We start from the raw sequence: 55,541 nt of genomic DNA, 5'->3' as shown, positions 1-55,541 counted from the left end.
CCCGCAAAACCGCCGCCGGGGCGTCCGGGGTTAACATGGGTGGCCCCCCTTCTGGGGGGGGGGGCCCGGGGGGGGGGGGCCCGGCGGTACCGGCCGGGCCCCCCCACGCCGTCGATCGGTTACTTCGGGCCGAAGGTGAGGACCAGCTGCGGAGCGGCGTCCGCGGCGGTCGCCTCCGAGGACCAGAGCCACAGCGGGTCGGTGCCCGTGCTCTTCAGGCCCAGGCTGTAGCTGCTGCCCAGGACCGCGGAGACCGCGGCCGTGTCCAGCTCCACACCGTGTACGGCCGAGCCGTCCGGCACGCCCGCGATGCTGCCGAGCGGGGTGGTGCCGAGGGTCGGCTTGGTGTTGAACGTGGTGCCCGCACCGCTCCAGGTGCCGGTGACCGGGACCACGGAGACGGTGTCGGCGGTGCCGGCGCCCGCCTGCGTGGTGGTCTTGACCTGCAGCGAGACGGACTTCAGGACCTGTCCGGCCGGAGCGGCCGGGAGGTCGAAGCGGAGGTACGACTCGTACGCCGAGGTGCCGCGCACCGCGAGCGAGTTCGCCGTGCCGTAGGCGGTGTTCGGAGCGCCCTGGTTGATGTAGGTGTCCTCGGTCGCGGTGACCTTGGAGACCGTGTCGGAGGGGGCCTTGGCCAGGTCGAAGTGGTTCTTGACCTGGGCCTGGGTGAGCGCCGTCGGGTAGACGGCCGCCTCGTCGAGCTGTCCGGTGAAGAAGTTGCTCGTCGGGCGGGTGGGCCAGCCGGACAGGTTGTCGCCGCCGACGTGCCAGAAGCCCGCGTAGTTCTGCGTGCTGGTGGCGTTCAGCGTGCCCTTGTTCTGGCCGTCGACGTACAGCGTGAGGCCGCCGGGGCCCTGGGTGCCGACCACGTGGTGCCACTTGTTGTCGTTGAACGTGTCGAACAGGCCGGTGGAGATGGTCCTGGTCGAGCCGTTGTAGACACCGAAGACGAGGCGACCGGTGTTGGTCATGTAGATGTGCTTGTCGTTCGAGCCGCTGCTGCGGTCGGTGTTGTTGCCGAAGCCGATCAGCTTGCCGCCGCGCGAGGAGTTCGTCTTGAACCAGGTCTCGATGGAGTACTGGCTGCCGACGGTCTGGCGGTGGTCGCTGTAGACCTGCTGGCTGGTGCCGTTGAAGCCCATCGCCGTGCTGGCTCCGGTGACGGCGCCGGGCGTCTGGCGCAGGGCCGGGGCGTTCAGCTGGATGCCGCTGGTGTTGCCGCCGTTCGAGGAGTCGGCGACGTACGGGCTGACGGTGTCGTCGAAGCGCCAGTACAGCTGGGCGCCGTCCGCGCGGACCTGGTTCGGGTACGACTGGACCGAGGTCGGGATCGTCACCGAGACGGTGGCCGACAGCGCGCTGGTGTTGCCGGCGGCGTCGGTGGCGGTCACGCGGTAGGTGTACGACTGGCCGGCCTTGACCGTGGTGTCGTTCCAGGAGGCCTGGGGACGCTGCCACTCCAGGGAGTCGGCGGTCATGGTGTGGATCGGGGAGCCCGAGCCGTTGCGGTAGACGCGGTACGTCAGCTTGCTGTCGTCCGCGTCGTAGCTGGTGCGCCAGCGGACCTGGGCCTCGCCGGGCTTGACGCTGCCGGCGCTGGCGACCGGGGTGGTGGGGGCGCCGACGTCGCCGGTGGAGGCGAAGCGGGTCAGACCCCACTGCGGCTTGCCGTTGATGAGGGTGAACTCACCGCCGACCCACATGTACTTGACGTCGTTCTTCTCGGCCACGGCCATGACGCGCGGGCCGATGCCCTCGGTCAGCTCCATGCCGTCGTTGGCCGTGGGGTGCCAGCCGAGCTTCGCCGGGCCGCGCACGAAGCCGTCCACGGGCGCGGGGGCGGCGCCTTCGTGGTTGGTCGGCTGGGCCAGCAGGAAGTTCCGCTTGCCGTCGGGGAACTCCAGCTCGGTGGAGCAGTCGTGCGCGTGCGAGGAGCTGTAGAGCACTCCGTCGTAGGGCAGGACGAACTGGGTGGCGCCGAGGCAGCGGTCGCGCCACTTCTCGGTGAAGTCGCTCAGCTTGAGGCCGATGCGGCCGTCGAAGACGCCGCCGCCGGAGCCCTCGTTGCCCGTGTAGAAGCCGGTGTCGTCGGTGGATATGTCCTTGACGACCGAGTTCGACGGGATGTTGGTGTAGGTCTTGGTGACCGCACCGGTGGTGGAGTTCACCACGGCCAGGGCGTGCGTGTTGGACCCGTTGACGGAGAAGAAGTCGCCGCCCAGCAGTACGTTCTTGCCGTCCGGGGTGACCTCGACGGCGCGGCCCGGCTCGTCGGCGTCGGCCTTGAAGGGCTTCAGCGCACCGGAGGAGGCGTCGACCGCGGCGAACCGCTCGCGGCCCTGGCCCTCGACGGTGAAGAAGTCGCCGGCCGCGTACAGGGTGTCGTCGGTCACGGCGAGCCCGCGCACGGTGGCGGCGAAGCTCGGGTGGAACGAGGCCTTGGGGGTGCAGCTCGCGATGTCGATCGCGGCGACGCTGGAGACCGGGGTGCCGTTGACGGCTCCGAAGTAGCCGCCCGCGTACAGGGTCTTGTTGTCCTTCGAGACGACCAGCGTGCGGACCGTCGCGGTCCCCTCGCCCACGGTGAAGGAGAGCTTGCAGGCGGTCGGGTTGCCCGTCGCGGCGTCGAGCGCGACGAAGTTGACGGCGTCCTGCTCGGCGCCCGCGGCGCCCTCGGGCGGACGCACCGACGAGAAGGTGCCGCCGGCGAAGACGGTTCCGTTGGCCTGGGCCATGGCCCAGACGACGCCGTTCGTCTGCCAGGTCGGCAGGTTGTCGGCGGTGAATGCCACCGGCGCGGTGATGGCGGACGCCTGAGGCATCAGCACCAGGCCGATACCGGTGCCGGCACCGGCCAGTGACAGGACGAGGGCAGCAGTCAGCCCTCTGGATCTACGCATGAGCCCCCCAGGGCAATCGCCCGGTTTGATGGCTGAAACTATCCGAACAGCCATATGTACTGGGCGCAGACTAGGGCTCACGCAAGGGCCCGGTCACCTCCCTTGACCCATTGCATACCAACTTGGAATCAACCGGGTTCAGCACGGAGGGTGCACTACGGACATACGGCAGGTTTGCCCCGGTCACGCCCGCGCAAAGCGGCGCACGTGACCGGAACACGGCAAATCGTAGGGGAAATATAAGGCCTCAGCGGTCGATGCGGACCGTCACGCCCGCCAGCTGGTCCTCGACCTGGCGGATGTCGGCGTCGACCATGATCTTGGCCAGTTCCGCAACCAGGACCGTCGGCTTCCAGCCGAGCAGCTCGTTCGCCTTGGAGGCGTCGCCGATGAGGGCGTCGACCTCGCTGGGGCGCTCGTACTTGGGGTCGTAGCGCACGTGCTCGTTCCAGTCGAGACCGGCGTGGGAGAAGGAGGCCTCGACGAACTCGCGCACGGAGGCGGCCACGCCGGTGGCGACCACGTAGTCGGTGGCCTCGTCCTGCTGGAGCATCCGCCACATGGCGTCGACGTACTCCGGGGCGTAGCCCCAGTCGCGGACGGCGTCGAGGTTGCCGAGGTAGAGCTTCTCCTGCAGGCCGGACTTGATCCGGGCGACCGCGCGGGTGATCTTGCGGGTCACGAAGGTCTCGCCGCGGCGCGGGGACTCGTGGTTGAAGAGGATGCCGTTCACGGCGAACATGCCGTAGGCCTCGCGGTAGTTCACCGTGGTCCAGTACGCGAAGACCTTGGCGGCGCCGTACGGGCTGCGCGGGTGGAACGGCGTGCCCTCGTTCTGCGGGGGCGGGGTGGCGCCGAACATCTCCGAGGACGAGGCCTGGTAGATGCGGGTGTCGATCCCGCTGGCCCGGATCGCCTCCAGCAGCCGCAGCGCGCCGAGGCCCGTGACGTCGCCCGTGTAGAGCGGGGCGTCGAAGGAGACGCGGACGTGGGACTGGGCGCCGAGGTTGTAGACCTCGTCGGGCTGTATCTCGCGCAGCAGGTTCACCAGGGCGACGCCGTCGGAGAGGTCCGCGTGGTGCAGGACGAAGGACCGGTTCGCGGTCTGGGGGTCCTGGTAGATGTGGTCGATCCGCTCCGTGTTGAAGCTGGAGGACCGCCGCACGAGCCCGTGCACCGTGTAGCCCTTGGAGAGGAGCAGCTCTGCGAGGTACGAGCCGTCCTGCCCGGTGACGCCGGTGATCAGTGCGGTCTTGCCCATGGGTTCCCCTTGGTGGTGGTCGGTGCTGTTCGTCGTGGTGAGGCTGCGCCTCGGGGTGTGTGCGGCGGACCGCCCCGGCAGGGGGCGCGCCGCGCGTGCGGGCCGCCGCCCGGGGGCTGGATGGGTACCGTACACGCCCGTTCCGGCTGGCTTTGCAGTGGATTGGAGCCCGTGGCGGCCGGGCGCCGGGTGGTGGACCGGGCGGACCCGGGCGGGAGCGGACTGGCATCATCGGCGGTATGACAAGTTCGCTGCCGCTCCTGCCCCCGAACGCCCGCGTCTTCGTCGCGGGCCACCGCGGCCTCGTGGGCTCCGCGGTCGCCCGCCGCCTGACCGCCGACGGCCACGAGGTGCTCACCCGGGGCCGTGCCGACCTCGACCTGCGCGACGGCGGCGCGACCGGGGCGTACCTGAAGGACGTCCGCCCGGACGCCGTGGTGCTGGCCGCCGCCAAGGTGGGCGGCATCATGGCCAACAGCACGTACCCGGTGCAGTTCCTGGAGGACAACCTCAAGATCCAGCTGAGCGTCATCGCCGGGGCGCACGCCGCCGGCGTGGACCGCCTGCTGTTCCTCGGGTCCTCCTGCATCTACCCGAAGCTGGCCCCGCAGCCGATCAGCGAGGACGCCCTGCTGACCGGCCCGCTGGAGCCGACCAACGAGGCGTACGCCCTCGCGAAGATCGCGGGCATCGTCCAGGTCCAGTCGTACCGCAAGCAGTACGGGGCCTCGTTCATCTCGGCCATGCCGACGAACCTCTACGGCCCGGGCGACAACTTCGACCTGGAGTCCTCGCACGTCCTGCCGGCCCTGGTCCGCCGCTTCCACGAGGCCGCGGCCGAGGGGCGCGACGAGGTCACCCTGTGGGGCTCCGGCACCCCCCGCCGGGAGTTCCTGCACGTGGACGACCTGGCCGCCGCGTGCGCGGTGCTGCTGAACACCTACGACGGGGACGAGCCGGTCAACATCGGCTGCGGCGAGGACCTCACCATCAAGGAGCTCGCCGAGACGGTCGCCGAGGTGACCGGCTTCCGGGGCCGGCTCGCGTGGGACACCTCCAAGCCGGACGGGACGCCCCGCAAGCTGCTGGACGTGTCCCGTCTGACCTCGCTCGGCTGGAAGCCCGGCATCCCGCTGCGGGACGGCATCGCCTCCACCTACCGGTGGTGGCGCGAGCAGGGCTGATCTCAAGGCATCGGCCCCTCAGTACGCCCCGCGACCGTCGACGACGGCGCGGAGCGTGCGGCCCATGACGTCGACGTCACTGGTGAAGGACCAGTTGTCGACGTACTGCAGGTCGAGCTGAATCGTTTCATCCCAGGACAGATCGGATCTCCCGCTGATCTGCCACAACCCGGTCATCCCGGGCCGCACGCTGAGCCGGCGCAGTTCGACGTCGTCGTACTGCGCCACCTCCTCGGGCAGCGGCGGGCGCGGGCCGACCAGGGACATGTGCCCGGTGAGCACGTTGAGCAGCTGGGGCAGTTCGTCCATGGAGGTGCGGCGCAGCAGCCGGCCGACGCGGGTGACCCGGGGGTCGCGGCGCATCTTGAACATCAGGCCGTCGTTCTCGTTCGCCCCGGCCAGTTCGGCCTTCCGCGCGTCGGCGTCCACGACCATCGTGCGGAACTTCCACATGACGAAGGGGACGCCGTCGCGGCCGATGCGCCGCTGGCGGTAGAAGGCCGGGCCGCGCGAGCCGACCCGTATCGACAGGACGATCCCCAGGAAGAACGGGGAGAGCAGCAGCAGCCCGACCGCGGCGCCGGCCCGGTCCAGGGCGGACTTGAGGACGGTCTGCACGCCGCGGCTGACCGGCGGGACGACCCGCAGCATGGCGAGCCCGCCGGCGGACAGGGTCTCCAGCCGCTTGACGGATACCTCCACCAGACCGGGGAAGACGGCGAGTTCCAGGCCCGCGTCGTGCAGGGCCCAGGCCACGCGGCGCAGCCGCTCCCCCGCGAAGCGTGCGCCGGGGGCGACGAGCACCAGGTCGGCGTGGTGGCTGCGGACGGCGCCGAGGACGGCGGAGGAGTCCCCGTGGGAGGCCTCCGGCATCGTCTCGCCGAGGCGGGCGGCGACCGGGACTCCGCTGGCGAGGTCGCCGGCGCCGACCGGGACCATGCCGACGACGACGTACGGGTGGTCGGTGCGCGCGGCGAGGTGGGCGATGACGTCCTCGGCCGCGTCGGGCTCGCCCACCACGAGGACGCGGCTGACGGCCTGGGCCTCGCGACGGGCGGCGGAGAGGTGGCGGTAGGTCAGTTTGTGGCAGGCGACGGTGATGAGCAGCGCGGGCAGCAGGGCCCCGAGCGCGGACAGCCGGGGGGTGTCCTCCTCGGTCACCACGCGGGCCACGGCGAGGACGCCGATGAGAATCAGCCAGTCGTGTACGACCGGCAGGACTCCGCGCGATTCTCCGAGCGAACGGGCGGTGTAGCGGCGGCGCAGGGCCTGTACCCCGGTCCAGGCGAGCGCGGCGCCGAGGGCGCAGTAGAGCGGCCGGACCTGCTCGGCGGCCGCGAAGACGAGTCCCACCGGTACGGCCGCGCCCAGGACGTCGGCGGAGACGGCCGCGGGCAGGTACCAGCGGGCCTTGTCACCGAGCCTCCGAACGGGCACAGCGGACTCCTGGGCCGTCCTGGCCACTCTTTGCGCAGGAAAATGGACATGCCTCATGGGCCCCCCTGGCACGTGGTCTATGACAGTGACGGCTGTCCATGGCTTCCCCTGGCAACGGACATCTGCCGCACCGGGAAACAGTACGACAAACGCCCGTACGGTAAATGCCGTTTGCGTCAACGAGACCTCTTGTTGCCCAAGCGTTAGCAACCGGTACCAACCGTTCCGAATGCCGGACGCCTTTCCGCGGCACACAAAGGTGAATGGTTCGGATACCGGATACGTCACTTCGGACAACGGACCGTTTCCAGCCAACCTTTTGACGCGGCCCTGACATCGCGTGCCGTAGGTGTCACTCTTCGACCGTTCATCGCACCAGCCCTGATCTGCCCGGAGGCCCACCCAGCCGTCCGGAACCCCCCTTGCAGAAGGAGTCTGCGTTGAGGTCCACCCCCCAGAGGCGTGCCACCGCGGCCGGCGCGCTCGTAGCCGCGGCAGCCATGCTCGCCGTCGGTATACAGACCGGCACCGCAACCGCCGACGCCACCGCGTCGCAGGCACGTACGGCCGCCCAGCCCAACCCAGGCGCGGCGAACGTCAAACTCAGCGCTTCGGAGCGTGCGACGCTCCTCGCCGAGGCCAACTCCACCACCGCGCAGGCTGCCAGGGCCCTCGGCCTCGGCAGCGGCGAGAAGCTGGTCGTCCGCGACGTCGTCAAGGACGCGGACGGAACCACGCACACCTCGTACGAGCGCACCTACGACGGTCTTCCGGTGCTCGGCGGTGACCTCACCGTCCACGCCAAGGGCGGCGTCACCCAGAGCGTGACCAAGGCGACCAACCACGAGATCAAGGTCGCGGACACCACCGCCACGGTCACCCCGGCCGCCGCCGAGGGCCAGGCGGTCGCCGCCGCCAACGCCGAGGGCTCCAAGGAGGCCAAGGCCTCCAAGGGCGCCCGCAAGGTGATCTGGGCGGCCACGGGCGCTCCGGTCCTCGCGTTCGAGACGGTCGTCGGCGGTCTCCAGCACGACGGGACGCCGAACGAGCTGCACGTGGTGACCGACGCCAGGACCGGCGCCAAGATCACCGAGTGGCAGGCCGTCGAGACCGGTACCGGCAACACCATGTACAGCGGCCAGGTGACGCTGGGGACCACGCAGTCGGGCAGCACGTACAACCTGACCGACGCGGCGCGCGGCAACCACAAGACGTACAACCTCAACCGGGGCTCCTCGGGCACCGGCACGCTCTTCTCCGGCCCGGACGACGTCTGGGGCAACGGCCTGCCGGCCAACCTGGAGACGGCCGCCGCCGACGCCCACTACGGCGCCGCGGTCACGTGGGACTACTACAAGAACGTGCACGGCCGCAACGGCCTGCGCAACGACGGCGTGGCCCCGTACACCCGGGTCCACTACGGCAACAACTACGTGAACGCCTTCTGGCAGGACTCCTGCTTCTGCATGACGTACGGCGACGGTGACGGCAACGCCAAGCCCCTCACCTCCACCGACGTGGCCGCGCACGAGATGACGCACGGCCTGACCTCGGTCACCGGCAACATGACCTACAGCGGGGAGCCCGGCGGGCTCAACGAGGCGACCTCCGACATCATGGCGGCGGCCGTCGAGTTCTACGCCAACAACCCGCAGGACGTCGGCGACTACAACGTCGGCGAGAAGATCGACATCCGCGGCAACGGCACCCCGCTGCGCTACATGGACAAGCCGAGCAAGGACGGCTCGTCCAAGGACGCGTGGTACTCGGGCATCGGCTCCATCGACGTCCACTACTCCTCGGGTCCGGCCAACCACTGGTACTACCTGGCCTCCGAGGGCTCGGGCGCCAAGGTCGTCAACGGCGTGAGCTACGACTCGCCGACCTCCGACGGCCTGCCGGTCACCGCGATCGGCCGCGACGCCGCCTCGAAGATCTGGTTCCGCGCGCTGACGGTCGGCTACTTCAAGTCGAACACCAACTACGCGGACGCCCGCGTCCAGACGCTGAAGGCCGCGGCCGACCTGTACGGCCAGGGCTCCACCATCTACAACAACGTGGCCAACGCCTGGGCCGGCGTCAACGTCGGTCCCCGGATCGTCTCCGGCGTCACCGTCAACCCGATCGCCAACCAGAACACCCAGGTGGGCGGCGCGGTGAGCCTGCAGGTCCAGGCCACCAGCACCTCCCCGGGCGCGCTGAGCTACGCGGCGAGCGGCCTGCCGGCCGGTCTGTCGATCAACTCCTCCACCGGCTTGATCTCGGGCACGGCCACCACCGCGGGCACGTCCAACGTGACCGTCACGGTGACCGACTCGGCGAGCAAGACGGGTACGGCGTCCTTCACCTGGACCGTCGGCACCAGCCAGCCGAGCGTCTTCGAGAACACGACCGACTACGCCATCGCCGACAACGCGACGGTCGAGTCCCCGATCACCGTGAACCGCTCGGGCAACGCTCCGAGCACCCTCAAGGTGGACGTGAACATCCTGCACACCTACGTCGGTGACCTGAAGGTCGACCTCGTCGCCCCGGACGGCACCGTCTACAACCTGCGCAACCGCACCGGCGGCAGCGCGGACAACATCGTCCAGTCCTTCACCGTGAACGCCTCCGCCGAGGTCGCCAACGGTGTCTGGAAGCTGCGGGTCGCCGACCTGGCCAGCGCGGACGTCGGCAAGATCGACAGCTGGAAGCTCACCTTCTGACCCTCCGGGGCCGGACGACCAGCTGCTGAGCGGCGGGAGCCGCACCGTTAGACACGGGGCCGCCCGGGAGGAAACCTCCCCGGGCGGCCCTGTCCCATTGACCGCGTTTCCACGGGCCCGCGCACCGCGGGACCTGCTCCCCTGGCGCCCGGGACCTTCGGCGCCGTGCGCGCCGCCGCGGCGGGGGGATAGTGGAGTCCAGCGAACCTACGGAAGCGTAGGTTCGGGTGATTCCGAGGACGTGCCCCATGCCGCTGACCCCCGCGCCGCCGGTCCCCGTGCTGCCGGCCCCCGTGCCGCCCGGCCCCGTGCCGCCGGTGCCCGCGACCGTCCCCGACGTGCGGCGGCCCTGGCTGATCCAGGGCGGCATGGGCGTCGGGGTGTCCGGGTGGCGGCTGGCCAGGGCGGTGTCCCGGGAGGGCCAGCTGGGCGTGGTCTCCGGAACGGCGCTGGACGTCGTCCTGGCCCGCGTCCTGCAGACCGGCGACCCCGGCGGGCACGCCCGCCGCGCCCTGGCCGCCTTCCCGCTCCCCGAACTCGCCCGGTCCGCACTCGACTGCTACTTCCGCGAGGGCGGGCTGGGCGCGGGCGCCCCGATGCGGACCGCTCCGCGACTGCGGGCCACGGGCGGGGCCCAGGCCGAAATCCTCACCGTCCTCGGCAACTTCGCCGAGGTGTGGCTCGCGAAGGAGGGACACGATGGCCTCGTCGGCGTCAACTACCTGGAGAAGATCCAGCTGGCCACCGCCCCCGCCATGTTCGGCGCGATCCTGGCAGGCGTCGACCACGTGCTCGTGGGCGCGGGAGTCCCCGGCCAGATCCCTGCCCTCGCCACGCGGCTGGCGCGCTACGAACGCTGCGTCACCCGGATCTCCGTAGAGGGCTCCGAGGAGCCGCTCGACCACGTCTTCGACCCCGCGGCCCTGCTGGCGGGGCACCTCCCGGGCCCGCTGCGCCGCCCGGAGGTCCTGGCCATCGTCTCGCTGCCGGTGCTCGCGGCCTACCTGGCACGCGACGAGGCGACCCGCCCCGACGGCTTCGTGATCGAGACCAGCGGGGCCGGCGGGCACAGCGCTCCGCCGCGCGGGCCGATGCGGCTCGACGGGGCGGGCGAGCCGGTCTACGGGCCGCGCGACCGGCCCGACCTCGCCAGGATGGCGGCGCTCGGGCTGCCGTTCTGGCTCGCCGGCGGCCAGGCGAGCCCCGAGGCGGTGGCCGCCGCCCGGGCCCTGGGGGCGGCCGGGGTCCAGGTCGGCAGCGCCTTCGCCCTGTGCGAGGAGTCCGGGATGGCCCGCACCCTGCGCGAGGACCTGCTGGAGCGGGCCCGCGCCGGCACCCTCGTGGTCCGCAACGACCCCGCGGCCTCGCCCACCTCGTTCCCCTTCAAGGTGGCGGAGCTCGCGGGTACGGTCTCCGACCCCGAGGTGGCCGCGGCCCGGCGCCGGGTGTGCGACCTGGGCTTCCTCCGTACGCCGGTGCGCGGCCCGCGCGGGCTCGCCTACCGGTGCGCCGCCGAGCCGGTGGCGGCGTACGTGCGCAAGGGCGGGGACGCCGCCGACGCGGAGGGACGCCAGTGCCTGTGCAACGGCCTGCTGGCCACGATCGGGCTGGCCCAGCGGCGGCCCGGCGGCCGGGTGGAGCCGCCGATCGTGACCATCGGCAAGGACCTGTCGTTCCTGCCGCGCCTCTCCCCCGACGCCGGTCCGTACACGGCGGCGGACGTGGTGCGCTGGCTGGCGGCGGGGGCCGGGAACGGCGCCGCGCGGCCGGACCGGACGGGCTGACGCCCCGGGGCGGTCCCGGTCAGCCGATGCGGCGGAAGACCGTGGCCAGGAGGTCCTCCTGCGCGCCTGCGCCGTCGGGACGGGGCGCGTTGCCGGGACCGTCGGGGCGGCCGGAGTCCGCGCCGTCCTGGTCGTCGCGGCCACCGCCCTGCCAGTCGCCGTTGCCCGGCCGGCCTTGGTCGTCGCGGCCCTGGTCGTCGCGGCCCTCGTCGTCGCGGCCCTGGTCGTCACGGCCCTGGTCGTCACGGCCCTGGTCGTCACGGCCCTGGTCGTCACGGCCGCCGCCGGGGCGGCCGTGGTCGTGCCCGTCGACCGGCCGGAAGAAGGCCGCCACGACCTCCACGTTCCGCGCCCGCTCGCCCGGCCTCAGCACCTTCGCCGCCTTGCCCGCGCAGCCGCCGTTCTCGAAGAGCAGCGCCAGGGACTCCGTCTCGTTGCGCACCTCGACGGCCGGCCTCCGCCGCGACGTGCCGGTGAGCAGGTAGCACGTGTCGTTGTCCGCGGGGCGGATCTGCCCCCGGCGGTCGTCGCCGTCCTCGTCGGAGTACCGGTAGTCCAGCACGCCGAGGCCGCGGCCCCCGTCGTCGGCCAGCGACGGGCCGGCGGTGGGCAGGGCCAGGGCGAGGGCGCCGGCGAGCACGACGGCGGTGGTGCGAAGACGCATGGGGGTGGTCCGTTCCTCGGGTTCCGCGGGTTCCTCGGACGCCGGGTCCCGTGGCGTCCGCGGGCAGCGTAGGAGCGGACGGGGTCACGGAAACGGTTCGCCATGCGCAGCACGTTCGAAGGTTCACCCGTGAGGTCCCGCCGCGCGGCGCGCGGCCGGACCCCCCACGTCACGGCCGCGGCGCCGGTGCGGGAGCCCCCGCGGCGCGGGCGGGCGGGACCGCGGCGGTGGCCGGCGGCGTCGCGGCCGGGCGGCGGATCAGCAGGAACACCGCCAGCGCGCCCGCCAGACCCATCACCCCCGAGGCCAGGAACGTCTCCCGCAGCCCGCTCGCGAAGGCCGCGTCCACCAGGCCCGCCAGGGTGTCGTGCGCCGGGCCCGCCGGTGCGGCGGCCAGCAGTTGCCCGGCCCCGCCGGAGGCCAGCGGCTCCGACAGCCCGTGCCCGGCCTCGCCCAGGCCGGAGCGCAGCCCGGCGTGGAAGACCGCACCGAGCACGGCGATCCCGAGCGCCGTACCCAGTTGGCGCGCGGTGTTCAGGGCCCCGCCCGCCATGCCCGCGCGGGCCGGGGCCACCGCGCCCATGGCGGTGGCGGCGAGCGCCGGCGTGGCCGTACCCACGCCCGCGCCGGTCACCAGCAGCCCGGGGACCAGCGCGGACCAGCCGTCGCCGGCGTCCAGCATCCAGGCCTGGAGCAGCGCGCCGACGCCGATGAGCAGCAGGCCGCCGCCGATGGTCAGCCGCGCCGGGGCGCCGTGCAGCAGCCGCCCGGCCACGGCGGAGACCAGGAAGGCCGCCGCGCTCAGCGGCACCAGCACCAGGCCCGCCCCCACCGGGCTCATCCCCTCGGCGGACTGCAGCCACAGGGAGACGTACATCAGGTACGAGAACGCCGCCCCGGACAGCAGCAGTCCGGCGGCCATGACGGCGACGAAGGTGCGGCTGCGGAAGAGGGAGAGGTCCAGCATCGGCCGGGAGCTGCGCAGCTCCACGAGGACGAACGCGCCGAAGGCCGCCGCGCCCAGGGCGAGGAGCCCCAGGGTGGCGGGCGAGGTCCAGCCGTTCTCGCCGACGCGGATCATGGCGTACGTGACGGCGGCGGCGCCCGCGGTGAAGGTCGCCATGCCGGGCAGGTCGAGGCCCTTGGCGTGCGGGTCGCGGGACTCGGCGACGGCCTTGAGGGTGACCCAGACGGCCAGCGCGCACAGCGGCAGGTTGATGAAGAAGATCCAGCGCCAGCCGAACTGCTCGGTGAGCAGCCCGCCGACGATCGGCCCGGCGGCCGCGGCCGCGCCGTTGACCGCGCCCCAGACGCCGAAGGCCACCCCGCGGTCGCGGCCCTGGTAGGCCCCGCTGAGCAGGGCCATCGTGGTGGCGAACATGGCGGCGCCGCCGATGCCCTGGAGGGCGCGGAAGGCGATCAGCTCGGCCGGGCCGGTGGCCAGGCCGCAGGCGAGCGAGGCCGCGGCGAACAGCCCGAGCCCGCCGAGGTAGACGCGGCGGCGCCCGATCCGGTCGGCGAGCGAGCCCGCTCCGAGCAGCAGGGCGGCCAGGGCCAGGGCGTAGACGTCCATGACCCACTGGAGGCCGGCGAAACCGGTGTCCATGTCGGCGGACATGTCCGGCAGGGCGACGGTGACGATCGTGACGTCCACGAGCAGCATGAACGCCCCGAGGCAGACCGCGGTCAACGGCAGCCATTTGCGCATGGCGGGAACCCTTCTGGGGTGCGGGGGGTGGTGGCGGGCCCCGGAGGGTTCCGGCGACCCCCTCACGGTCCCAGCGCGGCGACCGCACCCCTTAACCAGCACCCGCCGCCTGCCGGATTCCGGTAGCGGGAAGGCCTGGAATGATGGAAACCATGCATCCGACCCCGCACGGCGGCCCGCTGGACGAGCTCGACCGCGCCCTCGTCCAGGCCCTGACGCTCGACGCCCGGGCCTCCTTCTCCCGGCTCGCGGAGGTGCTGGAGGTCTCCGACCAGACCGTCGTGCGCCGCTACCGCCGGCTGCGCACCACCGGCCTGGTCCGCGTGGTCGCCCTGCCGCTGGGACGCCGGGTCGGCCTCTTCGAGTCCTGGCTGCGCGTGCAGTGCGCGCCGGACGCGGCGCTCCCGGTGGCGGAGGCGCTGGCCCGCCGCCCGGACATCGCGTGGGTGACGCTGAACTCGGGCGGTACGGAGATCCAGTGCATGACCCGGGCGCGCACCCGCCAGGACCGGGACGCCCTGCTGCTGGAGAAGCTGCCGCGCACCCGCCGGGTGACCGGCATCGCCGCCCACACCATCCTGCGGAAGTTCTTCGGCGGGCCGGAGGCGTGGGCCGGTCTGGACGTACTGCGCCCGGAACAGGTCGCCGCCCTGGAGCGGCCGCCGGTGGAGCCCGGCCCGGAGCGGTACGCCCTGGACGAGACGGAACTCGCCCTGCTGGCGGTGCTCGGCCAGGACGGCCGCGCCGGTTTTCCGGAGCTGGCCCGCGCCACCGGCCTGTCGGAGTCCACCGCCCGGCGCTGGCTGGAGCGGCTGCGCGCGTCGGGGGCGGTCTTCTTCGACGTGGAGATCGTCCCGGCGCACCTCGGCTACGAGGCGGAGGCCACCTTGGTCCTGACGGTCCCGCCGGCCCGGCTGGCGGAGGTGGGTGCCGCGATCGGCAGCCATCCGGAGGTGCCGTTCGCGGCGGCCGTGACCGGGGCGGCCTCCCTGATGGCAGTGGTGGTGTGCCGGGACACCGACGCCCTCTACACGTACCTGACGGAGCGGATCGGCGCGGTGCCCGGCATCCAGCAGGTCGAGCTGATCCCGAACCTGCGGACCGTCAAGCGGGCCGGGATGCTCGTGGAGGACGGGCGGCTGGTGGACCCGCCGCCCGCCCCCTGAGCCCGCCGCGCGGTCCCCGCGGGTGCGGGGGTCAGCGCAGCAGTACGCCGCCCCCCGCGTCGGTGTCCACGGGTCCGGCGACCAGGCCGAGTTCGGCCGGGACCGCCAGCAGCGGGTGGGCGGGCAGGATGCGCACCGTGTAGCCGAAGGGCCCCGTACGGTCGAGGGCGAGCGGGCCCTCGTACACCCAGCGGCCCTCCAGGTCGGGTCCCGCGGCGGGCTTGAGCGGGAAGGACCGCCCGTCGCGGATCACGTCCTGCGGGTCCACCCGCCCGGCGACCGCCTGCACCTCGACGTCCTCGGGCGTGAGCGCGTCCAGCGCGACCCGCACGCGCAGGGTGAGGGTGGCGCCGAGTTCGGCGGTGCCGTTCACGGGGGCCGCGGCGACGGCCTCCACGTGCTCGACGGCCACCCGCGGCCAGGCCGCGCGGGCCCGCCCCTTCCACCAGGCGAGGTCGCGCGCCGCCTCCGGGGTCAGGGCCCGGTGGGCGAGCGCGGCCGGGGCGTAGAGCCGCTCCACGTACTCGCGGACCATCCGGCCGGCCAGCACGCGCGGGCCGAGCGAGACCAGCGTGCGCCGGACCATCTCGATCCAACGCACCGGGAGCCCGCCGCGTCCGACCCGGTCGTAGAACCGGGGTGCGACCCGGCTCTCGATCAGCTCGTAGAGGGCGTTGGCCTCCAGGTGGTCGCGCCGGTCCTCGTCCGCGCCCAGGCCGTCGGCGGTGGGAATGGCCCAGCCGAAGTCGGGCTCGAACCACTCGTCCCACCAGCCGTCCAGCACGGACAGGTTGAGGCAGCCGTTCAGTGCGGCCTTCATCCCGCTCGTGCCGCAGGCCTCCAGCGGCCGGAGCGGGTTGTTGAGCCAGACGTCGCAGCCCGGGTAGAGCTTCTGCGCCATGGCCATGCCGTAGTCGGGCAGGAACACGATCCGGTGGCGCACCCGCGGGTCGTCGGAGAACCGCACCAGCTCCTGGACCAGCCGCTTCCCGCCGTCGTCGGCGGGGTGCGCCTTGCCCGCGACCACGATCTGCACCGGCCGCTCCGGGTCCAGCAGCAGCCTGCGCAGCCGGTCCGGGTCGCGCAGCATCAGCGTCAGGCGCTTGTACGAGGGCACGCGCCGGGCGAAGCCGATGGTGAGCACGTCCGGGTCCAGCACGGAGTCCACCCAGCCCAGCTCGGCCTCGGCGGCGCCGCGCTGGCGCCAGGACGCCCGCAGCCGGTCCCGCACCTCCTGGACCAGCTGCTCGCGGAGCACCCGGCGCAGGTCCCACACGTCCTGGTCGGGGATCTCGGCGACGGCGTCCCAGCGGGCGGAGCCGCCGACGGACAGGGCGTCCTCGGTGCGGCCGGCGCCGATCTGGCGGGCGCCGAGCCTGACCACCTCGGGGGCCACCCAGGTCGGGGCGTGCACGCCGTTCGTGACCGAGGTGATGGGTACGTCGGCCGGGTCGAAGCCGGGCCACAGGCCGGCGAACATCTCCCGGCTGACCGCGCCGTGCAGGGTGGACACCCCGTTGGCCCGCTGGGCCAGGCGCAGCCCCATGACCGCCATGTTGAACACCCCGGGGTCGCCTCCGGGGTACGACTCGGCGCCCAGTTCCAGGATCCGGTCGACGGGTACGCCGGCCAGTTCCCCGCCGTCCCCGAAGTGCCGGGCGACGAGGCCGCGCTCGAAGCGGTCGATGCCGGCGGGGACGGGGGTGTGCGTGGTGAACACCGTTCCGGCGCGCACCGCCTCGACGGCGGCGTCGAAGCCGAGGCCCTGCTCGCGCTCCAGTTCCCTTATGCGTTCGAGCCCGAGGAAGCCGGCGTGGCCCTCGTTGGTGTGGAAGACCTCGGGGTCGGGGTGTCCGGTGATCGCGCAGTAGGCGCGCACCGCGCGCACGCCGCCGATGCCGAGCAGCATCTCCTGGAGCAGGCGGTGGTCGCTGCCGCCGCCGTAGAGCCGGTCGGTCACCTCGCGGGCCGCCAGGTCGTTGTCCTCGACGTCGGAGTCGAGGAGCAGCAGCGGTACGCGGCCGACGCGGGCCTGCCAGACGTGCGCGTGCAGGGCGCGGCCGCCGGGGAGGGTCAGCGAGACCCGGGCGGGGGTGCCGTCGTCCTGGCGCAGCAGGTCGAGGGGGAGCTCGTTGGGGTCGAGTACGGGGTAGTGCTCCTGCTGCCAGCCGTCGCGGGAGAGGGACTGGCGGAAGTAGCCGTGGCGGTAGAGCAGTCCCACGCCGATGAGCGGGACGCCGAGGTCGCTGGCGGCCTTGAGGTGGTCCCCGGCGAGGATGCCGAGGCCGCCGGAGTACTGGGGCAGGGCGGCGGTGATCCCGAACTCGGGCGAGAAGTAGGCGATCCCGGCGGGCAGGCCGCCCGCGGTCTCCTGGCCCTGGTACCACCTCCCGCCGTTGACGTAGTCGTCGAGGTCGGCGGCGGCGACGGCGAGGCGCCGCAGGAACCGGCGGTCGGCCGCCAGTTCCGCGAGCCGGGCCGCGGAGACGGCGCCGAGCAGCCGGACGGGGTCGCCGCCGGAGGCCTGCCAGCCCTCGGGGTCGACGGATTGGAAGAGTTCGCGGGTCTCGGCATGCCACGACCAGCGCAGGTTGCGCGCGAGGTCGGTGAGCGGCAGCAGGGTCTCCGGGAGGACGGGGCGCACGGTGAACCGACGGATAGCCTTCACACGTTCCACCTTCGCAGGGGATTGCGGATCGGAGCGGCCGCACCACGCTGTGCACCCGCGCATCACCCCGGGAAGGCTAGCGAGCCGAACGCCTCCCGACCATGCCGCCTCGCCCACCCGCCCCCACCCCGCCGCCGCCCCGCCCGCGGACGGCGGACCTACGACCGGTGGCCCGGGTCCACGTTCCACCGCGCCGGGAGGTCCGCGTCGCAGAAGACGCACACGAACCACGCGTCCCGCACCACGTTGTGCTCCCCGCAGACCTCGCACCGGCGGAAAACCACCGCGTGCGTGAACCCGCCGGGGCGGGCGATCCCCGCCCGGTCCAAGGCCACGGCCACCGCCGGCCAGCAGGCGAGGTCGGGGCAGTAGCCGGTCGACATGTTGCTCACCTCCACCGCCGTCCACGGCTCCCGGTCGAACCGCAGCTCCCCGGCCGCGAGCACCGGGGCGCCGCCCGCGCAGACGACGTGCTCGCTGCGGCGCGGGGCGATCCGCAGCACCCCGTCCAGGTCCACCACGTAGGTGCAGGGTTCCGCGAGGTCGCCGTCCCACGCCGCGAGATCCCCGGCCGCCCGCACCGGTGTCCCCCGCAGGGCGGCCCGGACGAGCGCGCGGAGTTCCGGCGGCCCGGTGTACGCGTAGGCCCGCCCGGTCATCGGTGGGGTCGGAGCGGGGGCGGGAACCGGCCTACTTGGGGCGGGGGCGAATGCGCGGCACCCGTGGGGGAAACCGAGGAGGAGACCAGGGTGTCGTCGCGACGGTACGGCCGTACGCCGGCCACGCGGGCCCGGAAGGCCGCCTCCGCCCCCGACGCCCCCGCCCGCCGCGTGCGCCGCCCGCGCCGCCCGCGGCTCCAGGCAGCAGGGTCCGGGAGGAGGGGCCCACGACCATGTCCGTGAGAGCGGCGACCGCAGGTCCGGCCCCCGCCCGCACACGGGGCCCGTGGGACGGGTCTGACAGGTGGTGTCCCGGCGTCCATCCCCCGGCCTTCCGTGAGCTGACGGAGCCTCGGAGGACGCGGGCCGGGGCCCGGTACAGCCGGTGCTCACTACGTACGAGTAGTTAACCGACCGCCCGGGTTGGGCGGGGTCAGAGTGGGAAGGGCTCCCCGGGTACGTGTGGTACCCGCACGGCGCACCCGCCCCCAACCTCTCCCGCCACCCGAGTGAACGCGGACAGGAGCGGCCATGCCCGCAGCCCAGCCGTCTTCCGAGCGGCTAGAAACAGAGCGAACAGAGCGTGCACTACCAGCCGTGATACCGGCTGGCCTGTTGTCACCGAGCCCTGCGAACTGCCCCCAGGTGATCCCATCATGATCGGTCGCATTCCCGTGCTGGACGTCCGCCCCGCCGTCGACTGCGGCGCCAGACCCGCCAAGGCGGTGGTCGGCGAGGTCTTCGAGGTCTCGGCCACCGTGTTCCGCGAGGGACACGACGCCGTGGCAGCCCACGTCGTCCTGAGAGATCCGAGCGGGCGGCTCCGGCCCCCCGTGCCCCTGCGCGAGCTCGCCCCCGGTACCGACCGGTGGGGGGCCCGGGTGTCCGCCGAGGTCGAGGGGAGGTGGACGTACACCGTCGAGGCGTGGAGCGACCCGGTGGCCACCTGGCGGGCCCACGCGGCGATCAAGATCCCCGCCGGGATCGACACCGGGCTGGTGCTCCTGGAGGGCGCCGAGCTCCTCGCGCGGGCCGGCGCCAAGATTCCCAAGCGGGACGGCCGGGCGGCCGTGCTCGCCGCCGCCGACGTCCTGCGGGACGAGGACCGGCCCGTCGCCGAGCGGTACGCGGCGGCCCTCGGCCCCGCTGTGGACGCCGCCCTCGCGAAGCGCCCGTACCGCGAGCTGGTGAGCGCCGCGAAGCCGCTCGCCCTGCTGGTCGAGCGCAAGCGGGCCCTCTTCGGCTCCTGGTACGAGATGTTCCCCCGGTCGGAGGGGGCCGTGGTCGAGCCGGGCACGGCTCCGGTCAGCGGAACGTTCCGCACGGCCGCCGAGCGGCTGCCGGCGATCGCCGGGATGGGCTTCGACGTGGTGTACCTGCCACCGATCCACCCGATCGGCTCGACCTACCGCAAGGGCCCGAACAACACGCTCTCCGCCGGGAGTTGGGACCCGGGCGTGCCGTGGGCGATCGGCTCCACCGAGGGCGGGCACGACGCCGTCCACCCCGACCTCGGCACCATCGAGGACTTCGACGCCTTCGTGGCACGCGCCCGCGAGCTGGACCTGGAGATCGCGCTGGACTTCGCCCTCCAGTGCTCCCCCGACCACCCGTGGGTGGAGAAGCACCCGGAGTGGTTCCGCCACCGCGCCGACGGGACGATCGCGTACGCCGAGAACCCGCCGAAGAAGTACCAGGACATCTACCCGATCCACTTCGACACCGACATGGCCGGCCTCGTGCAGGAGACGGTGCGGATCCTGCGGTACTGGATGGAGCACGGCGTCCGGATCTTCCGCGTCGACAATCCGCACACCAAGCCTGTCGTCTTCTGGCAGAAGGTGATCGCGGACATCAACAAGTCGGACCCGGATGTGATCTTCCTCGCCGAGGCCTTCACCCGCCCCGCGATGATGCGCACGCTCGCGGCGGTCGGCTTCCAGCAGTCGTACACCTACTTCACCTGGCGCAACACCAAGGCCGAGCTCACCGAGTACCTGACCGAGCTGTCGGACACCCGGTCGGCCTCCGTCATGCGGCCGAATTTCTTCGTCAACACCCCCGACATCCTCCACGAGTACCTTCAGCACGGCGGCCGTCCGGCCTTCGAGGTGCGGGCGGTCCTCGCCGCCACCCTCTCCCCCGCCTGGGGCGTCTACGCCGGGTACGAGCTCTGCGAGGGCACCCCGGTGCGGGCGGGCAGCGAGGAGTACCTGAACTCCGAGAAGTACGAGTTCCGGCCACGCGACTGGGCGGCCGCGGACCGCGACGGCACGAGCATCGCCCCGCTGATCACCGCACTGAACCGGCTCCGCCGGCGCAACCCCGCACTCCAGCAGCTGCGCGACATCCACTTCCATTCGACCGACAACGAACAGGTGATCGCCTATTCGAAGCACGCGGGAGCCAATTCCGTACTGGTGGTCGTCAACCTCGATCCGCACCACACCCAGGAGGCGACGGTCTCGTTGGACATGCCGGTACTCGGCCTCGACTGGCACGGGTCCCTCGCGGTGCGCGACGAGCTCACCGGCGAGACCTATCACTGGGGCAGGGCGAACTACGTGCGCCTAGAGCCGGGCCGTACGCCCGCGCACGTGCTGGCCGCTCTGCGACCGTCCCCGCCCACCGGAGGGTCACCCACCACATGATGATCAACGATCCCGTCCACGACACCTTCGAGGACACCCCCGCCAAGGACCGCGATCCCGACTGGTTCAAACGGGCGGTCTTCTACGAAGTCCTCGTCCGCTCCTTCCACGACAGCAACGGCGACGGCGTGGGAGACCTCAAGGGGCTCACCGCCAAGCTGGACTACCTCCAGTGGCTCGGCGTCGACTGCCTCTGGCTCCCGCCTTTCTTCGCCTCACCCCTCCGCGACGGGGGCTACGACGTCTCCGACTACACCTCCGTGCTCCCCGAATTCGGCGACCTCGCCGACTTCGTGGAGTTCGTGGACGCCGCGCACCAGCGCGGCATGCGGGTGATCATCGACTTCGTCATGAACCACACGAGCGACCAGCACGAGTGGTTCCAGCAGTCCCGCAAGGACCCCGAGGGTCCGTACGGCGACTACTACATGTGGGCCGACAACGACAAGCAGTACCAGGACGCCCGCATCATCTTCGTCGACACCGAGACCTCGAACTGGACGTACGACCCCGTACGCAAGCAGTACTACTGGCACCGCTTCTTCTCGCACCAGCCGGACCTCAACTACGAGAACCCGGCCGTGGTGGAGGAGATCGTCTCGGCGCTCCGGTTCTGGCTCGACCTCGGCATCGACGGCTTCCGCCTCGACGCCGTGCCCTACCTGTACGCCGAGGAGGGCACCAACTGCGAGAACCTGCCGCGCACCCACACCCTCCTCAAGGCCGTCCGCGCCGAGATCGACGCGCACTACCCGGACACCGTGCTGCTCGCCGAGGCCAACCAGTGGCCCGAGGACGTCGTCGACTACTTCGGCGACTTCTCCAAGGGCGGGGACGAGTGCCACATGGCGTTCCACTTCCCCGTCATGCCCCGCATCTTCATGGCCGTGCGGCGGGAGTCCCGCTACCCGGTCTCGGAAATCCTGGCCAAGACCCCGGCGATCCCGGAGCGCTGCCAGTGGGGCATCTTCCTGCGCAACCACGACGAGCTCACCCTCGAAATGGTCACGGACGAAGAGCGCGACTACATGTACGCCGAGTACGCCAAGGACCCGCGGATGCGGGCCAACATCGGCATCCGGCGCCGGCTCGCCCCGCTGCTGGACAACGACCGCAACCAGATGGAGCTGTTCACCGCCCTGCTCCTGTCGCTGCCGGGTTCGCCGGTGCTGTACTACGGCGACGAGATCGGCATGGGCGACAACATCTGGCTCGGCGACCGCGACGGTGTGCGCACGCCCATGCAGTGGACCCCGGACCGCAACGCCGGTTTCTCCTCCTGCGATCCGGGCAGGCTGAACCTGCCGGTCATCATGGACCCGGTCCACGGGTACCAGGTCACCAACGTCGAGGCGGCCATGGCATCGCCCTCGTCGCTGTTGCACTGGACCCGCCGGATGATCGAGGTCCGCAAGGCAAACCCCGCCTTCGGACTGGGCTCGTACACGGAACTGCCGTCGTCGAACCCGGCGGTCCTGGCATTCCTCCGTGAACACGGGGACGACCTGGTGCTGTGCGTGCACAACTTCTCGCGCTTCGCGCAGCCCACCGAGCTGGACCTGCGGTCGTTCAACGGACGGATCCCGGTGGAACTCACGGGTGACGTGCGCTTCCCGGCGATCGGCGAATGGCCGTACCTGCTGACCCTGGCGGGACACGGCTTCTACTGGTTCCGCCTCCGGAACGAGACGCGCACCGAGCTGCGCGCCGAGCAGTAGCCGGATACGGGCGAACCGGGCCCGAGAACGGGGCGGGCGCACGCGAATGGGTCAATCGCCCGCCCCTGTACGGATCATCCTGACCCGACACTCGCACATACCGGAGAAGCAACTGCCGCACATCCGGGACACTCTGCGCATTCTGTGACGGCCCGGGGAAAGGACGCGACGCCATGTCGGAGGCAGCATCCGCCCGGAGTCGGCTGACGGCCGACCGGGCCACCGGGATCGGCCCGCTGGAACCGATGCTCAGGGCCTGGCTGCCCGCGCAGCGCTGGTTCGCGGGCAAGGGCCGGTCCATCACCAGGCTCAGGGCCGTATCGGCCGCCGAGCTGCTCCCCCCGGGGTCCGCCCCCGGGTTGCTGCACCTGCTCCTCGACGTGGACGGGGACTGCTACCAACTGCTGCTGGGCGTGCGCCCGTCCCTGCCGCCCGCCCTCGCGCCCGCGCTGATCGGCCACGCCGAGGAGGGCCCGTACGCGGGCAGGGCGGTCTACGAGGCACTGGGCGACCCCCGCCTCGCGGCCATGCTGCTGGAACGATTGCGCGCCCCCGGTGCGCTCGGCCCGCTCCGCTTCGACCGGGACCCGGACGCGCCGATCCCGGCCGGGCTGACGCCCCGGCCACTGTCCGGCGAGCAGACCAACTCCTCGCTGATCTACGGGGATTCGTACATCCTGAAGGTGTTCCGGCGGGTCGGGCCCGGAGTCAATCCGGACCTGGAGCTGCCCCGGGCGCTGGCCGCCGCCGGATGTACCCGCGTCCCGGCGCCCGTCGCCTGGTACGAGGCCGACCTGGCCGGCAGCGAGCCGCTGACCCTGGGCGTCCTGCAGCCGTACCTGCGCGGCTCCGACGACGGCTGGCAGCTCGCGCTGCGCCGGCTCGCCGACGGAGCCGAGTTCACCACCGAGGCGCACGCGCTCGGCCGGGCCACCGCCGAGGTGCACAGCGCGCTCGCCTCGGCCCTGCCCACCGTCGCGCTCGGCCCGGAGCAGACCGCCCGGCTGGCCGCCGGGATGACGGCGCGGCTGGCCGCCACCGCCCGGGAGGTGCCCGCGCTGCGGACCTTCGAGGCGGGGCTGCGCGGCGCCTTCGACGCGCTGGCCGCCTCCCGGGGGGCCGGGGTGTCCGCCCAGCGGATCCACGGGGACCTCCATCTGGGGCAGACCCTGCGCACCCTCGACGGCTCGTGGTCGTTGATCGACTTCGAGGGTGAGCCGGCCCGGCCGCTGGCCGACCGGCGCCGTCCCGAACCGGCGGTGCGCGACATCGCCGGGATACTGCGCTCCTTCGACTACGCCGCCCGCTCGCACCGGCCGTTCGCCCCCGCCTGGGCCGACGACTGCCGGGCGGCCTTCTGCGAGGGCTACGCCCGCACCACGGGCCGCGACCCCCGCGAGGACCCGGTGCTGCTGCGGGCGTACGAGACCGACAAGGCGGTGTACGAGGCCCGCTACGAGTTCCGGCACCGCCCCGACTGGCTGCACGTCCCGATGGCCGCGATCCGGCGGCTCTCGGAACCCGTCCGCCCCGCCCACCGCGTGCCGCCCACCCCGGCCGCTCCGGGCTCCCTCTCCCCGCACCCCCATCAGAAGCCCCCGAGGAGGCCGCTCGCGTGAGCGCCGCACGACAGCCGTCACCGACCGTCCGCGACGAGTCCGGGGCCCCCGCCCCGGCCGCGAGAAAGCCCCGCACCCCCCGCGCCCGCCGCGCCGCCCCCGCGCACGGGGTCCGGCCGGCGCCCCCACTGGGCGCAGGGGACCGGGCCCGGCTGCTGGAGGGCCGCCACCACGACCCGCACGGGGTGCTGGGCGCCCGCGCGCAGCGGGGCGGCGTCTCCTTCCGCGTGCTGCGCCCGTACGCCAAGGCCGTCACGATCGTCGCCAAGGGGCTGCGGGCCGAGCTCTTCGACGACGGGGACGGGCTGTTCTCGGGGCTGCTGCCGCTCGCCGAGGTGCCGGACTACCGGCTGCTGGTGGCGTACGACAGCGACGAGATCGAGGTGCACGACCCCTACCGGTTCCTGCCGGCGCTGGGCGAGCTGGACCTGCACCTGATCGGCGAGGGGCGCCACGAGGAGCTCTGGACGGCGCTGGGCTCCCGGGTGATGGAGCACCAGGGGGTGGCCGGCACCCGCTTCACGGTGTGGGCGCCGAACGCCCAGGGCGTCCGCGTCACCGGGGACTTCTCCTACTGGGACTCCGTCGCCTACCCGATGCGCTCGCTCGGCTCGACCGGCGTGTGGGAACTGTTCCTGCCGGGCGTCGGCGCCGGGACGCTGTACAAGTACGACATCACGCGCCCCGACGGCAGCCACACCACGCGCGCCGACCCGATGGCCCGGGCCGCCGAGGTCCCGCCGGCCAACGCCTCCGTCGTCACGGTCTCGACGTACGAGTGGAACGACGCGCGGTGGATGGCCGGGCGCGGTGCCCGGCCGCCGCACCAGGCGCCGTTCTCGGTGTACGAGCTGCACCTGGCGTCCTGGCGTCCCGGGCTCTCCTACCGGCAGCTCGCGGAGCAGCTCCCGGCGTACGTGAAGGAGCTCGGCTTCACCCACGTGGAACTGATGCCCGTCGCCGAGCACCCCTTCGGCGGCTCGTGGGGCTACCAGGTCACCGGCTTCTACGCGCCGACCTCCCGGATGGGCTCGCCGGACGACTTCCGCTTCCTGGTGGACTCCCTGCACCGGGCCGGGATCGGGGTGATCGTCGACTGGGTGCCCGCGCACTTCCCGCGCGACGAATGGGCGCTCGCCGAGTTCGACGGCCGCCCGCTGTACGAGCACCACGACCCGCGGCGGGCCGCCCACCCGGACTGGGGGACGCTGGAGTTCGACTACGGCCGCAAGGAGGTCCGCAACTTCCTCGTCGCCAACGCCGTGTACTGGTGCGAGGAGTTCCACGTCGACGGGCTGCGCGTGGACGCGGTCGCCTCGATGCTGTACCTCGACTACTCGCGCACCGAGGGCGAGTGGTCGCCCAACGAGCACGGCGGGCGGGAGAACCTGGACGCGGTGGCACTGCTCCAGGAGATGAACGCCACCGTGTACCGGCGCTGCCCGGGCGTGGTGACGATCGCGGAGGAGTCCACGGCCTGGGAGGGCGTGACCCGGCCGACCGACGCGGGCGGGCTCGGCTTCGGGCTGAAGTGGAACATGGGGTGGATGAACGACACCCTGCGGTACATGTCGAAGGAGCCGGTGCACCGCAAGTACCACCACCACGACATGACCTTCGGGATGGTCTACGCGTTCAGCGAGAACTACGTGCTGCCGATCTCGCACGACGAGGTGGTGCACGGCAAGGCGTCGCTGGTGTCGAAGATGCCCGGTGAGGACTGGTGGCAGAAGCGGGCCGCGCACCGGGCGTACCTGGGCTTCATGTGGGCCCATCCGGGCAAGCAACTGCTGTTCATGGGGCAGGAGTTCGCCCAGGGGTCGGAGTGGTCGGAGATGTACGGACCGGACTGGTGGCTGCTGGACAGCTCCTACCCGGCGGCCGAGGACCACCAGGGGGTGCGCCGCCTGGTCGGCGACCTGAACCGCACGTACGCGGCGGCGCCCGCGCTGTGGGAGCGGGACAGCGTCCCGGAGGGCTTCGCCTGGGTGGAGGGCGACGCCGCCGAGGACAACGTCTTCGCCTTCCTGCGGTACGCCCAGGACGGCTCGCAGCTGCTGGCGGTGTCGAACTTCTCGCCGGTGGTCCGCCACGGCTACCGGCTCGGGGTGCCGGAGGAGGTCCCGCTGTGGCGGGAGGTCCTCAACACCGACATGCAGCGCTACGGGGGCAGCGGCATCCACCACACGGCGCCGCTGCGCCCGGAGCCGGTGCCGGCCCAGGGGCGGGCGGCCAGCCTGCGGCTGACCCTCCCGCCGCTGGCCACGGTCTGGTTCAGGCCGTAGCGGCGGGGGCCCCGGCCAGGTGCTCCTCCAGTTCCCGGAGCAGCGTGCGCTTGGCCCGGGCCCCGACCATCTGGCGTACGGGCTCGCCGTCCCGGAAGACGATCAGGGTCGGCATGGACAGCACCCCGTACCGCGCGAGGGTCGCGGGGTTGGTGTCCGCGTCGATCTGCACCACCTTGAGCCGGTCCGCCTCCTCGGCGGCGATCGCGGAGAGCACGGGGGCGAGCTGGCGGCAGGGGCCGCACCAGTCCGCCGTGAACTCCACGAGGACGGTCCGGCCCCGCTCGCCGAGCACCTGGGCGTCGAAGCCCTCGTCGGTCACCTGGTCCACGCCGTGAGCCCTCATGCCTGGTCCCTCTTTCCTGTCCGTCGTCGTCATCCGGTCATCTCGCAGCGCGGGGCCGGCGGCCCGTCCGTGCCCGGTCCGTCCGTGCCCGGTCCGTCCGTGCCCGGTCCGTCCGTGCCCGGTCCGGGGGCGGCGCGGTCGGCCGTCGCCAGCTGGCGGGCCACCTGGTCCCGTACGCCGGTCAGCCGGCCGATCAGGGCGTCCAGCTCGGCGAGCTTGCGCCGGTAGACGGCCAGCGAGGCGGGGCAGGAGTCCCCGGCGGGGTGCCCGGCGCGCAGACAGTCCACGAAGGGCCGCGTCTCCTCCAGCTCGAACCCGAAGTCCTGAAGGGTGCGGATCTCGCGCAGCAGCCGCAGGTCGTCCTCGTCGTAGGTGCGGTAGCCGTTGCCGGTCCGCCGGGCGGTCAGCAGCCCCCGTGACTCGTAGTACCGCAGGGTCCGGGTGCTGGTCCCGGCCCGCTCCGCCAGTTCGCCGATGCGCATGGGCCGACCGTATTCCTTGACGCCGACGTCAGGGCAAGGGCCGGAGGGAAGACGTCACCGGACTTGCGTCGGCGGGCGCTGGCTGAAACCTTGTGGTGGCAGTGGATCTTCCGTCGCACCGATTACCGGACAGTCTCTGAGAAACCCGACGAATGCCCTTAACTCCCTAGGACTTTCCTACGAGTTATGGGCTTGTTTGTTTGGTCTGTAGGCGCAGCGGCCTGGCCACTTCTACGGTGTGCCGTGTGCACTCCAGCCCACCTTTCAATGCCCCCGCCGCGCGTCGTCTCCGCGCGGCCCTGGGCATGGCGCCCGGCCACGTCGCCTACGGCCTGCGCGCCCAGTACGGACTGCTTGTCGCGCCCGAGACCGTGATGGCCTGGGAACGTGGCGAGATTTCGCCTACCTCCGCCGAGCTGACGGCTCTCGCCGGTGTCCTGTGGTGTTCCCCCGGGGAGCTGATCGCAGAGCCGGTCAGTCTTCGCGAACACCGGATCTCCAGGGGGCTGGCCGCCGAGGAGCTGGCCCGGCGGGTCGGCCTGGAGGCGAACGCGTACCAGAAGATGGAGGACGCCGGACGCTGGAAGGGCAACGAGCGCCAGTCCGCGGCCCTCGCACTGGTGCTGGGGCTGACGCTGGCCCAGTTCGTGACGGCCACGGGCAAGGACGAGGAGCTCGCCGAGGTGCTGCGCAGCGCGGTCACCACGCGCTGGCAGGCGTACGTGAAGCCGCTGTCGAAACTACTGCCGATCCCCCGGCCCCACCTGGAGCGGGTTTTGGAGCGACTGCACGGGGACTACCAGTCGCGGATGGTGGCGACCCTGAGCTGGGGCGGCGCCGAGGGCTCGGCCGGGGCGGGCGACGCGGGCCGGGAGTTCCTGGCCGAGATCGTGGGGCGGTTCTGGGACCTCGCGGGGCGTGCGGCGTAGGACACACGGGGGCTGCCACGGCCCTGCGGCGAACGGCCCCGGCCCGTCCCGGGAGGGGGCGGACCGGGGCCGTTCGGCCGCGGAAGTGGGGCCGGAGGTCCCGGGTGGTCCCGCGCCGCGGGGCGCCGGGGACCGGTCAGAAGACCGACTCGGCCTCGTACATGCGGTTCTCGGGCACGGTCTTCAGCTCGGTGACCGCGTGGGCCAGCGGGGCCATCACGATCTCGGTGCCGCGCAGGGCGGTCATGTTGCCGAACTCGCCGCGGTGGACGGCCTCCACGGCGTGCCAGCCGAAGCGGGTCGCGAGGACGCGGTCGTAGGCGGTCGGCGTGCCGCCGCGCTGGACGTGGCCGAGGATGACCGGGCGGGCCTCCTTGCCCAGGCGCCGCTCCAGCTCGACGGCGAGGCGGTTGCCGATGCCGGCGAAGCGCTCGTGGCCGTACTGGTCGATCGCGCCCTTCTCGTACGGCATGGAGCCCTCGGCGGGGTGCGCGCCCTCGGCGACGCAGATGACGGCGAACTTCTTCCCGCGGGCGAAGCGCTCCTCCACCATCTTCACCAGGGCGTCCACCTCGAAGTGGCGCTCCGGCAGGCAGATCCCGTGGGCGCCGCCGGCCATGCCCGACTCCAGCGCGATCCAGCCGGCGTGGCGGCCCATGACCTCGACGACCATCACGCGCTGGTGCGACTCGGCGGTGGTCTTGAGGCGGTCGATGGCTTCCGTGGCGACCATGACGGCGGTGTCGAAGCCGAAGGTGCGGTCGGTGGAGGAGATGTCGTTGTCGATGGTCTTCGGCACGCCGACGACCGGCATCCCGGCGTCCGACAGCATCCGGGCGGCGGTCAGGGTGCCCTCGCCGCCGATCGGGATGAGGGCGTCGATGCCGTAGCGGGTCGCCAGTTCCTGCGCGTTCTCGGCGGCTTCGTGGAGGCGGGCGCGCTCCATCCGGGCCGAGCCGAGGATGGTGCCGCCGCGGGCGAGGATGCCGCTGACGGCGTTGATGTCGAGGGGGCGGTAGTTGCCGTCGAGGAGGCCCTTGAAGCCGTCCTCGAAGCCGATGACCTCGTCCCCGTGTCCGACGGCGGCGCGGTGTACGACCGACCGGATGACAGCGTTGAGGCCCGGACAGTCGCCGCCTGCGGTGAGAACTCCGATACGCATCGTGCTGTGTCTCCTGCTCCTGGTCGTACGTGGCCTTCCGCGTGCGGGCGGACGGCCGTACATATGAAGGGCGTATGGGTGAAGCCTGTCCGATTGTTCCACGTGCGGGGGGTACGACGCGCTGTGTGCCACTCCGGTCCGAGGGCCTTTCGACCCCTCTGGGCAGGCCTTTTTCCCGGCGGGCGTCCTATCCATCCGCAGAGGTATTGTCAAGGGGGCAAGCCCTTCCCAACCGGGTCAATCACGCCCTGGACCCGCTCGACCCGCTCGCCGCCGCGGCGGGGCGGCGCCCGCACCAGCATCCGCATCCGCTTTCGGACGGACCAGCCACAGACATGGACGGAGAGCACGCGTGACGCGCAGCGTGTACGTGACCGGCATCGAGCGGGGGGACGGCCGCCAGGTCGTCGAGCTGGGGATCATGGAGCTGCTGACCCGGCAGACGGGCCGGGTGGGCGTCTACCGCCCCCTGCTCCACGACAGCCCCGACCGGCTCTTCGACCTGCTCAAGGCCCGGTACCGGATCGACCAGGACGCCTCGACGGCCTACGGCATGGAGTACGGGCAGGCCTCGGCCATCCTGGCCGAGAAGGGCACCGACGAGCTGGTCTCGCAGCTGGTGGACCGCTACCACCGGGTGGCCCGGAACTACGAGGTCATGCTGGTCCTCGGCACCGACTACGCCGACACGAACCTGCCCGACGAGCTCGCCCTGAACGCCCGCCTCGCCAACGAGCTGGGCGCGGTCGTCGTCCCCGTCGTGGGCGGGACCCGGCACGCCGCCGAGGCCGTCCGCTCCGAGGCGCGCAACGCCTACCGCGCGTACGAGTCGCTGGGCTGCCACGTCGTCGCGATGATCGTCAACCGGGTGGCCGCCGAGGACCGGGAGCCGATCGCCGAGCGGCTGGCCGCCCGCCTCCCGGTCCCCTGCTACGTGCTGCCGGACGACAAGTCGCTGTCCGCCCCGACCGTCGCCCAGATCACCCGGGCGCTCGGCGGCGAGGTGCTCCTCGGCGACGAGGCGGGGCTGGCGCGCGACGCGCTGGACTTCGTGTTCGGCGGCGCCATGCTGCCGAACTTCCTGAACGCCCTGACGCCCGGCTGCCTGGTCGTCACCCCCGGGGACCGCTCCGACCTGGTGATCGGCGCCCTGGCCGCCCACACCTCGGGCACCCCGCCGATCGCCGGCGTCCTGCTGACCCTGAACGAGCGCCCGGGCAAGGACATCCTGACCCTGGCCTCCAAGCTGGCCCCGGGCACCCCGGTCGTCTCGGTCGCCGGGAACAGCTTCCCGACCGCGGCCGAACTCTTCTCCCTGCAGAGCAGGCTGAACTCGGCCACCCCCCGGAAGCTGGAGACCGCGCTCGGCCTCTTCGAGCGGCACGTGGACACCGCCGAGCTGCGCGACCTGCTGTCGGTGGCCCGCTCGGAGCGCGTCACCCCGATGATGTTCGAGCACGAGCTGCTGGAGCGGGCCCGCTCCGAGCGGCGCCGGGTGGTCCTCCCCGAGGGGACCGAGGAGCGCGTGCTGCGCGCCGCGGACGTGGTGCTGCGCCGGGGGGTCTGCGACCTGACCCTGCTGGGCGAGGAGCCGGCGATCCTGAAGAAGGCCGCCGACCTCGGCATCGACATCTCGGCCGCGCAGCTCATCGACCCGGCGAAGTCCCCGCTGCGGGAGCGGTTCGCCGCCTACTACGCCCAGGCCCGCGCCCACAAGGGCATGACCGTCGAGCTCGCCCACGACGTGGTCACGGACGTGAACTACTTCGGCACCCTGATGGTGCAGGAGGGCCTCGCCGACGGCATGGTGTCCGGGTCGGTGCACTCCACCGCCGCGACCATCCGCCCGGCCTTCGAGATCATCAAGACGAAGCCGGAGGCGTCCATCGTCTCCTCGGTGTTCTTCATGTGCCTGGCCGACCGGGTCCTCGTCTACGGGGACTGCGCGGTCAACCCGGACCCCGACGCCGAACAGCTCGCGGACATCGCCGTCCAGTCGGCGGCCACCGCCGCGGCCTTCGGCGTCGAGCCGCGGATCGCGATGCTCTCGTACTCGACCGGCACCTCGGGCTCGGGCGCGGATGTCGACAAGGTCCGCAAGGCCACGGAGCTCGTCCGGGCGCAGCGCCCCGATCTGCTGATCGAGGGTCCGATCCAGTACGACGCGGCCGTGGAGCCCTCGGTGGCCGCGACCAAGCTGCCCGGGTCGGAGGTGGCCGGGCGCGCGACCGTCCTGATCTTCCCCGACCTCAACACGGGCAACAACACGTACAAGGCCGTGCAGCGCTCGGCGGGCGCCGTCGCGGTCGGCCCGGTGCTCCAGGGTCTGCGCAAGCCGGTCAACGACCTCTCGCGCGGCGCCCTCGTGCAGGACATCGTCACCACCGTGGCCATCACCGCCATCCAGGCGCAGGGCGCGCCGGCGCCCACCGCCTGACCCCTCCCCCCCTCCCCGTCCGTTCGTCCGTCCGTCCGTCCGCGACAAGGAAAGACCCCACCGTGACCGCATCGCGCGTACTCGTCCTCAACTCCGGCTCCTCGTCGGTCAAGTACCAGCTCCTCGACATGGCGGACCGGTCCCGCCTTGCCGTCGGCCTGGTGGAGCGGATCGGGGAGGAGACCTCCCGCCTCGTCCACGAGCCGCTGACCGGTCCCGGCGCCGCCGGCGGCAAGCGCGAGCAGCTCGGGCCGATCGCCGACCACGGGGCGGCGCTGCGGGCGGTGGCGGCGGAGCTGGCGGCCGACGGGCTGGGGCTGGACTCCCCCGAACTGGCGGCCGTGGGGCACCGGGTGGTGCACGGCGGTACGAAGTTCACCCGGCCGACCGTGATCGACGACGCGGTGCTGGCGGAGATCCGCAGCCTGATCCCGCTGGCCCCGCTGCACAACCCGGCGAACGTGACGGGCATCGAGGTGGCGCGGGAGCTGCGCGCGGACCTCCCGCAGGTGGCCGTCTTCGACACCGCCTTCCACGCGACGATCCCGGAGCACGCGGCCCGGTACGCGATCGACGCCGCGACCGCCGACAAGTACGCCATCCGGCGGTACGGCTTCCACGGCACCTCCCACGCGTACGTCTCGCGGGCGACGGCCGGGCTGCTCGGCAAGACGCCGGAGGAGGTCAACGTCATCGTGCTGCACCTGGGCAACGGCGCGTCCGCCTCGGCGGTCCGGGGCGGGGTCTGCGTGGAGACCTCGATGGGCCTGACCCCGCTGGAGGGCCTGGTCATGGGAACGCGCTCCGGCGACCTCGATCCGGCGGTCGTCTTCCACCTGGCGCGGGTGGGGGGCCTCTCGGTGGATGAGATCGATTCGCTCCTGAACAAGAAGAGCGGTCTGCTGGGCATGTGCGGCGACAACGACATGCGCGAGGTGCTGCGGCGGGCGGGCGAGGGCGACGAGGCCGCGGCCCTGGCCTTCGCGGCGTACGTGCACCGGCTGAAGAAGTACATCGGGGCCTATTCGGCGGTGCTCGGCCGGGTGGACGCGGTGGCGTTCACGGCCGGGGTCGGCGAGAACGCCCACCAGGTCCGCGAAGCTGCGGTGGACGGCCTGGCCGAGCTGGGCCTCGCGCTGGACCTCGAAGCCAACGCCGCGCGCTCCCCGGAGCCCCGGCTGGTCTCGGCGGAGTACGCCCGGGTGGCCGTGGCCGTGGTTCCGACGGACGAGGAACTGGAGATCGCCACCCAGGCGTACGCGCTGGTTACTCAGTAGTCACTTTGGACTTTCCGCCAGACGGAATATTCCGCTGCGAAACAAACCGATAGGATCCGCTCCATGCGCCGTTCCAAAATCGTCTGCACGCTGGGCCCCGCCGTCGACTCGTATGACCAGCTGAAGCTGCTCATCGAGGCAGGTATGAACGTGGCCCGATTCAACTTCAGCCACGGTTCCCAGGCAGAACACCAGGAGCGGTACGACCGCGTCCGGAAGGTGTCCGAGGACACCGGCCGCGCCGTGGGCGTCCTCGCCGACCTCCAGGGCCCGAAGATCCGCCTGGAGACCTTCGCCGAGGGCCCCGTCGAGCTGGTGCGCGGTGACGAGTTCACCATCACCACCGAGGACGTCCCGGGCGACAAGTCCATCTGCGGCACCACCTACAAGGGTCTGCCGGGCGACGTCTCCAAGGGCGACCAGGTCCTGATCAACGACGGCAACGTCGAGCTCCGGGTGACTGAGGTCGACGGCTCGCGCGTCAAGACCATCGTCATCGAGGGCGGTGTCATCTCGGACCACAAGGGCATCAACCTGCCGGGTGCCGCCGTCAACGTCCCCGCCCTGTCGGAGAAGGACGTCGACGACCTCCGCTTCGCCCTGCGGATGGGCTGCGACATGGTCGCCCTGTCCTTCGTCCGGGACGCCGACGACGTCAAGGACGTCCACAAGGTGATGGACGAGGTCGGCCGCCGGGTCCCCGTCATCGCCAAGGTCGAGAAGCCGCAGGCCGTCGCGAACATGGAGGCCGTCGTCGACGCCTTCGACGCGGTGATGGTGGCCCGTGGCGACCTGGCCGTCGAGTACCCGCTCGAAAAGGTCCCGATGGTCCAGAAGCGGCTCATCGAGATGTGCCGCCGCAACGCCAAGCCGGTGATCGTCGCGACCCAGATGATGGAGTCGATGATCACCAACTCCCGCCCGACGCGCGCGGAGGCGTCCGACGTCGCCAACGCGATCCTCGACGGAGCGGACGCGGTCATGCTGTCCGCCGAGTCCTCCGTGGGCGCGTACCCGATCGAGACCGTCAAGACGATGTCGAAGATCGTCACGGCGGCCGAGGAGGAACTCCTCTCCAAGGGCCTCCAGCCGCTGGTCCCGGGCAAGAAGCCCCGTACGCAGGGCGGCGCCGTCGCCCGCGCCGCGTGCGAGATCGCGGACTTCCTGGACGCGAAGTCGCTGGTCGCCTTCACTCAGTCCGGTGACACCGCCCGCCGGCTCTCGCGCTACCGCGCGTCCCAGCCGATCCTGGCCTTCACCACCGACCAGGGCACCCGCAACCAGCTCACGCTGAGCTGGGGCGTCGAGTCGTACGTCGTCCCGCACGTGGACAACACCGACGCGATGGTCGACCTCGTGGACGCGGAGCTGCTCAAGCTCAACCGCCACAACCAGGGCGACACCATGATCATCACGGCCGGCTCGCCCCCCGGCGTCCCGGGCACCACCAACATGGTCCGGGTCCACCACCTGGGCGGCGCCGCAAACGCCTGACCCGCCCCGCACCGCCTGACTCTGCCGCACAGAGACCGAGGGCGGCGCCCCGATCCGCAAAGGATCCGGGGCGCCGCCCTCGGTGCTTCGGGCACGGCGAACGGCCCGCCCCTCGTCGGCGAGGGACGGGCCGTTCGTCTCGGGGCCGGACGGTGCCGCCCGGGCGGGGCTATTCCGGCGGGCCGATGTAGTTCTTGAGGCCCGGGACGGTGAGGGTGCCGCCGAACTGGCCGGCTTGGACGACCTTGACGTTCGTGAAGAACGCGAAGGGGACGTTCAGGGGCGGCGGGCTGTTCGGGGTGAACTCGATCGGGATCAGTCCGAACAGGTTCCCCTTGAGGCTCTCGGTGTACATCGTCACCGTGCCGCCGCGGATCTTGGACGTGGAGCCCGGACGGGACTTCAGGTGCGCGACGTTCCCCTCCGTGCCGACCGTCTGGTACAGGTCCTTGATGTCCAGCGAGTCCGCCGTGAACTTCAGGACCTTCTTGATCTTGCCGCTCCCCGTCTTCACCTCGACGATGCCGTGGTAGTCCAGGCCGTAGAGGGTCAGCAGGGAACTGTCGAGGTACCAGGGCTGGTCGGGCAGGAGCGGGATGCCCGGCTCCAGCTTGGCGTCGGCCAGTGCCTGGGCGTCGAGGGTCGGACAGGGGAAGGGTTCCTTCCCGTTCGCGTCCTTGCTCGCCGAGGCGGAGGGAGAGGGGGACGGCGAGGTCTTGTCCTCGTCCTCCTCCTTCTTTTCCTTCTCCTTCTCCGCCTTGTCCTTGTCGGTCGCCTTGCCCGTCTCGTCCTTCGGCTTCGACGTGGTGTCCTTGACGTCCTGGGGCAGTTCCTCGACCTTCGCGCCGGCCGTCTTCGCCGCCTCGCGGATCGCGTCCGCCGACGGGTCGGGGGTGGGCGCCGTGGACGTGGAGGGAGCCGGGGTGTCCGGCTTCTTCGCGTCCTTGAGGGGCTTGCCGAGCTCGTCGAAGAACTCCTTGACCTTGTCGCCGACGCCCAGCGGGTCGAGCGGGTTCGGGGTCTTGGAGGCGGACGGCGAGGCACTCGCGCCCGTGGACGGGGTGGCCGCCGGGGAGCTCTGCTTTCCGGTCTTCGACTCCTCGGCCGGCTTGGAGTCCGGCTTCGCGGCCGAGGGCGTGGTACCGGGCTTGGGCGACACGCTCGCACCGGGCGACGGGGTCGCGGTGGGCGAGGTGCTCGCACTCGGGGAAGGCGACTTCGACGGGCTCGGGGAAGCCGACTCCGCGGGTTCGTCGGACTGTGTCACGCACGGTCCGGGCGCGAAGGGGATGTCCTTCTCGTCGGCCAGGGCCAGCTTCGGCGCCATGCCCATCCCGACGAAGACTGCGGTCGGCATGGCCGCCAGCGCCATCGTCTTGCCGACGGGTAGCTGGAACTTGGTCAGCAGCGACTTCCTGGGCGCCGCGTGTCGCGGGCCCCTTACTTCACGGGACTCCGCGTTCGGGGCCACACCCCGGCGCGTCTCGTCACCCCGCACTGTTCCTCCCGCCATCGGCGTGGGCAGTCGTCTCTGTCGCGTACGTCGTTTCCGTGCCCCGGGGACCGGGAACGGCCAGGTACGGCCCGTCCGCGAGTGCGTCGCCCTTGTCCGTGACAGGCTCTGCCTCGGCTGGCTCGTCCGCCTCGGCCGGCTTGCCGGGCGCCCAGGAGAGGGCGAGGGCACCGCCGAGCAGGGAGAAGAGGAAGCCGATGAAGAAACCGCCGAGGTTGGAGACCGGCAGTGACACCAGGGCCAGCAGGATCGAGGCGATCCCGGCGAAGACCCTCATGTTCTGCTGGAACCAGAGGGTGATGCCGAGCGTCATCAGCAGGACGCCGATGATCAGCGAACCCGCTCCGGCAGTGGTCGCCATGGCGAGGGTGACATTGCCCAGCCGAAGGTCCGCGTAGGGGAAGTACGCGATCGGGAAGCCCCCGAAGATGATGAGGAGTCCGGCCCAGAAGGGACGGTTTCCCCTCCAGTCGCGGAAGCGGTGGCGCACCACGGTGAGCCAGTGCTCGTCTGAGGAGCGAACCGGGGCCTCGGCGTTCATGGACAACAGCTCCCTGGAAACGGTGGTACGGAAAACTGTGTGGTGCCCGGGAGGGCCGGCGACGGCAGCCGCCCGCCCTCCCGGTCACGCACCGGGGTCCGACTACTTGACCTCGGAGTCCTCGTAGCACGGCTTGTCGCCGCTGAGCAGACGCAGCTTGAGGTCCGGCAGCGTGAAGGTGCCCGCCGTCGTCGCCCAGGCCTTCTGCTTCACGTTGGTCAGCTTCGCGGTCTTGGCGCGCTGCGAGAACAGCGCACCGTCGGCCACCGTGCCGGGCTTCGGCTTGGTGACGTGACTGCCGTCGCCGACCGCGACACCGATGTCGAGGTCCGTGAACTCGGCGTCCGCGTCCAGCTCGGCGACGTCGAGGTAGATGTTCTTGGCGACGGCCGGCTCGCCCTTGTTGCCCGTCCGCAGCTGCAACGTGATGTTGCCGAGCGGGGTGGCCGTCACCAGGGACTGGCACATGTTGGTGATCGTGGCCTGGCTGAACCCGGAGATGGTGACCGGGTGACCGGTCTTCTTGTCGGGCTGGCCGACCACGGCACCCTGGGAGATGCTGCCGTACTGGATCAGGTTCTCACCGACAAGCGAGTCGGCCCGCACCTTGAAGTCCTGGCCCGAGACGCTGAAGGACGCCGCGAGGGCTCCCTGCGCCAGACCCACACCGACCGCGGCCGTGGCCGCGATGCTCGGCACCATGACGAGCGCGAAACGCTTCCATCTGGTACCGCCACGAACCTGAGAACTCATGTCGTTCCTCCTTCTCGGACGTACATCTCCGGTCCGGGCCGTGCCCGTCCTGGGATGGGAGAAGTGCTACGTCCTCGGGAAGGAGCGTCGGCAACCGGGCCGCGGCAGAGCCGTGTCCGGAACACCGGCGATCACCCCCGAGCGACAACCACTGGGCCACGCGTTCGCGCAACCTGGAGGACAGGCCCTGCCGTACGGCAGGGACCCCCCTGTCCCACGGACGGTGCCACTGCCACCGACCGGCTCGGTGGGGACCCTCCACCGCGGCTCCGGATGAGCGGCTCTGCGGGAAGGACCGAGCGTCGCCGATCGTGGTCCATTCCCGGCCGGGGCACAAGGGGGTTCGTTACTGGCGGGTAACGGCCAGATAACCGGGGGTCTACCCGACGCCGTCGGGCAGCAACACAGGGTGTCACCAAGGGCCACGACAAAGCGGGGGAAGTGCGAATACACCGGACAGTTCACGGCGTTCGACTTACTGCGAGTAACAGCGGCCGCGATTACCAAGTTTTGGTAAAGCGCGACCGCTGTTTATCTCCGTGACAACAAATCGCCGGTGGGCCGGCGGCGTCGGAGCGTCCGTGCCGCCCCGCCCCGCAGCAGGCCGCGGAGCCCGGCTAGAAGAGCACCCGCGCCAGCGCCGTACGGGCCGCGGAGACCCGGGGGTCGTCGGCGCCGATGACCTCGAACAGCTCCAGCAGCCTCACCCGTACGGCGTCCCGGTCCTCACCGAACGTCACCCGCACGGTGTCCACCAGGCGCCCGAAGGCGTCCTCGACGTGCCCGCCGACCAGGTCCAGGTCGGCCGCGGCGATCTGCGCCGCCGGGTCGCGCGGGTTCTCGGCGGCCGCGGCGCGCACCGCCTGCGGGTCCATGTCCTGGACGCGCACGAGCAGTTCGGCCTGGGCCAGGCCCAGCTTGGCCTCGCTGTTGCCGGGATCGTCGGAGAGCACGTTCTTGTACGCCTGCACCGCGCCGCCCAGGTCGCCCGCGTCGAGCGCGACGACGGCCGCCTCCAGCAGGGCGTCGTACGGCCCGGCCGGAATCCCGGCCTCGGCGGGCTCCGGGGCGGCGCCCTCGGCGTTCGGGTCGACCTCGACGCCGATGATCCCGAAGCGCTCCTCGGCGACCTGGACCAGCTGGGCGAGGGTCTCGCGGATCTGCTGCTCGGGGGCCGCGCCCTGGAACAGCGGCAGCGCCTGGCCGGCGACGACGGCGAAGACGGCCGGAATGCCCTGGATGCCGAACTGCTGCATCAGCATCTGGTTGGCGTCGACGTCGACCTTGGCGAGCACGAGGCGGCCGTTGGCCTCGACGGTCAGCCGCTCCAGGAGCGGGCTGAGCTGCTTGCACGGCTCGCACCACTCGGCCCAGAAGTCCAGGACGACCGGGACCTCGGCGGAGAGCTGGATGACGTCGCGTTCGAAACCGGCCTCGTCTACGTCGATGACGAGCGCGGACGGCGGCAGGGCGCCGGCGGACGGGCCGGCGCCACCGCCCTGGCCGTTCTGCCGGGCCGCTTCGGCGCGGGCCTGCTCGGCCTTGGCCTTGGCCTCGCCGGCCGCCTTCACCGCGGCGAGGTCGACGACGCCGCTCATGGACATGTTTCTGGGCTGCATGCGTACATCCTCCCCCGAGTGTGCGCGCCGACGAAAAAGATCGCGTGAATTCGCCGATCCTCGCGATACCGTGCGGGCGGCGCCGGGTCCCCACCTGGCGCCAGTAGCTCTTCGCGTGGTTGCCGCTCTTACGCTACGACCCGTAGCGTAACTCCTCCCGGACCCCGGGTCCCCGTGATCTGAACCACACCGCAAGGGCACCGGGCGTCCTGGCTACCGGCGGGTATGGTCTCGGCCATGCGCAACCCCGGCCCCGGCCACGACCCCAGCACCGGCGCGACGCACGGCCGCACCGGCCGGCCCCGCAGCGCCGCCGCCGACACCGCGATCCTCGCGGCGACCCGGGACGCGCTGGTCGATCTGGGCTGGTCGAAGCTGACCATGAGCGACGTCTCGGTCCGGGCCAAGGTCGCCAAGACCACCCTGTACCGGCGCTGGGCGGGCAAGAACGAACTGGTCGTGGACGCGGTCGCGGAGCTCTTCGACGCGCTCGAACTGCCCGACCGGGGATCCCTGGAAGCCGACATCGAGTACGTGGTCCTGCAGTTCGCGGAGCTGCTACGGCGCCCGGAGGCCCGTACGGCGCTGATGGCCGTGGTCGCCGAGTCCACGCGCGACGAGGCCCTGCGCGACCGGATCCGGTCGGCGATCGTGGACCGGCAGAAACGTCTCGTCGTGCTGGGGCGCGAGCGGGCCCAGGCCCGCGGCGAACTCCCCTACGAGGAGGACGACGCCCTGACCGGCCGCACCACCGACCTGATCTTCGACGTGATCGCCGGCACGGTGGTGCACCGGGCACTGGTGAGCTCCGAGCCGGTGGACGAGTGCTGGGTGGCCACCTTCACCGCCCTGCTGATGCACGGCCTCCTGGGCCCCTCCGCGGCCTGACCCGGTCCGGCCCCGTCCCGGCACCGCGCGCACCGGCCCCCGTACGGAAGCGCGACGGCCGGTCGCGGCTCCCCCGGCGGGGGCCGCGACCGGCCGTGGTGCGCGGCCCGGAGGGGCCGGCGCGGGGTCAGAAGCCGGGCGGCTCGGTGTAGGTGCCCCACTCCTCGCGCAGTACGTTGCAGATCTCGCCGAGGGTGGCCTCGGCCCGTACGGCGTCCAGCATCGCCGGGATCATGTTCGACCCGTCGCGGGCCGCGGCCAGCATGGAGTCCAGCGCCGACGTCACCTTCGCGTCGTCGCGCCGGCCCTTGCGCGCGGCCAGCTCGCGCACCTGGACGGTCTCCACCTCGTGGCTGACCCGGAGGATCTCCAGGTCACCGGTGACCGAGCCGTGGTGGACGTTGACGCCGACGACCCGCTTGTCGCCCTTCTCCAGCGACCGCTGGAACTGGAAGGCCGATTCGGCGATCTCGCCGGTGAACCAGCCGTCCTCGATGCCGCGCAGGATGCCCGAGGTGATCGGCCCGATCGGGTGCTGCCCGTCCGGGTGGGCGCGCAGCCCGCGCTCCTTGATCTGGTCGAAGATCTTCTCGGCGTCGGCCTCGATCCGGTCCGTGAGCTGCTCGACGTACCAGGAACCGCCCAGCGGGTCCGCCACGTTGGCGACGCCGGTCTCCTCCATCAGCACCTGCTGGGTGCGCAGGGCGATCTCGGCGGCCTGCTCGCTCGGCAGCGCGAGGGTCTCGTCGAGGGCGTTGGTGTGCAGGGAGTTGGTGCCGCCGAGGATGGCCGAGAGGGCTTCCACGGCGGTGCGCACGACGTTGTTGTAGGGCTGCTGCGCGGTGAGCGAGACGCCGGCGGTCTGGGTGTGGAAGCGCAGCCACATGGACTTGTCGCTCTTCGCGCCGTAGACCTCCTTCATCCAGCGGGCCCAGATGCGGCGGGCGGCGCGGAACTTGGCGATCTCCTCGAAGAAGTCGAGGTGCGCGTCGAAGAAGAAGGACAGCCCGGGCGCGAAGTGGTCCACGTCCATGCCCCGGGAGAGGCCCAGCTCCACGTACCCGAAGCCGTCGGCGAGGGTGTACGCCAGCTCCTGCGCGGCCGTGGCCCCGGCCTCGCGGATGTGGTAGCCGGAGACGGACAGCGGCTTGTAGGCGGGGATGCCCTCGGCGCAGTACTCCATCAGGTCGCCGATGAGGCGCAGGTGCGGCTCGGGTTCGAAGAGCCACTCCTTCTGGGCGATGTACTCCTTGAAGATGTCGGTCTGCAGCGTGCCGTTGAGCAGGGCGGGATCGACGCCCTGCCGCTCGGCGGCGACCAGGTACATGCAGAAGGCGGGGACGGCGGGGCCGGAGATCGTCATGGAGGTCGTGACGTCGCCGAGCGGGATGTCCTTGAACAGGACCTCCATGTCGGAGGCGGAGTCGATGGCGACCCCGCAGTGCCCGACCTCGCCGAGGGCCCGGGGGTCGTCGGAGTCCCGGCCCATGAGGGTGGGCATGTCGAAGGCGACGGAGAGCCCGCCGCCGCCCGCGGCCAGGATCATCTTGTAGCGCTCGTTGGTCTGCTCGGCGTTCCCGAACCCGGCGAACTGCCGGATGGTCCAGGTCCGCCCCCGGTAGCCGGTGGCGTGCAGGCCGCGGGTGTACGGGTACTCACCCGGCCACCCGATGCGCTCGAATCCCTCGTACGCGTCGCCGGGCCGCGGCCCGTAGACCGGATCGACCTCATCGCCGGAGAGCGTGGTGAAATCGGCGTCGCGCTTGCGGGCCTTGTCATAACGGGCCTGCCAGCGGCGGCGGCCCTCCTCGATGGCGTCAGCGTCCATGACTCCAATTTACTAGGACGTCCTAGTAAATGTCGATGGCAAACCCCCGGGGAGTCGCCCGGGGGTGGTTGCGATCGCGTCGCGGGGGTGGCGCCGCCTACGCCTCGACGGTCGCCGGCCGGTCGTCGGCGATCAGCGGCTCGACCTCGGCGCGGACCGTGCGCTCGACGAAGAACGCGGCCAGCGGGATGGTGCCGCTGATCATGATCCAGAGCATCTTGCCGAAGGACCACTTGGCCTTGGAGCTCAGGTCGAAGGCGAAGGCCAGGTAGATCATGAAGAGCACGCCGTGGGCCTGGGACACCACGAAGGTCAGATCGGCGCCCTTGTCGAAGCCGTACTTGAAGACCATGCAGGTGCAGAGCACCAGCAGCATCACGGCGGTCGCGAAAGCCATCACCCGGTAGCGGGTCAGCACACTGCGTTTCATGGCGTCGAGCCTAACCGTCCGCTTTGCGCGATCTTGACCGGGGCCCGGTCCGGGGCCCGCCCCCGGACGGGCGCCGGACGGCCTAGCGCTCGTCGAAGTCCGCGGCCGCGACCCGCAGCGGGCGGAGCAGGGCGAAGATCTCCCCGCACTCCTCGGCGTCGTACGCGCCGAGCCCGAAGTCGACCTCCATCAGGTCCCGGGTCGCGGCCTCGACGACCTCCCGGCCCTTGTCCGTGATGGAGGCGAGGGTGCCGCGGCCGTCGTTCGGGTTGGGCCGCTTGTCGACGAGCCCGGACCGGACCAGCCGGTCGACGGTGTTCGTCACCGACGTCGGGTGGACCATCAGGCGCTCGCCGATCTTCGACATCGGCAGCTCGCCGGCCTTGGAGAAGGTGAGCAGCACCAGCGCCTCGTACCGCGCGAAGGTCAGTCCGTACGGCTTGACCACCGCGTCGACCTCACCGAGCAGGATCTGGTGCGCCCGCATGATGGAGGTGATCGCGGCCATCGAGGGCACCGGACCCCAGCGCTGCTGCCAGAGCTCGTCGGCGCGGGCGATGGGATCGAAGGGAAGGCTGAGCGGCTTGGGCACGCGTCCGACCCTACCGGGCGGTCATTTGGCGGCGGGCCCCGTCTCACACTTCGGCCCCTCCTCCTCCCGTGCCGCCGCCCGGAGTTCGGCGAGCAGCAGCAGGACGACCGCCGTACCGAGCGCCCCGGCGCCGGCGACGACGGCGTGGACCGGGAGGAACTCGGCGGCGAGACCGGCGAGCGCCATGCCGACGCCCTGGAGCGTCATCAGGCCGGTGCCGAGCAGGGTCATCGCGCGGCCGCGCAGCTCGTCGGGGACGGCGTCCACGTACCACTGGTCGAGGCCGAGGGTGTGGGCCTGGGCCAGCCCGGCGAGCAGCAGGGCCGCGAACACGGCGTACGGACCGGGGTGCACGGCGTACGCGAGGAGCGGCAGCGGCGCGACGGCGGCGAGCGGGGCCACGATCCGCGAACGCGTTCGGGCGGTGAGCGCGGAGCCGGCCCAGAGCTCCCCGGCGATGGTGCCGACGGGCAGCGCGCACATCAGCAGGCCGAGGGCGACGGTGCCGGCGCCGATGCGGTCGGCGTACGGGGCCAGGAGCGCCTCGGGAACGACGACGAAGGCGGGCGGCAGCCAGAACAGCAGGGTCAGCGCGCGCACCCGGCGGTTGCCGAGGACCGCGCGGACACCGGCGAGCGGGGAGGTGCGGGTGCCGGGGGCGCGGGCCGGGCGGGCGCGGGTGCCGAGCCCCAGCAGGAGCGCGGAGCCGAGGAATCCGGCGGCCGTGAGGGCGATGGCGCCGCGCGGCGCCAGCACGGTGAGGAGCAGGCCGCCGAGGCCGAAGCCGATGAGCTGGGCGCTCTGGGCCACCATGCGCAGGAGCGAACGGCCGAGGACGAAGGGGTCGCCGGAGCCGAGGATGTCGGCGAGGGAGGCGCTGCGCGTGCCCTGGAACAGCGGCGCGACGAAGGCCATGGCGCAGCGGAGCACGAGGAGCGCGGCGACGGGGGTGCCGGGCAGGGCCATGGCGGCGGCGCAGGCCGCGCAGACCAGGTCGCAGCCGACGAGCACCCGCCGGGCGGGGTACCGGTCGGCGATCCCGGCGAGGAGGGTGCCGCCGAGGGCGTACGGGAGGAAGCCGAGGGCGAAGGTGAGCGCGCTCATCAGCGGGGAGCCGGTGGCGCGGTAGACGAGGACGGTGAGGGAGATCTCGGCGACGACGACGCCGAGCACGGACAGCAGGTGGGCGGCGAACACGGGCCGGAACTCCCGGACCCGGAAGACGGAGCGGTATCCGGCGGACGCCGCGCCGGAGGGATCCGGGGCCGGGCCGGCGGCCGGGGTGAGGGTGGACATGACGGCAGCCTGTCCCGCCCGGCGCGGCGGCTGTAACGATTCGCCGTGACCCGAATCCACCGCGGCCCCGGCCGGTGCGCGGGTGCCGGACGCCGGACACAGCGCCCGGTGGCCGCCGGGCCGGCGGCCGCCCCGCATGACGTAGCGTCGGACGCCGGCGCGACCGCGGGCGAAGCCGGCGGACGGCAGCCGGCACGAGGGCGGCCGACGCCCGCGCACGGATACGGGGCGCGGATACGGCGGACGTGGCCCGGGGCGCAGGCACGGGCACGGGCACGGGCACGGGCAGGGGCAGGGCACGGGCACGGGCAGGGCACGGGAACAGCCACGAGCACGGGTACGGCTCGGGAACGGAGGGCCGCGTGGGGTTTCACTTTCGCTTCGGGCCGGGCGACCTGCTGCGGTGCCGGTTCTCCCTCTCCCCCCGCTGGGAGACCCAGGAGGCGGTGCGGGTCCTGCTGTCACCGCACCGGCAGGCGTACCACCTCCCCTGGCTCCGGCAGGCGAGGGCCGCCGCCGAGGGGCTGGACCTGCGTCCGCTGTGGCTGCTGATGCCCCGCGCCGGGCACCATCCGGACTTCCTCAGCCCGCCGCCCCTCGGCCCCAGCGTCACCTTCGAGGAGGAGATCGCGCGGGTGCGCGCTGCTGATCCCGACGCGGCCCGCGAGGACCTGCGGCTCTCCCTGGTCTGCACCCCCGGCGCCCTGGAGAGCGACGCGGGGCAGCGGATGATGGCCGATCCGGCGCGCGCCGTAAGGGAGTTGGCCGACCTCACGGAGCAGGCCTGGCAGGCGCTGGTCGAACCGCACTGGCCTCGGCTGCGCGCCCTGCTGGAGGCGGACATCCTGTTCCACTCCCGGCGGCTCGCGGCGGGCGGGCTGGAGGCCCTGTTCGACGGGCTCCACCCGGACCTGCGCTGGTACGGGGAGAGCGACACCCTGACCATCGAGCGGCCCGCGCACCACCACCGCGCGCTGGACGGGCAGGGGCTGCTGCTGATGCCGAGCGCGTTCGTCTGGCCGCAGGTGGTCGGCGGCTACGACCCGCCCTGGCAGCCGACGCTCGTGTACCCGGCGCGCGGCGTCGGCGGGCTGTGGACCGCCTCGGCGGGACCCGCCCCGCGGGCGCTCGCCCGGCTGCTGGGCGCGGCCCGGGCCGAGGTGCTGTGCGCGCTGGACGAGCCGGCCTCCACCACGGCGCTGGCCCACCGCCTGGGCCTGGCGCCGTCCACGGTCTCGGCGCACCTGGGGGTGCTGCACGCGGCGGGCCTGCTGGTCTCGGTCCGGCACGGCCGCCAGGTGCTGTACGAGCGGACCCCGCTGGCCCTCGCCCTCACCACGGGCGAGCCCGCCACCCGCTGAGCGGGCCGGGCCCGTCCGGTCGCCGCCGGGGGCCCCACCCGCCCGGCGCGCCGCTCAGCCCCCGGCGAGGTGGCGCTCGACCGTCTCGACCTTCGAGGTGATGCCGTCGGTGACACCGGGACGGATGTCGGCCTTGAGGATGAAGGAGACCCGGGGCGCCCGCGCCTCCACGGCGGCCACCGCGCGCCGGACCACGTCCATCACCTCGTCCCACTCGCCTTCCACAGTCGTGAACATGGCGTCGGTGCGGTGGGGCAGGCCCGACTCGCGCACCACGCGGACGGCGTCCGCCACGTACGCGCCGACCTCTTCACCGACCCCCAGCGGGGTCACCGAGAACGCGACGATCATGCCTTGGCCGCCTCGCGCGCACGCGCCGCCAGCACGCTGTCCGCCTCGTCGCGCTTGAGCACCTTGTCGCCGTAGAGCCCGCCGAAGGGGATGAGCGAGAGCACGAAGAACAGGGCGACCTTCTTCAGCGGCCACTTCGCCTTGTGCCACACGTCCAGCAGGAAGATGACGTAGATGACGAACAGGATCCCGTGGAGGGCCCCGAGCGGCGGCATCAGGTAGTCGATGTCCGTCGTCCGCTTCAGGAGCGAGCCGAAGATCAGCAGGGCCGGGAACGACAGTGCCTCGGGTACGGAGATGAGGCGCAGCCGGTGCAGGGCGGAGGCGGTCTTGATGTCCACGTGGAACCTTCGGGGTGGAGGCCAGGGTCGGTCCCAGTGTCTCAGCCGCTTTGCGGGATCTTGACCCGGGTGCCCGTCACCGGCACGTCACGGGAACGGCACCATGACGTCACCAAGACCGCAGTGTGGCGTATATCGGCCACCAGGCCCTTCTCGGGCACGGCCGCTGCGGATAACGTCATCCCGTGGCTCAGTTCCGACTCCAAGGCAGCAAGGTGCTCGCCGTCGACCTGACCGGGGACGCCGTCAAAGCGAAGAACGGCTCCATGGTCGCGTACGACGGCCAAGTGGCCTTCAAGAAGATGACAGGCGGCGGCGAAGGCCTCCGCGGGATGGTGACCCGGCGGCTGACCGGCGAGCAGATGACCGTGATGGAGGTTCAGGGGCACGGCACCTGCTTCTTCGCCGACCGCGCGAGCGAGATCAATCTGGTCAATCTGCGCGGCGAGAAGCTCTACGTCGAGTCCAGCAACCTGCTGTGCACCGACGCGGGCCTGCGCACCGGCACGACCTTCACCGGCCTGCGCGGCGCCACGTCGGGCAACGGCCTGTTCACCACGACCGTCGAGGGCTCGGGCCAGGCGGCGATCACGTCCGACGGTCCGGCCGTGGTGCTGCGCGTCAGTGCCCAGTACCCGCTCTCCGTCGACCCGGGGGCGTACGTCGCGCACACCGGGAACCTCCAGCAGTCCTTCCAGTCGGGTGTGAACTTCCGCACGCTGATCGGCGAGGGCTCCGGCGAGGCGTTCCAGATCCGCTTCGAGGGCGAGGGCCTGGTGTACGTGCAGCCCAGCGAGCGCAACACCGTCGGGGGCGACGTCTGATGCCGTTCCGCGAGATCAACTCGAAGATGGTGGAGGCCCAGGTCCTCCCCGGGCAGAAGATGTACAGCCAGCGCGGCGCGATGCTCGCCTACCGCGGCGAGGTCTCCTTCACCCCCAGCCTGACCGGTGGTCAGGGCGGGGTCATGGGCATGATCGGGCGCCGGGTGGCGAACGAGCAGACCCCGCTGATGTCGGTCGAGGGCAGCGGCACCGTGATGTTCGGCCACGGCGGCCACCACATCCAGGTCATCAACCTCACCGGCGAGACGCTCTACGTGGAGGCCGACCGGCTGCTCGCCTTCGACGGCACCCTGCAGCAGGGCACGATGTTCATGGGCTCCCAGGGCGGTGTCATGGGCATGGTGCGCGGCCAGGTGTCGGGCCAGGGCCTGTTCACCACGACCCTCAAGGGGCACGGCTCGGTCGCCGTGATGGCCCACGGCGGGGTCATCGAGCTCCCCATCACCCCCCAGCGCCCGGTCCACGTGGACCCGCAGGCGTACGTCGCCCACCACGGCGAGGTGCGCAACAAGCTCTCCGCCGCGCTCGGCTGGCGCGACATGGTGGGGCGCGGCTCGGGCGAGGCGTTCCAGCTGGAGCTGTCCGGCCAGGGCGCGGTGTACGTACAGGCCTCGGAGGAGAAGCTGTGAACTTTGGCCCCGTGACGGGCGGACCCGGCGGGCCGACGGTCTTCGACCCGTACACCCTGCCCTCCGACGACAACGTGAACCCGTACACCTTCTGCGTGGAGCTCAAGGGGAGCCAGTGGTTCCTGCAGAAGGGCAAGATGATCTCCTACTACGGGAGCATCGAGTTCAACGGCATCGGCAACGGCCGCTTCGACCGGCTGCTGCGCACCAGCTTCCACTCCCCGCTGCACGCCGCCGACTGGGTCGTGGCCGAGGGCCAGGGCAAGATGCTGCTCGCCGACCGGGCCTTCGACGTGAACTCGTTCGACCTGGACAAGGGGAACCTGACGATCCGGTCGGGCAACCTGCTCGCGTACCAGCCCACCCTGGCGCTGAAGCAGTCGATCGTCCCGGGGTTCCTGACGCTGATCGGGACGGGCAAGTTCGTGGCGGCGTCCAACGGGCCGGTGGTGTTCATGGAGCCGCCGCTGCGCGTGGACCCGCAGGCGCTGGTCGGCTGGGCGGACTGCCCGTCGCCGTGCCACCACTACGACCACGCCTACATGTCCGGCGTGATGGGCGGGCTGCGCTCGCTGACCGGCATCGGGGGGACGTCGGGCGAGGAGCACCAGTTCGAGTTCGTCGGGGCCGGCACGGTGCTGCTCCAGTCGTCCGAGATGCTGATGGCGGAGAAGGCGGTCGGCGCGGTCGGCGCCGGCGCGGCCACGGGCAACGCCCAGGGCGTGCCCGGAGCCGGCCAGGGCCCGCTGGGACAGGTGGGCGTGCCGCGGATGCCGGGGCAGCTGGGTGATCTCCAGCGCCGTTTCGGACTGTGACCCGCGGGAGTAGTCCCGCCCCCCGATCTTTGTACGCAATTCAACTTTTTAGGTAGAGTTCATTCATGGAGACCATGGAGACCCAGACGGCCGCGACCCCCCGGACCCCGTCCGAGGAGACCCCCTGGCTGACCGAATCCGAGCAGTGCGCCTGGCGCACCCACCTGGACGTCAGCCGGCTGCTGATGCACCAGCTGGAAAAGGACCTCCAGCCCTTCGGACTCACCAACAACGACTACGAGATCCTCGTGAACCTCTCGGAGTCGGACGGGAACCGGATGCGGATGAGCGATCTCGCGACCGCGACCCTGCAGTCCAAGAGCCGCCTGTCCCACCAGATCACGCGCATGGAGGCGGCCGGCCTGGTCCGCCGGGTGAACTGCGAGTCCGACCGCCGCGGCCTGTACGCGGTGCTCACGGACGAGGGCATGGAGACGATGCGCAAGGTCGCCCCGCACCACGTGGCGTCGGTCCGCCGGCACTTCATCGACATGCTGCCGCCGGAGGCCCTGGCGGCGCTGCGCGCCTCCCTGCGCCCGGTCGCCGAGCACCTGCGGGAGAACCGCGGCAAGGCCTGAGAAGGGGCCCCGCGCAAGTCGGGGCTCCGATCGCCGGGCCGGGTGATCGACCGCACAATGGTCGGTACGCCCGCCGCCGGCCCCGCACGCGCCGAGCAACCGTAAGCGCGTGCCGGCCGGCCTGAGGAGGTCCAGCCCATGAAGCGCACTGCGTACATCGCGACGGCCGCATCCGTGGTCCTGATGCTCGGAGGCCCGGTGGCGGCCGCGGCAGCGGCGACCGCCGACACGGCGAGAACCGTCCCCGCGGCCGCGGCCGCCCGCGCCGACGTGACGGCCGAGGCAGCCGTCGCGGCGGCCCTCAAGGCGCACCCCGGCGTGGTCCAGTCCGTCGACCGCGACGGTTCCGTCTGGCACGTCGACGTGATCTCCAAGGACGGCAAGCACGCGGAGCTGGAGGTGAACGCGGCCACCGGCAGCGTCACGAAGGAGAACCAGGACGCCGACGACACCAACGACGACGACGGCAACGAGAACGCCGCGCTGCTCGCCGCGAAGGTGAAGGCCGAGCAGGCCGTCAAGGCCGCCCTGGCCGCCCACGCCGGCCAGGTCTGGTCGGTGAACTGGGACGACGACGACGACAACGGCAAGACCTACTGGGACGTCGAGGTGAAGACCACCGACGGCAAGACCCGGAACGTGCACGTCGACCCCGCCTCGGGCAAGGTCACCGCGTCCACCACGGACTCGGACTCGGACGGCGACGACAACAACTGACCGCCGGCTCCGCCCGGCCCGCGCCCGGGCACCCGTCCGGGCCGGGTCCGGGGGGCCGCACGCACCCCCGGACCCGCGCCCGGACGGCTCCGGTCGGTCTCCGGCCCGGCGCCGGGTCCCGGAGCCGGCTCTCAGCCCTCCGTCAGGCTGCCCAGCAGCGCGTCGGCCGCCGCGTACGGGTCCAGCTCGCCGGCGGCGACCCGTACGGCCAGCGCGTCGAGCCGGGCGTCCCCGCGCAGGTCGGCGAGCCGCGCCCGCAGGGCCGTGATCGCGATGGTCTCCACCTCGCGCGCGGCCCGGGCCGCGCGCCGCTCCGCCAGCACGCCCCGGCCGTCCATCCATGCCCGGTGCTTCTCCAGCGCCTCGACCAGCTCGTCGATGCCCTGGCCGCGGGCCGCGACCGTCTTGACGATCGGCGGCCGCCAGTCGTCCCGGCCCCGGGCCTCGCCCAGGCCGAGCATGTGGTTCAGCTCGCGGGCGGTGGCGTCGGCGCCGTCCCGGTCGGCCTTGTTGACCACGTACACGTCGCCGATCTCCAGGATGCCCGCCTTGGCGGCCTGGATGCCGTCGCCCATGCCCGGGGCCAGCAGCACCACGGAGGTGTCCGCCTGGGAGGCGATCTCCACCTCCGACTGCCCGACACCGACCGTCTCGACCAGGATCACCTCGCAGCCCGCCGCGTCCAGCACACGGATCGCCTGCGGGGCCGCCCACGCCAGCCCGCCCAGGTGCCCCCGGGTGGCCATGGACCGGATGTACACGCCCGGGTCCCCGGCGTGGTCCGACATCCGCACCCGGTCGCCGAGCAGCGCGCCGCCCGAGAAGGGCGAGGACGGGTCGACGGCGAGGACGCCGACCCGCTTGCCCGCCTTGCGGTACGCGGTCACGAGCGCCGAGGTCGAGGTGGACTTGCCGACACCGGGCGAGCCCGTGAGCCCCACCACGTACGCCCCGCCCGTCAGCGGCGCCAGCGCCGCCATCACCTCGCGCAGCTGCGGGGACGCTCCCTCGACCAGCGAGATCAGCCGGGCCACCGCTCTCGGCCGGCCCTCACGCGCCTGGGCCACCAGCTGGGGGACGTCCACCGCCGTCATACGTGCTGCACTCCTCGGTTCTCGCTACGGGTACGGGTACGGGTACGAATGCGCGGGGCTGGGGCGCGGGGACCGGGGTCCGGCTCCCGCGCCCGTACCGCTTCTAGCGGGGGACGCGCACGATCAGCGCGTCGCCCTGCCCGCCGCCGCCGCACAGCGCGGCCGCGCCGACCCCGCCGCCGCGGCGCTTGAGCTCCAGCGCCAGGTGCAGCACCACGCGGGCGCCGGACATGCCGATGGGGTGGCCCAGCGCGATGGCGCCGCCGTTCACGTTCACCTTTTCCGGGGTCACGCCGAGGTCCTTCATTGACTGCACGGCGACCGCGGCGAAGGCCTCGTTGATCTCGATGAGGTCCAGGTCGGAGACGTCCAGGCCCTCCTTGCCCAGGGCGTGGCGGATCGCGTTGGACGGCTGCGACTGGAGGGAGTTGTCGGGACCGGCCACGTTGCCGTGGGCGCCGATCTCCGCGAGCCACTCCAGGCCCAGCTCCTCGGCCTTGGCCTTGCTCATCACGACCACGGCGGCCGCGCCGTCGCTGATCTGCGAGGACGTGCCGGCGGTGATGGTGCCGTCCTTCGCGAAGGCCGGGCGCAGCTTCCCGAGGGACTCCGCCGTGGTCTCCGGGCGGATGCCCTCGTCCTGCGAGAACACCACCGGGTCGCCCTTGCGCTGCGGGATCTCCACCGGGGCGATCTCGGCCTCGAAGACGCCGTTCTTCTGCGCCGCGGCGGCCCGCTGGTGGGAGGTGGCCGCGAACTCGTCCTGCGGGGCGCGCTCGATGCCGAGGCGGGTGTTGTGCTTCTCGGTGGACTCGCCCATCGCGATGTTCTCGAAGGCGTCGGTGAGGCCGTCGTAGGCCATCGCGTCGAGCATCTCGATGGCGCCGTACTTGTAGCCCTCGCGCGACTTGGGCAGCAGGTGCGGGGCGTTGGTCATGGACTCCTGACCGCCCGCGACCACGATGTCGAACTCCCCGGCGCGGATGAGCTGGTCCGCCAGAGCGATCGCGTCCAGGCCCGAGAGGCACACCTTGTTGATGGTGAGCGCGGGCACGTTCATGGGGATGCCGGCCTTGACGGCGGCCTGGCGGGCGGGGATCTGGCCCGCGCCGGCCTGGAGCACCTGGCCCATGATCACGTACTGCACCTGGTCGCCGGTGATCCCGGCCCGGTCCAGCGCGGACTTGATGGCGAAGCCGCCGAGGTCGGCGCCCGAGAACGACTTGAGCGAGCCGAGCAGCCGCCCCATGGGCGTGCGGGCCCCGGCGACGATCACTGAGGTGGTGTTGTTCGATCCGGACATGAGGCACAGCCCCTTGAGGATGAGGAGTGAACGAGGGTTTACCTGAATGTACTGAGCGGTACCGGCGGCGTCACCGGGCTGTCGGTGTGATCGCTGGCACGTTGCGTGACCACCCCCCGGGGCGGTGCACTGGTCCCATGCTGACAAGGATCGACCACATCGGGATCGCCTGCTTCGACCTCGACAAGACCGTCGAGTTCTACCGTGCCACGTACGGATTCGAGGTGTTCCACACCGAGATCAACGAAGAACAGGGCGTGCGCGAGGCCATGCTCAAGATCAACGAGACGTCCGACGGCGGCGCCTCGTACCTCCAGCTCCTGGAACCCACCCGCGAGGACTCCACGGTCGCCAAGTGGCTGGCCAAGAACGGCGAGGGCGTCCACCACATCGCCTTCGGCACCGAGGACGTCCTCGGCGACTCGGAGGCCATCCGCGGCAAGGGCGTCCGCGTGCTCTACGACCAGCCCCGGACGGGCTCGATGGGCTCGCAGATCACCTTCCTGCACCCCAAGGACTGCGGCGGCGTTCTCACCGAACTCGTCACCTCCCACCCTGAGCACTGATGTCCCGATTCCCCGGCCGGTACAGTGGCCATGGCTCGGCCGGGGTTTCGGTGCGGAGACGGGGTCGGGGCCTGTGACCCCTGCCCCGGTATCTGACACCATTCCCCGGGGGCGTCGTTCAGCGGGCGGACGATGCTCATTTGGGAGTGAGCTTGCGACCAGGGGACGGATGGGACCGCGCTGTGCGGGGCTACGAAAGCCAGGAGAGCCATCAGGCGGAGGCCGACCATCTCTCGCTCTTCGAAGCCGAGATGGAGCGGCTGAAGAAGGAACGCGGGAAGGCCGTCCAGCACGCCGAGGACCTGGGATACCAGGTCGAGGTGCTGCGCGCCAAGCTCCACGAGGTACGCCGGTCTCTGGCGTCCCGCCCCGCCTACGACGGCGCGGACATGGGCTACCAGGCGGAGCAGCTGCTCCGCAATGCCCAGATCCAGGCCGACCAGATGCGCTCCGACGCCGAGCGCGAGCTGCGTGACGCCCGGGCACAGACCCAGCGCATCCTCCAGGAGCACGCCGAGCACCAGGCGCGCCTGCAGGCCGAACTGCACGCCGAGGCCGTCAACCGCCGCCAGCGCCTGGACCAGGAGCTGGGCGAGCGCCGCCAGACCGTCGAGGCCCACGTCAACGAGAACGTGGCCTGGGCCGAGCAGCTGCGCGCCCGTACGGAGTCCCAGGCGCGCCGGCTCATGGAGGAGTCCCGCGCCGAGGCCGAGCAGTCCCTGAACGCGGCCCGCGCCGAGGCCGCGCGCATCGCCGAGGAGACCCGCCGGCGGCTCGCGGAGGCCTCCGAGGCGGGCCGCGCCGAGGCCGAGGCCACGCTGCTGCGCGCCCGCAAGGAGGCCGAGCGGCTGCTCGGCGCCGCGTCCGCGCAGGCCCAGGAGGCCACCGAGCACGCGGAGCGGCTGCGCTCCACCACGTCCGCCGAGGCCGAGCAGACCCGGCAGCAGACCATGGACCTCGGCCGGGTGGCCGAGTCCCGCGTGCAGGAGGCCGACACCGCGCTGCGCGCGGCCCGCGCCGAAGCGGAGAAGGTCCTCGCCGAGGCGAAGGAGAGCGCGACCCGCCAGCTCGCGTCGGCGGAGTCGGTCAACGAGCAGCGCACCCGCACCGCCAAGGAGCAGGTCGCCCGCCTGGTCGGCGAGGCCACCAAGGAGTCCGAGGTCCTCAAGGCGGAGGCCGAGCAGGCGCTCGCCGACGCCCGCGCCGAGGCGGAGCGGCTGCGCACCGAGGCCGGCGAGCAGGCCCGTACGGCCGCGGCCGAGGACACGGCGGCGCAGCTGGCGAAGGCCGCCCGCACCGCCGAGGACGTACTGACCAAGGCCTCGGAGGACGCCCGCGCCACCACCCGGGCCGCGTCCGAGGAGGCCGAGCGCATCCGCCGCGAGGCCGAGGCCGAGGCCGACCGGCTGCGTCTCCAGGCGGCGACCACGGCGGACGAGCTCAAGGGCGCCGCCAAGGACGACACCGAGGAGTACCGGGCCCGCACCGTCGAGCTCCAGGAGGAGGCCCGGCGGCTGCGCGGCGAGGCGGAGCAGCTGCGTGCCGAGGCCGTCGCCGAGGGCGAGCGGATCCGCGGCGAGGCCCGCCGCGAGGCCGTGCAGCAGATCGAGGAGGCGGCCCGGACCGCCGAGGAGCTGCTGGGCAAGTCCCGGGCCGACGCGGACGAGGTGCGCGGCAGCGCCACCGCCGAGAGCGAGCGCGTCCGCGGCGAGGCCGTCGAGCGCGCCACCACGCTGCGCAAGCAGGCCGAGGAGACGCTGGAGCGGACCCGCGCCGAGGCCGAGCGGCTGCGCGCGGAGGCCGAGGAGCAGGCGGAGGCCGTCCGCGCCGAGGCGGACGCCGCGGCCCGCGCACGGCGCGAGGAGACCGAGCAGGCCCTCGCCGCGAAGCGGTCGGAGGCCGACGAGGAGCTCGTACGGCTGCACACGGACGCCGAGGGCCGGCTGACCACGGCCGAGCAGACGCTGCGCGACGCCCGTACGGCGGCGGAAGCCGTCCGCCGGGAGGCCACCGAGGAGGCCGACCGGCTGCGCGCGGAGGCGGCGGAGCGCATCCGCGCCCTCCAGACGCAGTCCGAGGCCGAGGCCGACCAGCTGCGCGACGACGCGGCGGACGACGCCGGGCGGGTGCGCGCGGAGGCCGAGCAGATCGCCGTACGGCTGCGCGGCGAGGCCGAGGCCGAGGCGGAGCGCGTGCGCTCCGAGGCGCAGGAGACCGCGGACCGGCTGCGCGCCGAGGCGAAGGCCGCAGCCGAGCGGGTCGCCGCGGAGGCCGCCGAGGCGCTGGCCGCCGCGCAGGAGGAGGCGGCGCGGCGCCGCCGGGAGTCCGAGGAGACCCTGGCGTCGGCGCGGACCGACGCCGAGAGCGAGCGGGCCCAGGCCCGCGAGGAGAGCGAAGAGCTGCTGGCGCAGGCCCGCAAGCGCTCCGAGGAGGCGCAGGCCGAGGCGGTCTGGCTGACCGAGGAGGCGGAGCGGCGCGCGTCGGAGGTCGTGGCGGCGGCGGAGGCCACCGCACAGCAGGTACGGGATGCCGTGGCCGGGCTGCACGAGCAGGCCGAGGAAGAGGTCGCCGGACTGCGCAGCGCCGCCGAGCACGCGGCGCAGCGGACGAGGACCGAGGCCGAGGAGGAGGCGTCGCGCGTCCGCGCCGACGCCCACGAGGAGCGCGAGCGGGCCACCGGGGACGCCCTGCGCATCCGCACCGAGGCACGGGCCGAGACGGACGCGGCGAAGGCGCTGGCGGAGCGCACGGTCGGCGACGCGATCGCCGAGGCCGAGCAACTGCGCACCGACACCGCCGAGTACGCGCAGCGGGTGCGTACGGAGGCCACGGACGCCCTGGCGGCCTCCGAGCGGGACGCGGCCCGGACCCGGGCGGACGCCCGCGACGACGCCAACCGGATCCGCGGCGAGGCGGCGGAGGCCCTGGAGACCTCGCGT

General features: G+C 72.3%; 43 protein-coding genes (1 of these 43 cut by a window edge). 21 read left to right on the top strand and 22 right to left on the bottom strand.

Annotated elements, in window-relative coordinates:
- Positions 1-119: 119 nt before the first annotated feature.
- Together ACZ6S8_RS01715 and gmd are read right to left on the bottom strand one after the other, a co-directional pair.
- A complete protein-coding gene (locus tag ACZ6S8_RS01715; protein ID WP_469451454.1) occupies positions 120-2,903 on the bottom strand; it encodes a CBM96 family carbohydrate-binding protein in 2,784 nt (927 codons plus the stop codon).
- Positions 2,904-3,150: 247 nt separating this feature from the next.
- Positions 3,151-4,164: a GDP-mannose 4,6-dehydratase gene (gene gmd, locus ACZ6S8_RS01710; RefSeq protein WP_469451452.1), complete on the bottom strand. Its 1,014-nt coding sequence runs from the start codon at positions 4,162-4,164 to the stop codon at positions 3,151-3,153.
- A 239-nt stretch (positions 4,165-4,403) separates the two neighbouring features.
- On the opposite strand from gmd, the gene ACZ6S8_RS01705 reads away from it, so the two are divergent.
- Positions 4,404-5,348 (top strand): GDP-L-fucose synthase family protein, encoded by a 945-nt coding sequence (locus tag ACZ6S8_RS01705; RefSeq protein WP_469451451.1) that lies wholly within the window; start codon positions 4,404-4,406, stop codon positions 5,346-5,348.
- 18 nt (positions 5,349-5,366) lie between these two features.
- Here ACZ6S8_RS01705 and ACZ6S8_RS01700 read toward each other — a convergent pair whose 3' ends face one another.
- On the bottom strand, positions 5,367-6,842 hold the full coding sequence (locus ACZ6S8_RS01700) for a sugar transferase (protein ID WP_469451450.1): 1,476 nt from the start codon (positions 6,840-6,842) through the stop codon (positions 5,367-5,369).
- A gap of 443 nt (positions 6,843-7,285) precedes the next feature.
- On the opposite strand from ACZ6S8_RS01700, the gene ACZ6S8_RS01695 reads away from it, so the two are divergent.
- Positions 7,286-9,493, top strand: coding sequence for a M4 family metallopeptidase (locus ACZ6S8_RS01695; protein WP_469451884.1), 2,208 nt, complete (start codon positions 7,286-7,288; stop codon positions 9,491-9,493).
- Between the two features lie 248 nt (positions 9,494-9,741).
- Positions 9,742-11,277 (top strand): nitronate monooxygenase, encoded by a 1,536-nt coding sequence (locus ACZ6S8_RS01690; RefSeq protein WP_469451448.1) that lies wholly within the window; start codon positions 9,742-9,744, stop codon positions 11,275-11,277.
- A 19-nt stretch (positions 11,278-11,296) separates the two neighbouring features.
- On the opposite strand, the gene ACZ6S8_RS01685 is transcribed toward ACZ6S8_RS01690, so the two are convergent.
- Positions 11,297-11,941 carry a hypothetical protein gene (locus ACZ6S8_RS01685; protein WP_469451446.1) on the bottom strand — a complete coding sequence of 215 codons (645 nt, stop codon included), beginning with the start codon at positions 11,939-11,941 and terminating at the stop codon, positions 11,297-11,299.
- A gap of 169 nt (positions 11,942-12,110) precedes the next feature.
- A complete protein-coding gene (locus ACZ6S8_RS01680) occupies positions 12,111-13,649 on the bottom strand; it encodes an MFS transporter (RefSeq protein ID WP_469451445.1) in 1,539 nt (512 codons plus the stop codon).
- Between the two features lie 152 nt (positions 13,650-13,801).
- On the opposite strand from ACZ6S8_RS01680, the gene ACZ6S8_RS01675 reads away from it, so the two are divergent.
- Positions 13,802-14,815 carry an Lrp/AsnC family transcriptional regulator gene (locus ACZ6S8_RS01675; protein ID WP_469451443.1) on the top strand — a complete coding sequence of 338 codons (1,014 nt, stop codon included), beginning with the start codon at positions 13,802-13,804 and terminating at the stop codon, positions 14,813-14,815.
- 31 nt (positions 14,816-14,846) lie between these two features.
- Here the strand turns inward: ACZ6S8_RS01675 and glgP are convergent, their stop codons facing one another.
- Both glgP and ACZ6S8_RS01665 read right to left on the bottom strand, forming a co-directional pair.
- Positions 14,847-17,483: an alpha-glucan family phosphorylase gene (glgP, locus tag ACZ6S8_RS01670; RefSeq protein ID WP_469451441.1), complete on the bottom strand. Its 2,637-nt coding sequence runs from the start codon at positions 17,481-17,483 to the stop codon at positions 14,847-14,849.
- Positions 17,484-17,641: 158 nt separating this feature from the next.
- Positions 17,642-18,142: a hypothetical protein gene (locus tag ACZ6S8_RS01665; RefSeq protein WP_469451439.1), complete on the bottom strand. Its 501-nt coding sequence runs from the start codon at positions 18,140-18,142 to the stop codon at positions 17,642-17,644.
- 656 nt (positions 18,143-18,798) lie between these two features.
- Here ACZ6S8_RS01665 and ACZ6S8_RS01660 point away from each other — a divergent pair.
- The 4 genes from ACZ6S8_RS01660 to glgB all read left to right on the top strand — a co-directional run bounded on the left by ACZ6S8_RS01660 (position 18,799) and on the right by glgB (position 26,415).
- Positions 18,799-20,793 carry an alpha-1,4-glucan--maltose-1-phosphate maltosyltransferase gene (locus ACZ6S8_RS01660; RefSeq protein ID WP_469451437.1) on the top strand — a complete coding sequence of 665 codons (1,995 nt, stop codon included), beginning with the start codon at positions 18,799-18,801 and terminating at the stop codon, positions 20,791-20,793.
- Complete coding sequence (gene treS / locus ACZ6S8_RS01655) at positions 20,790-22,511, top strand: maltose alpha-D-glucosyltransferase (protein WP_469451435.1); 1,722 nt, start codon at positions 20,790-20,792, stop codon at positions 22,509-22,511. Before ACZ6S8_RS01660 ends, treS begins: the two co-directional genes overlap by 4 nt.
- Positions 22,512-22,684: 173 nt before the next feature.
- The gene (locus ACZ6S8_RS01650) at positions 22,685-24,130 is read left to right on the top strand and encodes a maltokinase N-terminal cap-like domain-containing protein (RefSeq protein ID WP_469451433.1); all 1,446 of its coding nucleotides are present in this window, start codon (positions 22,685-22,687) and stop codon (positions 24,128-24,130) included.
- Positions 24,127-26,415, top strand: coding sequence for a 1,4-alpha-glucan branching enzyme (gene glgB, locus ACZ6S8_RS01645; RefSeq protein WP_469451431.1), 2,289 nt, complete (start codon positions 24,127-24,129; stop codon positions 26,413-26,415). The genes ACZ6S8_RS01650 and glgB overlap by 4 nt, the downstream gene beginning before the upstream one ends.
- Here the strand turns inward: glgB and ACZ6S8_RS01640 are convergent.
- Entirely contained in the window at positions 26,405-26,761 is a 357-nt protein-coding gene (locus ACZ6S8_RS01640) for a thioredoxin family protein (protein ID WP_469451429.1), read from the bottom strand. The two genes, glgB and ACZ6S8_RS01640, sit on opposite strands and share 11 nt — an antisense overlap.
- Positions 26,762-26,790: 29 nt before the next feature.
- Positions 26,791-27,243, bottom strand: coding sequence for a MerR family transcriptional regulator (locus ACZ6S8_RS01635; protein WP_469451427.1), 453 nt, complete (start codon positions 27,241-27,243; stop codon positions 26,791-26,793).
- A 236-nt stretch (positions 27,244-27,479) separates the two neighbouring features.
- Here ACZ6S8_RS01635 and ACZ6S8_RS01630 point away from each other — a divergent pair, with 236 nt between their 5' ends.
- Positions 27,480-28,172, top strand: coding sequence for an XRE family transcriptional regulator (locus ACZ6S8_RS01630; protein WP_386522286.1), 693 nt, complete (start codon positions 27,480-27,482; stop codon positions 28,170-28,172).
- Between the two features lie 136 nt (positions 28,173-28,308).
- On the opposite strand, the gene ACZ6S8_RS01625 is transcribed toward ACZ6S8_RS01630, so the two are convergent.
- Positions 28,309-29,334 carry an ATP-dependent 6-phosphofructokinase gene (locus tag ACZ6S8_RS01625; protein ID WP_469451425.1) on the bottom strand — a complete coding sequence of 342 codons (1,026 nt, stop codon included), beginning with the start codon at positions 29,332-29,334 and terminating at the stop codon, positions 28,309-28,311.
- 352 nt (positions 29,335-29,686) lie between these two features.
- Here ACZ6S8_RS01625 and pta point away from each other — a divergent pair, with 352 nt between their 5' ends.
- The 3 genes from pta (at position 29,687) to pyk (ending at position 34,542) form a co-directional block, all read left to right on the top strand.
- Positions 29,687-31,771 carry a phosphate acetyltransferase gene (pta, locus tag ACZ6S8_RS01620; RefSeq protein WP_469451423.1) on the top strand — a complete coding sequence of 695 codons (2,085 nt, stop codon included), beginning with the start codon at positions 29,687-29,689 and terminating at the stop codon, positions 31,769-31,771.
- Between the two features lie 62 nt (positions 31,772-31,833).
- On the top strand, positions 31,834-33,048 hold the full coding sequence (locus tag ACZ6S8_RS01615; protein ID WP_469451422.1) for an acetate kinase: 1,215 nt from the start codon (positions 31,834-31,836) through the stop codon (positions 33,046-33,048).
- Positions 33,049-33,111: 63 nt separating this feature from the next.
- Entirely contained in the window at positions 33,112-34,542 is a 1,431-nt protein-coding gene (gene pyk / locus ACZ6S8_RS01610) for a pyruvate kinase (protein ID WP_469451420.1), read from the top strand.
- A 169-nt stretch (positions 34,543-34,711) separates the two neighbouring features.
- Here the strand turns inward: pyk and ACZ6S8_RS01605 are convergent, their stop codons facing one another.
- From ACZ6S8_RS01605 to ACZ6S8_RS01590, 4 genes are all read right to left on the bottom strand, one after another.
- On the bottom strand, positions 34,712-36,040 hold the full coding sequence (locus tag ACZ6S8_RS01605) for a hypothetical protein (RefSeq protein WP_469451418.1): 1,329 nt from the start codon (positions 36,038-36,040) through the stop codon (positions 34,712-34,714).
- Positions 36,030-36,596 carry a DUF6114 domain-containing protein gene (locus tag ACZ6S8_RS01600; protein WP_469451416.1) on the bottom strand — a complete coding sequence of 189 codons (567 nt, stop codon included), beginning with the start codon at positions 36,594-36,596 and terminating at the stop codon, positions 36,030-36,032. Before ACZ6S8_RS01600 ends, ACZ6S8_RS01605 begins: the two co-directional genes overlap by 11 nt.
- Before the next feature lie 102 nt (positions 36,597-36,698).
- Positions 36,699-37,349, bottom strand: a complete 651-nt coding sequence (locus tag ACZ6S8_RS01595) for a DUF6230 family protein (RefSeq protein WP_469451415.1) — start codon at positions 37,347-37,349, stop codon at positions 36,699-36,701.
- A 617-nt stretch (positions 37,350-37,966) separates the two neighbouring features.
- Positions 37,967-38,968: a tetratricopeptide repeat protein gene (locus ACZ6S8_RS01590; RefSeq protein ID WP_469451414.1), complete on the bottom strand. Its 1,002-nt coding sequence runs from the start codon at positions 38,966-38,968 to the stop codon at positions 37,967-37,969.
- A gap of 237 nt (positions 38,969-39,205) precedes the next feature.
- Here ACZ6S8_RS01590 and ACZ6S8_RS01585 point away from each other — a divergent pair, with 237 nt between their 5' ends.
- Entirely contained in the window at positions 39,206-39,856 is a 651-nt protein-coding gene (locus ACZ6S8_RS01585) for a TetR/AcrR family transcriptional regulator (protein ID WP_469451412.1), read from the top strand.
- 127 nt (positions 39,857-39,983) lie between these two features.
- On the opposite strand, the gene ACZ6S8_RS01580 is transcribed toward ACZ6S8_RS01585, so the two are convergent.
- From ACZ6S8_RS01580 to ACZ6S8_RS01565, 4 genes are all read right to left on the bottom strand, one after another.
- The gene (locus tag ACZ6S8_RS01580; RefSeq protein WP_469451410.1) at positions 39,984-41,684 is read right to left on the bottom strand and encodes an acyl-CoA mutase large subunit family protein; all 1,701 of its coding nucleotides are present in this window, start codon (positions 41,682-41,684) and stop codon (positions 39,984-39,986) included.
- Positions 41,685-41,781: 97 nt separating this feature from the next.
- Positions 41,782-42,114, bottom strand: a complete 333-nt coding sequence (locus tag ACZ6S8_RS01575; RefSeq protein WP_469451408.1) for a DUF3817 domain-containing protein — start codon at positions 42,112-42,114, stop codon at positions 41,782-41,784.
- Positions 42,115-42,196: 82 nt separating this feature from the next.
- Positions 42,197-42,706, bottom strand: coding sequence for a MarR family winged helix-turn-helix transcriptional regulator (locus ACZ6S8_RS01570; RefSeq protein WP_383928656.1), 510 nt, complete (start codon positions 42,704-42,706; stop codon positions 42,197-42,199).
- A 21-nt stretch (positions 42,707-42,727) separates the two neighbouring features.
- Complete coding sequence (locus ACZ6S8_RS01565) at positions 42,728-44,002, bottom strand: MFS transporter (RefSeq protein WP_469451406.1); 1,275 nt, start codon at positions 44,000-44,002, stop codon at positions 42,728-42,730.
- Positions 44,003-44,364: 362 nt separating this feature from the next.
- Between ACZ6S8_RS01565 and ACZ6S8_RS01560 the strand changes: the two genes are divergently transcribed.
- Positions 44,365-45,363: an ArsR/SmtB family transcription factor gene (locus ACZ6S8_RS01560; RefSeq protein WP_469451404.1), complete on the top strand. Its 999-nt coding sequence runs from the start codon at positions 44,365-44,367 to the stop codon at positions 45,361-45,363.
- Positions 45,364-45,417: 54 nt separating this feature from the next.
- On the opposite strand, the gene ACZ6S8_RS01555 is transcribed toward ACZ6S8_RS01560, so the two are convergent.
- Both ACZ6S8_RS01555 and ACZ6S8_RS01550 read right to left on the bottom strand, forming a co-directional pair.
- Positions 45,418-45,714, bottom strand: a complete 297-nt coding sequence (locus tag ACZ6S8_RS01555; protein WP_469451402.1) for an MTH1187 family thiamine-binding protein — start codon at positions 45,712-45,714, stop codon at positions 45,418-45,420.
- On the bottom strand, positions 45,711-46,055 hold the full coding sequence (locus ACZ6S8_RS01550; RefSeq protein WP_469451400.1) for a DUF3817 domain-containing protein: 345 nt from the start codon (positions 46,053-46,055) through the stop codon (positions 45,711-45,713). Before ACZ6S8_RS01550 ends, ACZ6S8_RS01555 begins: the two co-directional genes overlap by 4 nt.
- A 185-nt stretch (positions 46,056-46,240) precedes the next feature.
- Here ACZ6S8_RS01550 and ACZ6S8_RS01545 point away from each other — a divergent pair, with 185 nt between their 5' ends.
- The 5 genes from ACZ6S8_RS01545 to ACZ6S8_RS01525 all read left to right on the top strand — a co-directional run bounded on the left by ACZ6S8_RS01545 (position 46,241) and on the right by ACZ6S8_RS01525 (position 49,639).
- The gene (locus ACZ6S8_RS01545) at positions 46,241-46,879 is read left to right on the top strand and encodes an AIM24 family protein (protein WP_383907039.1); all 639 of its coding nucleotides are present in this window, start codon (positions 46,241-46,243) and stop codon (positions 46,877-46,879) included.
- A complete protein-coding gene (locus ACZ6S8_RS01540; protein ID WP_469451398.1) occupies positions 46,879-47,529 on the top strand; it encodes an AIM24 family protein in 651 nt (216 codons plus the stop codon). Before ACZ6S8_RS01545 ends, ACZ6S8_RS01540 begins: the two co-directional genes overlap by 1 nt.
- Before the next feature lie 11 nt (positions 47,530-47,540).
- Positions 47,541-48,344 (top strand): AIM24 family protein, encoded by an 804-nt coding sequence (locus ACZ6S8_RS01535; protein ID WP_469451882.1) that lies wholly within the window; start codon positions 47,541-47,543, stop codon positions 48,342-48,344.
- Positions 48,345-48,418: 74 nt separating this feature from the next.
- Positions 48,419-48,922 carry a MarR family winged helix-turn-helix transcriptional regulator gene (locus ACZ6S8_RS01530; RefSeq protein ID WP_469451880.1) on the top strand — a complete coding sequence of 168 codons (504 nt, stop codon included), beginning with the start codon at positions 48,419-48,421 and terminating at the stop codon, positions 48,920-48,922.
- A 138-nt stretch (positions 48,923-49,060) separates the two neighbouring features.
- On the top strand, positions 49,061-49,639 hold the full coding sequence (locus tag ACZ6S8_RS01525) for a PepSY domain-containing protein (RefSeq protein WP_469451396.1): 579 nt from the start codon (positions 49,061-49,063) through the stop codon (positions 49,637-49,639).
- A gap of 131 nt (positions 49,640-49,770) precedes the next feature.
- Here ACZ6S8_RS01525 and meaB read toward each other — a convergent pair whose 3' ends face one another.
- Both meaB and ACZ6S8_RS01515 read right to left on the bottom strand, forming a co-directional pair.
- A complete protein-coding gene (gene meaB, locus ACZ6S8_RS01520) occupies positions 49,771-50,733 on the bottom strand; it encodes a methylmalonyl Co-A mutase-associated GTPase MeaB (protein ID WP_469451395.1) in 963 nt (320 codons plus the stop codon).
- A 103-nt stretch (positions 50,734-50,836) separates the two neighbouring features.
- Positions 50,837-52,036: an acetyl-CoA C-acetyltransferase gene (locus ACZ6S8_RS01515; protein WP_469451393.1), complete on the bottom strand. Its 1,200-nt coding sequence runs from the start codon at positions 52,034-52,036 to the stop codon at positions 50,837-50,839.
- Positions 52,037-52,173: 137 nt separating this feature from the next.
- Between ACZ6S8_RS01515 and mce the strand changes: the two genes are divergently transcribed.
- Both mce and scy read left to right on the top strand, forming a co-directional pair.
- Positions 52,174-52,602, top strand: a complete 429-nt coding sequence (mce, locus tag ACZ6S8_RS01510; protein ID WP_469451391.1) for a methylmalonyl-CoA epimerase — start codon at positions 52,174-52,176, stop codon at positions 52,600-52,602.
- 182 nt (positions 52,603-52,784) lie between these two features.
- On the top strand, positions 52,785-55,541 hold the 5' portion of the coding sequence (gene scy / locus ACZ6S8_RS01505; protein ID WP_469451389.1) for a polarized growth protein Scy. It continues 1,713 nt past the right edge of the window; only the first 2,757 of its 4,470 coding nucleotides appear in the window; its start codon is at positions 52,785-52,787; its stop codon lies beyond the right edge, outside the window.

It is taken from the genome of Streptomyces sp. NPDC048461, assembly GCF_055587105.1.
This window is presented reverse-complemented; position numbering and strand designations above follow the sequence as displayed.

Bases quoted from the DNA above. Each gene is read 5' to 3' on its own strand.
- treS (WP_469451435.1), top strand. From the start codon at position 20,790: ATGATGATCAACGATCCCGTCCACGACACCTTCGAGGACACCCCCGCC.
- ACZ6S8_RS01695 (WP_469451884.1), top strand. From the start codon at position 7,286: ATGCTCGCCGTCGGTATACAGACCGGCACCGCAACCGCCGACGCCACC.
- ACZ6S8_RS01585 (WP_469451412.1), top strand. From the start codon at position 39,206: ATGCGCAACCCCGGCCCCGGCCACGACCCCAGCACCGGCGCGACGCAC.
- ACZ6S8_RS01715 (WP_469451454.1), bottom strand. From the start codon at position 2,903: ATGCGTAGATCCAGAGGGCTGACTGCTGCCCTCGTCCTGTCACTGGCC.
- ACZ6S8_RS01690 (WP_469451448.1), top strand. From the start codon at position 9,742: ATGCCGCTGACCCCCGCGCCGCCGGTCCCCGTGCTGCCGGCCCCCGTG.
- ACZ6S8_RS01685 (WP_469451446.1), bottom strand. From the start codon at position 11,941: ATGCGTCTTCGCACCACCGCCGTCGTGCTCGCCGGCGCCCTCGCCCTG.
- ACZ6S8_RS01700 (WP_469451450.1), bottom strand. From the start codon at position 6,842: ATGAGGCATGTCCATTTTCCTGCGCAAAGAGTGGCCAGGACGGCCCAG.
- ACZ6S8_RS01635 (WP_469451427.1), bottom strand. From the start codon at position 27,243: ATGCGCATCGGCGAACTGGCGGAGCGGGCCGGGACCAGCACCCGGACC.
- ACZ6S8_RS01650 (WP_469451433.1), top strand. From the start codon at position 22,685: ATGTCGGAGGCAGCATCCGCCCGGAGTCGGCTGACGGCCGACCGGGCC.
- ACZ6S8_RS01625 (WP_469451425.1), bottom strand. From the start codon at position 29,334: ATGCGTATCGGAGTTCTCACCGCAGGCGGCGACTGTCCGGGCCTCAAC.
- ACZ6S8_RS01590 (WP_469451414.1), bottom strand. From the start codon at position 38,968: ATGCAGCCCAGAAACATGTCCATGAGCGGCGTCGTCGACCTCGCCGCG.
- ACZ6S8_RS01555 (WP_469451402.1), bottom strand. From the start codon at position 45,714: ATGATCGTCGCGTTCTCGGTGACCCCGCTGGGGGTCGGTGAAGAGGTC.
- ACZ6S8_RS01530 (WP_469451880.1), top strand. From the start codon at position 48,419: ATGGAGACCCAGACGGCCGCGACCCCCCGGACCCCGTCCGAGGAGACC.
- ACZ6S8_RS01660 (WP_469451437.1), top strand. From the start codon at position 18,799: ATGATCGGTCGCATTCCCGTGCTGGACGTCCGCCCCGCCGTCGACTGC.
- ACZ6S8_RS01600 (WP_469451416.1), bottom strand. From the start codon at position 36,596: ATGAACGCCGAGGCCCCGGTTCGCTCCTCAGACGAGCACTGGCTCACC.
- ACZ6S8_RS01580 (WP_469451410.1), bottom strand. From the start codon at position 41,684: ATGGACGCTGACGCCATCGAGGAGGGCCGCCGCCGCTGGCAGGCCCGT.
- ACZ6S8_RS01675 (WP_469451443.1), top strand. From the start codon at position 13,802: ATGCATCCGACCCCGCACGGCGGCCCGCTGGACGAGCTCGACCGCGCC.
- ACZ6S8_RS01540 (WP_469451398.1), top strand. From the start codon at position 46,879: ATGCCGTTCCGCGAGATCAACTCGAAGATGGTGGAGGCCCAGGTCCTC.
- gmd (WP_469451452.1), bottom strand. From the start codon at position 4,164: ATGGGCAAGACCGCACTGATCACCGGCGTCACCGGGCAGGACGGCTCG.
- ACZ6S8_RS01565 (WP_469451406.1), bottom strand. From the start codon at position 44,002: ATGTCCACCCTCACCCCGGCCGCCGGCCCGGCCCCGGATCCCTCCGGC.
- ACZ6S8_RS01575 (WP_469451408.1), bottom strand. From the start codon at position 42,114: ATGAAACGCAGTGTGCTGACCCGCTACCGGGTGATGGCTTTCGCGACC.
- ACZ6S8_RS01640 (WP_469451429.1), bottom strand. From the start codon at position 26,761: ATGAGGGCTCACGGCGTGGACCAGGTGACCGACGAGGGCTTCGACGCC.
- ACZ6S8_RS01525 (WP_469451396.1), top strand. From the start codon at position 49,061: ATGAAGCGCACTGCGTACATCGCGACGGCCGCATCCGTGGTCCTGATG.
- ACZ6S8_RS01680 (WP_469451445.1), bottom strand. From the start codon at position 13,649: ATGCGCAAATGGCTGCCGTTGACCGCGGTCTGCCTCGGGGCGTTCATG.
- ACZ6S8_RS01665 (WP_469451439.1), bottom strand. From the start codon at position 18,142: ATGACCGGGCGGGCCTACGCGTACACCGGGCCGCCGGAACTCCGCGCG.
- ACZ6S8_RS01595 (WP_469451415.1), bottom strand. From the start codon at position 37,349: ATGAGTTCTCAGGTTCGTGGCGGTACCAGATGGAAGCGTTTCGCGCTC.
- pyk (WP_469451420.1), top strand. From the start codon at position 33,112: ATGCGCCGTTCCAAAATCGTCTGCACGCTGGGCCCCGCCGTCGACTCG.
- ACZ6S8_RS01515 (WP_469451393.1), bottom strand. From the start codon at position 52,036: ATGTCCGGATCGAACAACACCACCTCAGTGATCGTCGCCGGGGCCCGC.
- mce (WP_469451391.1), top strand. From the start codon at position 52,174: ATGCTGACAAGGATCGACCACATCGGGATCGCCTGCTTCGACCTCGAC.
- ACZ6S8_RS01705 (WP_469451451.1), top strand. From the start codon at position 4,404: ATGACAAGTTCGCTGCCGCTCCTGCCCCCGAACGCCCGCGTCTTCGTC.
- meaB (WP_469451395.1), bottom strand. From the start codon at position 50,733: ATGACGGCGGTGGACGTCCCCCAGCTGGTGGCCCAGGCGCGTGAGGGC.